The organism is Piscinibacter gummiphilus, assembly GCF_032681285.1.
Lineage (GTDB): Bacteria > Pseudomonadota > Gammaproteobacteria > Burkholderiales > Burkholderiaceae_C > Rhizobacter > Rhizobacter gummiphilus_A.
Window position 1 is genome coordinate 57672 of sequence record NZ_CP136336.1, and the last position, 57671, is coordinate 115342.

General features: G+C 67.5%; 50 protein-coding genes (2 of these 50 cut by a window edge). 36 read left to right on the forward strand and 14 right to left on the reverse strand.

All coding sequences use genetic code 11. From position 1 onward, the window contains the following. On the reverse strand, nt 1–614 hold the start of the coding sequence (gene gatA, locus RXV79_RS00265) for an Asp-tRNA(Asn)/Glu-tRNA(Gln) amidotransferase subunit GatA (RefSeq protein ID WP_316701271.1). It extends 874 nt beyond the left edge of the window; 614 of the gene's 1488 nt are visible here — the first part of the coding sequence; the start codon lies at nt 612–614; its stop codon lies beyond the left edge, outside the window. Next, entirely contained in the window at nt 611–910 is a 300-nt protein-coding gene (gene gatC / locus RXV79_RS00270; protein WP_201808220.1) for an Asp-tRNA(Asn)/Glu-tRNA(Gln) amidotransferase subunit GatC, read from the reverse strand. Before gatC ends, gatA begins: the two co-directional genes overlap by 4 nt. Before the next feature lie 280 nt (nt 911–1190). Between gatC and RXV79_RS00275 the strand changes: the two genes are divergently transcribed. The 6 genes from RXV79_RS00275 (at nt 1191) to RXV79_RS00300 (ending at nt 7989) form a co-directional block, all read left to right on the forward strand. Then, the gene (locus RXV79_RS00275) at nt 1191–2234 is read left to right on the forward strand and encodes a rod shape-determining protein (RefSeq protein WP_201808218.1); all 1044 of its coding nucleotides are present in this window, start codon (nt 1191–1193) and stop codon (nt 2232–2234) included. Nucleotides 2235–2326: 92 nt separating this feature from the next. After that, nucleotides 2327–3253, forward strand: a complete 927-nt coding sequence (gene mreC, locus RXV79_RS00280) for a rod shape-determining protein MreC (protein ID WP_316701273.1) — start codon at nt 2327–2329, stop codon at nt 3251–3253. Next, a complete protein-coding gene (gene mreD / locus RXV79_RS00285; RefSeq protein WP_316701274.1) occupies nt 3250–3768 on the forward strand; it encodes a rod shape-determining protein MreD in 519 nt (172 codons plus the stop codon). The genes mreC and mreD overlap by 4 nt, the downstream gene beginning before the upstream one ends. A gap of 12 nt (nt 3769–3780) precedes the next feature. Further along, entirely contained in the window at nt 3781–5832 is a 2052-nt protein-coding gene (gene mrdA, locus RXV79_RS00290; protein WP_316701275.1) for a penicillin-binding protein 2, read from the forward strand. After that, nucleotides 5829–6983 (forward strand): rod shape-determining protein RodA, encoded by a 1155-nt coding sequence (gene rodA, locus RXV79_RS00295; RefSeq protein ID WP_316701276.1) that lies wholly within the window; start codon nt 5829–5831, stop codon nt 6981–6983. The genes mrdA and rodA overlap by 4 nt, the downstream gene beginning before the upstream one ends. A 106-nt stretch (nt 6984–7089) precedes the next feature. Next, on the forward strand, nt 7090–7989 hold the full coding sequence (locus tag RXV79_RS00300; protein ID WP_316701277.1) for an NAD(P)-dependent oxidoreductase: 900 nt from the start codon (nt 7090–7092) through the stop codon (nt 7987–7989). A 2-nt stretch (nt 7990–7991) separates the two neighbouring features. Here the strand turns inward: RXV79_RS00300 and RXV79_RS00305 are convergent, their stop codons facing one another. The 5 genes from RXV79_RS00305 to RXV79_RS00325 all read right to left on the reverse strand — a co-directional run bounded on the left by RXV79_RS00305 (nt 7992) and on the right by RXV79_RS00325 (nt 13261). Further along, complete coding sequence (locus RXV79_RS00305; protein ID WP_316701278.1) at nt 7992–9365, reverse strand: MATE family efflux transporter; 1374 nt, start codon at nt 9363–9365, stop codon at nt 7992–7994. Nucleotides 9366–9412: 47 nt separating this feature from the next. Further along, nucleotides 9413–10474: a patatin-like phospholipase family protein gene (locus tag RXV79_RS00310; protein ID WP_316701279.1), complete on the reverse strand. Its 1062-nt coding sequence runs from the start codon at nt 10472–10474 to the stop codon at nt 9413–9415. 27 nt (nt 10475–10501) lie between these two features. After that, on the reverse strand, nt 10502–12028 hold the full coding sequence (locus tag RXV79_RS00315) for a sensor histidine kinase (RefSeq protein ID WP_316701280.1): 1527 nt from the start codon (nt 12026–12028) through the stop codon (nt 10502–10504). A gap of 5 nt (nt 12029–12033) precedes the next feature. Further along, entirely contained in the window at nt 12034–12705 is a 672-nt protein-coding gene (locus RXV79_RS00320; RefSeq protein WP_316701282.1) for a response regulator, read from the reverse strand. Between the two features lie 67 nt (nt 12706–12772). Then, nucleotides 12773–13261 carry a MarR family winged helix-turn-helix transcriptional regulator gene (locus RXV79_RS00325; protein ID WP_316701283.1) on the reverse strand — a complete coding sequence of 163 codons (489 nt, stop codon included), beginning with the start codon at nt 13259–13261 and terminating at the stop codon, nt 12773–12775. 131 nt (nt 13262–13392) lie between these two features. Here RXV79_RS00325 and recA point away from each other — a divergent pair, with 131 nt between their 5' ends. The 16 genes from recA to RXV79_RS00405 all read left to right on the forward strand — a co-directional run bounded on the left by recA (nt 13393) and on the right by RXV79_RS00405 (nt 28038). Continuing rightward, a complete protein-coding gene (recA, locus tag RXV79_RS00330; protein ID WP_316701284.1) occupies nt 13393–14496 on the forward strand; it encodes a recombinase RecA in 1104 nt (367 codons plus the stop codon). 9 nt (nt 14497–14505) lie between these two features. Then, on the forward strand, nt 14506–14997 hold the full coding sequence (recX, locus tag RXV79_RS00335) for a recombination regulator RecX (RefSeq protein ID WP_316701285.1): 492 nt from the start codon (nt 14506–14508) through the stop codon (nt 14995–14997). Nucleotides 14998–15133: 136 nt separating this feature from the next. Next, entirely contained in the window at nt 15134–15751 is a 618-nt protein-coding gene (locus tag RXV79_RS00340) for a DUF2889 domain-containing protein (protein ID WP_316701287.1), read from the forward strand. Then, nucleotides 15738–16898 carry an ADP-forming succinate--CoA ligase subunit beta gene (sucC, locus tag RXV79_RS00345; protein WP_316701288.1) on the forward strand — a complete coding sequence of 387 codons (1161 nt, stop codon included), beginning with the start codon at nt 15738–15740 and terminating at the stop codon, nt 16896–16898. Before RXV79_RS00340 ends, sucC begins: the two co-directional genes overlap by 14 nt. Before the next feature lie 18 nt (nt 16899–16916). Beyond that, the gene (sucD, locus tag RXV79_RS00350; RefSeq protein WP_296724681.1) at nt 16917–17810 is read left to right on the forward strand and encodes a succinate--CoA ligase subunit alpha; all 894 of its coding nucleotides are present in this window, start codon (nt 16917–16919) and stop codon (nt 17808–17810) included. Nucleotides 17811–17938: 128 nt separating this feature from the next. Next, nucleotides 17939–18628: a TerC family protein gene (locus RXV79_RS00355; RefSeq protein WP_316701290.1), complete on the forward strand. Its 690-nt coding sequence runs from the start codon at nt 17939–17941 to the stop codon at nt 18626–18628. A 289-nt stretch (nt 18629–18917) separates the two neighbouring features. Next, on the forward strand, nt 18918–19613 hold the full coding sequence (locus RXV79_RS00360) for a TerC family protein (protein ID WP_316701291.1): 696 nt from the start codon (nt 18918–18920) through the stop codon (nt 19611–19613). 24 nt (nt 19614–19637) lie between these two features. Beyond that, nucleotides 19638–20087 carry a hypothetical protein gene (locus RXV79_RS00365; RefSeq protein ID WP_316701292.1) on the forward strand — a complete coding sequence of 150 codons (450 nt, stop codon included), beginning with the start codon at nt 19638–19640 and terminating at the stop codon, nt 20085–20087. Nucleotides 20088–20175: 88 nt separating this feature from the next. Continuing rightward, nucleotides 20176–21465, forward strand: a complete 1290-nt coding sequence (locus tag RXV79_RS00370) for a serine/threonine-protein kinase (protein WP_316704216.1) — start codon at nt 20176–20178, stop codon at nt 21463–21465. A gap of 41 nt (nt 21466–21506) precedes the next feature. Next, on the forward strand, nt 21507–22289 hold the full coding sequence (locus RXV79_RS00375) for a Stp1/IreP family PP2C-type Ser/Thr phosphatase (protein WP_296724672.1): 783 nt from the start codon (nt 21507–21509) through the stop codon (nt 22287–22289). A gap of 62 nt (nt 22290–22351) precedes the next feature. Then, complete coding sequence (locus tag RXV79_RS00380) at nt 22352–23029, forward strand: FHA domain-containing protein (protein WP_316701293.1); 678 nt, start codon at nt 22352–22354, stop codon at nt 23027–23029. A 175-nt stretch (nt 23030–23204) separates the two neighbouring features. Continuing rightward, a complete protein-coding gene (locus RXV79_RS00385; protein WP_316701295.1) occupies nt 23205–23981 on the forward strand; it encodes a 3',5'-cyclic-nucleotide phosphodiesterase in 777 nt (258 codons plus the stop codon). A gap of 179 nt (nt 23982–24160) precedes the next feature. Beyond that, entirely contained in the window at nt 24161–24706 is a 546-nt protein-coding gene (locus RXV79_RS00390; protein ID WP_316701296.1) for a pilin, read from the forward strand. A 101-nt stretch (nt 24707–24807) separates the two neighbouring features. Beyond that, nucleotides 24808–25332, forward strand: coding sequence for a pilin (locus RXV79_RS00395; RefSeq protein ID WP_316701297.1), 525 nt, complete (start codon nt 24808–24810; stop codon nt 25330–25332). A gap of 3 nt (nt 25333–25335) precedes the next feature. Then, nucleotides 25336–26073, forward strand: a complete 738-nt coding sequence (gene tfpZ, locus RXV79_RS00400) for a TfpX/TfpZ family type IV pilin accessory protein (protein ID WP_316701298.1) — start codon at nt 25336–25338, stop codon at nt 26071–26073. Between the two features lie 201 nt (nt 26074–26274). Then, on the forward strand, nt 26275–28038 hold the full coding sequence (locus RXV79_RS00405) for a PglL family O-oligosaccharyltransferase (protein ID WP_316701299.1): 1764 nt from the start codon (nt 26275–26277) through the stop codon (nt 28036–28038). A 3-nt stretch (nt 28039–28041) separates the two neighbouring features. On the opposite strand, the gene moaC is transcribed toward RXV79_RS00405, so the two are convergent. Then, on the reverse strand, nt 28042–28551 hold the full coding sequence (gene moaC, locus RXV79_RS00410; protein WP_316701301.1) for a cyclic pyranopterin monophosphate synthase MoaC: 510 nt from the start codon (nt 28549–28551) through the stop codon (nt 28042–28044). Nucleotides 28552–28687: 136 nt separating this feature from the next. Between moaC and RXV79_RS00415 the strand changes: the two genes are divergently transcribed. The 4 genes from RXV79_RS00415 (at nt 28688) to alaC (ending at nt 39404) form a co-directional block, all read left to right on the forward strand. Next, on the forward strand, nt 28688–30220 hold the full coding sequence (locus RXV79_RS00415) for a M48 family metalloprotease (RefSeq protein WP_316701302.1): 1533 nt from the start codon (nt 28688–28690) through the stop codon (nt 30218–30220). A 56-nt stretch (nt 30221–30276) separates the two neighbouring features. Further along, entirely contained in the window at nt 30277–36015 is a 5739-nt protein-coding gene (locus tag RXV79_RS00420; RefSeq protein WP_316701303.1) for an alpha-2-macroglobulin family protein, read from the forward strand. Further along, entirely contained in the window at nt 36012–38111 is a 2100-nt protein-coding gene (gene pbpC / locus RXV79_RS00425) for a penicillin-binding protein 1C (protein WP_316701304.1), read from the forward strand. The genes RXV79_RS00420 and pbpC overlap by 4 nt, the downstream gene beginning before the upstream one ends. Before the next feature lie 84 nt (nt 38112–38195). Further along, nucleotides 38196–39404, forward strand: a complete 1209-nt coding sequence (gene alaC / locus RXV79_RS00430; protein WP_316701305.1) for an alanine transaminase — start codon at nt 38196–38198, stop codon at nt 39402–39404. 16 nt (nt 39405–39420) lie between these two features. Here alaC and RXV79_RS00435 read toward each other — a convergent pair whose 3' ends face one another. Beyond that, the gene (locus RXV79_RS00435) at nt 39421–39777 is read right to left on the reverse strand and encodes a phage holin family protein (RefSeq protein WP_316701306.1); all 357 of its coding nucleotides are present in this window, start codon (nt 39775–39777) and stop codon (nt 39421–39423) included. A gap of 113 nt (nt 39778–39890) precedes the next feature. On the opposite strand from RXV79_RS00435, the gene RXV79_RS00440 reads away from it, so the two are divergent. From RXV79_RS00440 to RXV79_RS00480, 9 genes are all read left to right on the forward strand, one after another. Beyond that, a complete protein-coding gene (locus tag RXV79_RS00440) occupies nt 39891–40616 on the forward strand; it encodes an energy transducer TonB (RefSeq protein ID WP_316701307.1) in 726 nt (241 codons plus the stop codon). A gap of 20 nt (nt 40617–40636) precedes the next feature. Next, nucleotides 40637–41374, forward strand: coding sequence for a MotA/TolQ/ExbB proton channel family protein (locus tag RXV79_RS00445; protein ID WP_316701309.1), 738 nt, complete (start codon nt 40637–40639; stop codon nt 41372–41374). Nucleotides 41375–41387: 13 nt separating this feature from the next. Further along, nucleotides 41388–41807 (forward strand): ExbD/TolR family protein, encoded by a 420-nt coding sequence (locus tag RXV79_RS00450; protein ID WP_316701311.1) that lies wholly within the window; start codon nt 41388–41390, stop codon nt 41805–41807. Continuing rightward, nucleotides 41804–41998, forward strand: a complete 195-nt coding sequence (gene hemP, locus RXV79_RS00455) for a hemin uptake protein HemP (protein WP_316701312.1) — start codon at nt 41804–41806, stop codon at nt 41996–41998. The genes RXV79_RS00450 and hemP overlap by 4 nt, the downstream gene beginning before the upstream one ends. A gap of 73 nt (nt 41999–42071) precedes the next feature. Beyond that, nucleotides 42072–44423: a TonB-dependent receptor gene (locus tag RXV79_RS00460; protein ID WP_316701314.1), complete on the forward strand. Its 2352-nt coding sequence runs from the start codon at nt 42072–42074 to the stop codon at nt 44421–44423. Nucleotides 44424–44479: 56 nt separating this feature from the next. Then, a complete protein-coding gene (locus RXV79_RS00465) occupies nt 44480–45172 on the forward strand; it encodes a Fe2+-dependent dioxygenase (protein WP_316701315.1) in 693 nt (230 codons plus the stop codon). A 32-nt stretch (nt 45173–45204) separates the two neighbouring features. Continuing rightward, on the forward strand, nt 45205–45486 hold the full coding sequence (locus tag RXV79_RS00470; protein ID WP_316701316.1) for a PepSY domain-containing protein: 282 nt from the start codon (nt 45205–45207) through the stop codon (nt 45484–45486). 29 nt (nt 45487–45515) lie between these two features. After that, a complete protein-coding gene (locus RXV79_RS00475) occupies nt 45516–46043 on the forward strand; it encodes a cytochrome b/b6 domain-containing protein (protein ID WP_316701317.1) in 528 nt (175 codons plus the stop codon). 251 nt (nt 46044–46294) lie between these two features. Then, a complete protein-coding gene (locus tag RXV79_RS00480) occupies nt 46295–46726 on the forward strand; it encodes an SWIB/MDM2 domain-containing protein (protein ID WP_257827388.1) in 432 nt (143 codons plus the stop codon). Between the two features lie 176 nt (nt 46727–46902). On the opposite strand, the gene RXV79_RS00485 is transcribed toward RXV79_RS00480, so the two are convergent. The 5 genes from RXV79_RS00485 to RXV79_RS00505 all read right to left on the reverse strand — a co-directional run bounded on the left by RXV79_RS00485 (nt 46903) and on the right by RXV79_RS00505 (nt 56565). Next, nucleotides 46903–49719 (reverse strand): hybrid sensor histidine kinase/response regulator, encoded by a 2817-nt coding sequence (locus RXV79_RS00485; protein WP_316701319.1) that lies wholly within the window; start codon nt 49717–49719, stop codon nt 46903–46905. Nucleotides 49720–49902: 183 nt separating this feature from the next. Next, on the reverse strand, nt 49903–52800 hold the full coding sequence (gene uvrA / locus RXV79_RS00490) for an excinuclease ABC subunit UvrA (RefSeq protein WP_413816656.1): 2898 nt from the start codon (nt 52798–52800) through the stop codon (nt 49903–49905). Between the two features lie 174 nt (nt 52801–52974). Next, entirely contained in the window at nt 52975–54579 is a 1605-nt protein-coding gene (locus RXV79_RS00495) for a YfaP family protein (protein WP_316701320.1), read from the reverse strand. A 310-nt stretch (nt 54580–54889) separates the two neighbouring features. After that, entirely contained in the window at nt 54890–55936 is a 1047-nt protein-coding gene (locus RXV79_RS00500) for a hypothetical protein (protein WP_316701321.1), read from the reverse strand. Beyond that, the gene (locus RXV79_RS00505) at nt 55933–56565 is read right to left on the reverse strand and encodes a sigma-70 family RNA polymerase sigma factor (RefSeq protein ID WP_316701322.1); all 633 of its coding nucleotides are present in this window, start codon (nt 56563–56565) and stop codon (nt 55933–55935) included. The genes RXV79_RS00500 and RXV79_RS00505 overlap by 4 nt, the downstream gene beginning before the upstream one ends. Nucleotides 56566–56706: 141 nt before the next feature. On the opposite strand from RXV79_RS00505, the gene RXV79_RS00510 reads away from it, so the two are divergent. Continuing rightward, nucleotides 56707–57671: the 5' portion of a vWA domain-containing protein gene (locus tag RXV79_RS00510; RefSeq protein ID WP_316701323.1), read on the forward strand. It continues 544 nt past the right edge of the window; only the first 965 of its 1509 coding nucleotides appear in the window; the start codon lies at nt 56707–56709; its stop codon lies beyond the right edge, outside the window.

A 57671-nucleotide genomic window follows, 5' to 3' on the forward strand; every position in this document is an offset into this window, starting at 1 on the left:
AAGGCGATCATCCCGTAGCGGGAGCAGCGGCCGTAGGTCGGCTTGATGCCGGTCACGCCGCAGAAGCCCGAGGGCTGGCGGATGGAGCCGCCGGTGTCGGTGCCGGTCGCGGCCGGCACGAGGCGGGCCGCCACCGCGGCGGCCGAGCCGCCTGAGGAGCCGCCCGGCACGCGGGTGGTGTCCCAGGGGTTGTGCACGGCGCCGTAAGCGGAGTTCTCGTTGGCCGAGCCCATCGCAAACTCGTCGCAGTTGAGCTTGCCGAGCGCCACCGCGCCGGCGTGCGCCAGCTTGGCGACGACCGTGGCGTCAAAGGGGCTCAGATAGCCCTTGAGCATCTTCGAGCCGGCGGTGGTGGGCAGGTCCTGGGTGACGAAGATGTCCTTGTGCGCCATCGGCACACCCAGCAACGCTCCGCGTTCACCCGCAGCACGGCGCTCGTCGGCCGCTTTGGCCTGCTGCAGCGCATGGTCTTCATCGACCACGAGAAAGGCGCCCAGTTGTTCATGCGCCGCAACGCGTGCGAGCAGATGTTTCGTGAGTTCGGTGCTCGAGACCTCGCGTGCGTCGAGCGCGCGGCCCATCTCGGCCACGCCCAGGCGGTGCAGGTCCTTCATTCGATGACCTTGGGGACGAGGAAGAGGCCGTCTTCGCTGGCCGGGGCGTTGCGCAGGTTGCGCTCGCGGTCGTTGGTCTCGGTGACCACGTCGTCACGCAGGCGCAGGCCCACGTCGCGCACCGCGGAGAGCGGCGTGTACAGCGGCTCCACGCCGCTCGTGTCGACGGCGCTCATGCGCTCGACGATGGAGAAGAACTCGTTGAGTTGAAGCCTCATCGCCTCTTGCTCGTCGGCCTGCAATTCGAGGCGGGCCAGGTGGGCGATGCGGCCGACATCCTGGGGGGTCAGGGCCATTGGAAATCCACTTTTGGATGGGTCTTCGCGGGATCGAAAACCAGGGGTGTTGAAGTATTATCCCCGGTTATCCACACGCCCCTCGACGCCTCGAAAACCCAGAGTTTGCAAGGGTTTGCGAGCTTGTTTCAAAAGGCCCCGGAACCCAATTGCGCTCACGCCGTCGTATTGGTCGAATGCGTGAGCACCCCACCCGCCACCAACACGGAACCACATCGCCCAGCATGACCCGCGCGCCATCGACCGCGGCCGCATGCTCGCCGATCTGACTCACAAGAACATGTTCGCTTCTCTGCGCCGCTATTTCTCCACCGACCTGGCCATCGACCTCGGCACCGCCAACACGCTGATCTACGTGCGTGGCAAGGGCATCGTGCTCGACGAACCCTCGGTCGTCGCCATCCGCCACGAAGGCGGCCCCAACGGCAAGAAGACCATCCAGGCCGTCGGCGCCGAGGCCAAGGCCATGCTGGGCAAGGTGCCGGGCAACATCGAAGCCATCCGCCCGATGAAAGACGGCGTGATCGCGGACTTCACGGTGACCGAGCAGATGCTCAAGCAGTTCATCAAGATGGTCCACGATTCGAAGATGCTCAAGCCGAGCCCGCGCATCATCATCTGCGTGCCCTGCGGCTCGACCCAGGTGGAACGCCGGGCCATCCGCGAATCGGCGCTGGGCGCCGGCGCGAGCGAGGTCTACCTGATCGAAGAACCGATGGCCGCGGCGATCGGCGCCGGCCTGCCGGTCTCGGAGGCATCGGGCTCGATGGTGGTCGACATCGGCGGCGGCACCACCGAGGTCGGCGTGATCTCGCTGGGCGGCATGGTCTACAAGGGCTCGGTCCGCGTGGGCGGCGACAAGTTCGACGAGGCCATCATCAACTACATCCGCCGCAACTACGGCATGCTGATCGGCGAGCCCACCGCCGAAGCCATCAAGAAGCAGATTGGCTCGGCCTTCCCCGGCTCCGAGGTGAAGGAGATGGAAGTCAAGGGCCGCAACCTCAGCGAGGGCGTGCCGCGCAGCTTCACCATCAGCAGCAACGAGATCCTGGAAGCGCTGACCGACCCGCTGAACCAGATCGTCTCCAGCGTGAAGAACGCGCTCGAACAGACCCCGCCCGAGCTGGGCGCCGACATCGCCGAGCGCGGCATGATGCTCACCGGCGGCGGCGCCCTGCTGCGCGACCTCGACCGCCTGCTGGCCGAAGAGACGGGCCTGCCGGTGCTGGTGGCCGAAGACCCGCTGACCTGCGTGGTGCGCGGTTGCGGCATGGCACTCGAGCGCATGGAGCGGCTGGGCAGCATCTTCACCTCCGAGTGAACGTGAACAGCACCACGAAGCCGGCACGTGCATCGCGTGGCCGGCTTTTTCAATTCAAACGTTTGAGCTTTTCCTGAGTCACAGCGGTCACCATGCCTCTCGGCACCCTCGATCGAACCCCGCCGCCCTTCTTTCGCCAAGGGCCGTCGGCGTTCACGCGCATGGTGTTCTTCTCGGCGCTGGCGCTCTTCCTGATGGTGGCCGACACCCGCTTCAAGGTGACGCAGCCCCTGCGCGCGATCGTGGCCACCGTGCTCAACCCGGTGGAGCGCGTGCTGCGCACGCCGGTCGACCTGTGGCAGGGCGCGGCCGACTACCTCGGCGGCCTGCAGCAGGCCCGCAGCGAGGAGACCCGCGCCAAGGTGCTGCTGGTGCAGCAGGCCGAGCGGGCCGCCAAGGTGGAGCAACTGCAACAGGAAAACGCCCGCCTGCGCGCCCTGCTGGAGCTGCGCGGTGCGCTCAAGGTGCGCTCGCAGACCGCCGAGGTGCTCTACGACGCGCCCGACCCCTACTCCCGCAAGGTCATCATCGACCGCGGCAACCGTGACGGCCTGGTGATCTCGTCGCCGGTCATCAACGAGGCGGGCGTGCTGGGCCAGGTCACGCGTGTCTTCCCGTACAGCGCCGAGGTCACGCTGCTCACCGACAAGGAAGCCGCGATCCCGGTGCTCAACAGCCGCACCCAGGCGCGCAGCGCCGCGTTCGGCAACTCGGCCGGCGCGGGCCTCGAGCTGCGCTTCATGGCCGGCAACGCCGACGTGCAGGTGGGCGATTTGCTGTCGACCTCCGGTGTCGACGGCGTCTACCCCTCGGGCCTGCCGGTGGCCAAGGTGGTGAGCGTGGACCGCAAGGTCGAGACGGGTTTTGCGCGCATTGCGCTGGCCCCCATCGCCGAGCCCGACAGCGTGCGCCACGTGCTGGTGCTGGAGCCGGTGGGCATCCAGATGCCGCCGCGGCCCGACACCCCGCTGGCCGACGAGCCGGCCAAGGCGAAGAGGGAAAAGGGGCCAAAACGATGATGCCCCGTGGCGCCGACCAGCTGCTGCTGCCGGTCAACCCGTTCTTCATGTGGACCACGATGTTGCTGGCCTTCGCCTTCAACCTCGTGCCCTTCGGCCGCGTGGCCTACCTGCCCGACATGCTGGCGCTGGTGCTCGTCTTCTGGAACGTGCACCAGCCGCGCCGGGTGGGCCTGGGCGCGGCCTTCGTGTTCGGCGTCTTGATGGATGTGCACGACAGCGCCGTGCTCGGCCAGCACGCCCTCGCCTACACGCTCTTGAGCTTCTTCGCCATCACCATCCACCGGCGGCTGCTGTGGTTCGGCGTGCTCTCGCAGGCGCTGCAGATCCTGCCGCTCTTCGTGGCGGCGCATGCGGTGTCGATGGTGGTGCGCATGATGGTGGGCGGCATGCTGCCCGGCTGGGAAGTGATGCTCGCGCCGGTGTTCGAGAGCCTCCTGTGGCCGGTGGTGTCGTTGGTGTTGCTCGCACCGCAGCGTCGCCCGCCGGACACTGACAAGAATCGCCCTCTGTAATCGGCAGCTGTCATGACCGAACTCAGAAACGTCGAGCAGGAAGTCGGGCGATTCCGCACGCGCCTGCTCGCGGCGGCGGCTTTCGTGCTGCTCGCCTTCGGCCTGCTCGCCGCGCGCCTGGTGGTGCTCCAGGTCACGCGCCACGACGAACTCTCGACCCAGGCCGAGAACAACCGCATCGCGGTCGTGCCCATCGTGCCCAACCGCGGCCTCATCGTCGACCGCAACGGCGTGGTGCTGGCCAACAACTACTCGGCCTACACGCTGGAGATCAGCCCCACGAAGGTGGCCGACCTCGAGGCCACGATCACCGGGCTCGAATCCATCATCGAGATCCAGCCGCGCGACCGCAAGCGTTTCAAGCGGCTGCTGGAAGAAAGCAAGAGCTTCGAGTCGCTGCCGATCCGCACCAAGCTCACCGATGAAGAAGTGGCCCGCTTCACCGCGCAGCGCTTCCGTTTCCCCGGCGTCGACATCAAGGCCCGGCTCTTCCGCAACTACCCGCTCGGCGACGTGGGCAGCCACGTGATCGGCTACATCGGCCGCATCAACCAGGCCGAGAAGGCCGCGATGGAGGACTGGGAAGAAGAGAAGCTCGACAACTACCGCGGCACCGAGTACATCGGCAAGCTCGGCGTGGAGCAGAGCTACGAATCCGATCTGCATGGCCTCACGGGTGTCGAAGAGGTCGAGACGAGCGCCGGTGGCCGCGCGGTGCGACGCCTGAAGAGCAGCCCGCCGACCCCCGGCAACAAGCTGATCCTGTCGATCGACATCCGCCTGCAGGCCCTCGTCGAGCAGCTCTACGGCGACCGCCGCGGCGCGCTCGTCGCGCTCGACCCGCGCAATGGCGAGGTGCTCGCCTTCGTCAGCAAGCCGACCTTCGACCCCAACCTCTTCGTCGACGGCATCGACTTCGATTCGTGGAAGGAACTCAACGAGTCGATCGACAAGCCCCTCTTGAACCGCGCCCTGCGAGGCACCTACCCGCCGGGCTCCACCTTCAAGCCCTTCATGGCGATGGCCGCGCTCAACACCGGCAAGCGCAGCGCCACGCAGATCATCCACGACGGCGGCAGCTTCGTCTTCGGCAACCACACCTTCCGCAGCCACGGCGACCACGGCCTCGGGCCGGTCGACATGGTGCGCGCCATCGCGCTCTCCAGCAACGTCTACTTCTATTCGCTCGCCAACGAGATGGGCGTGGACCTGATGCACGATGAACTCGAGCCCTTCGGCTTCGGCCGCAAGACCGGCATCGACATCGAAGGCGAAGTGACCGGCCTCCTGCCGTCGACCGAATGGAAGCGACGTGCCTACAAGAAGCCCGAGCAGCAGAAGTGGTATGCCGGCGAGACCATCTCGCTGGGCATCGGCCAGGGCTACAACAACTTCACCATGCTGCAGCTGGCGAGCGCGGTCTCGACGCTCGTGTCCAAGGGCGAGCGCTACAAGCCGCGCATCGTGCGCGAGGTGGAAGACGTGGTCACGCGCGAGCGGCGGCAGGTGGCCCATGCCGCGCTCGACTCCTTGCCGCTCAGGCCCGAGCAGGTGGCCGTCGTCGTGCAGGGCATGCAGCAGGTGGTGACCGCCGGCACCGGTGCGCGGGTGTTTGCCGGCGCGGGTTACCAGAGCGGCGGCAAGACCGGCACTGCGCAGGCCGTCGGGGTGCGCGCCAACGAGAAGTACAACGCCAGCAAGCTCGAAGAGCACAAGCGCGACCACGCGCTCTACATCGCCTTCGCGCCGCTGGAGAACCCCACCATCGCGCTGGCGGTGATCGTCGAGAACGCCGGCTTCGGCGCGGCAAGCGCCGCCCCCATCGCGCGCCGCGTGATGGACTACGTGCTGCTCGGCCAGTACCCGAGCGAGGAAGACATCGCACTCACGCGTGAAGGCAAGACCGCGGCGCCGGTCGGTACGCCACGTGCCGCCTCGGCCGTGCCCCTGTCGGGCGCAGCCGGCTTCGCGGCGGCGCCGATGGGCGGTGCCGGCGTGGTGGCGGCGGGGGTCGTCACGGTCGCCGCCACCGCGGCCTCGGCCCCCGAGAAGGCACGGCCATGAGCGTCGTCTTCGAGAAGCCCTCGCTCTGGAACCGCATCAAGCCGATCTTCACCGGCTTCGACGGGCCCTTGCTCTTCGCCATCCTCTGGCTGGCGGCGCTGGGCCTCGTGACCATGTATTCGGCGGGCTTCGACCACGGCACCCGCTTCGTCGACCACGGCCGCAACATGCTGCTGGCCTTCGGCATCCTCTTCGTGGTGGCGCAGGTGCCGCCGCAGAAGCTGATGCGCCTGGCGGTGCCGCTCTACGCGGTGGGGGTGCTGCTGCTGGTGGCGGTGGCCCTCTTCGGCATCACGAAGAAAGGCGCGACCCGCTGGCTCAACGTGGGCGTGGTGATCCAGCCGAGCGAGATGCTCAAGATCGCCGTGCCGCTGATGCTGGCCTGGTGGTTCCAGCGGCGCGAAGGCGCGCTGCGGGTGAGCGACTTCCTGGTGGCGCTGCTCATCCTCGCGGTGCCGGTGGGCCTGATCGTCAAGCAGCCCGACCTCGGCACGGCCATCCTCGTGCTCTCGGCCGGGCTCTACGTCATCTTCTTCGCCGGGCTGTCGTGGAAGCTCATCATTCCCGTCATGGTGATCGGTGCCATCGGCATCACCGCGCTCGTGCTGTCGGAAGACGCGATCTGCCAGCCGGGCGTGGAGTGGCACGTCTTGCGCGAGTACCAGAAGAACCGCGTCTGCACCCTGCTCGACCCGACCACCGACCCGCTCGGCAAAGGCTTCCACATCATCCAGGGCATGATCGCCATCGGCTCGGGCGGCCTGTCGGGCAAGGGCTTCATGAAGGGCACGCAGACCCACCTCGAGTTCATCCCCGAGCGCACCACCGACTTCATCTTCGCGGCCTTCTCCGAAGAGTTCGGCCTGATGGGCTTCGCGCTGCTGCTGCTCGGCTTCATCTTCCTCATCTTCCGCGGGCTGATGATCGCGGCCGACGCGCCGAGCGTCTTCTCGCGCCTGCTGGCCGGGGCGATCACGCTCAGCTTCTTCACCTACGCCTTCGTCAACATGGGTATGGTGAGCGGCATCCTGCCGGTGGTGGGCGTGCCGCTGCCCTTCATCAGCTACGGCGGCACCGCGATGGTGACGCTCGGCCTCGGGCTCGGCATCCTGATGTCGATCTCGAAGAGCCGGCGCTTCATGCGCCATTGAGTCGATTGATGACGAGCACGCCACGAGCCCGAGCGCCGGGCCGCCCCAAGCCGGGCTCGATCCCCCCGGGGGATCGGGCGCCGTACCCGGTGCCCGAGGGGCAGACATGATGCCCGTCGCCTGGCCCGTCCCCAGGGTGGGGGTCATCGGCGTGGGCAACATGGGTGGTGCGATGGCGGCGCGGCTGCTGTCGCAGGACTATCTCGTGGCGGTGCACGACATCGATGCCCAGCGCGAGGCCCAGGCGGTGGCGCTCGGCGCGATGGCCTGCCCCACGCCGAGCGGGCTCGCGGCGTCGAGCGACGTGGTGATCGTCGCGGTGGTCGACGCGGCGCAGACCGAGGCGGTGCTCTTCGGCCCGCACGGTGCGGCGCACGCCCTGCCGCCGGGCTCGGCCGTGATGCTGTGCCCGACCATCGCGCCGGCCGACACCGAGCGGCTGGTGCAGGCGCTGGTGGCGCGCGGCCTCGGCTGGTTCGACGCGCCGATGTCGGGCGGCCCCGAGCGGGCGCGTGACGGCAGCATGAGTCTGATGCTCGCCTGCGAGCCGGCGATGATGGAGCGGCACCGCACGCTCATCGAGGCGCTCTCGTCCAAGGTCTTCCACCTCGGTGCCCGCCCTGGCGACGGCGCACGCACCAAGCTCGTCAACAACCTGCTCGCCGGCATCAACCTCGCCGGTGCGGCCGAGGCCATGGCCCTCGCGTCCCACCTGGGCCTCAACCTGCCCCGCACGCTGGCGGTCATCGAACAGAGCAGCGGCCAGAGCTGGATCGGCAGCGACCGGCTGCGCCGCGCGCTGCAGGGCGACTACCTGCCACGCGCCCACGCGAGCCTCTTGAACAAGGACACCCACCTCGCGCTCGGCATGGCGCGCGAGGCGGGGGCTGCCACACCCATCGGCGAGCAGGCGGCAGCGGTCTTCGCGCAGGCCTGCGAACGCGGCCTCGCCGGCATGGACGACGCGATCGTCTTCGAACTCCTGCGCCGCCGCGAGCGCGGCTGAGTTCAGTGCCCGGCCGTGAGCGCCGAGCGCTGCCGCGTGAGCCGGCGGTGCGTGGCGCGCGCCGACGGCACCCAGCCGCGCCGCCACCAGCGGGCGCACATGGTGAGGCCGCGCACCCACTCGTCGGCCGCGTAGGCGATCCACACGCCCACGAGTCCGAGCCCCATCACATCGCCCAGCAGCCAGGCCCCGCCCGCCATCACGAACACCATCGAGGCGATGCCGGCGAACACCGGGAAGCGTGCATCGCCGGTCGCGCGCAGGGCATTGATCACGACGAGGTTGAAGGTGCGCCCCGGTTCCAGCAGCACCGTGATCCAGAGCAGCGTGCTGGCGAGTTCGATGATGCGTTCGTCGTGCGTGAAGCGCCGCATCAGCCACGGGCCGGCGAGCGCTGCCAGCAAGGCCACGCCGGTCGAGACGACGAGCCCGTAGCGCAGGCTCTTGCGCACCAGCGCGTGCGCCGCGTGCAGCTGGCGGGCGCCGACCAGGTAGCCGACGAGGATCTCGCTCGCAAAGCCGATCGCCAGCCCGAACACGAGGATGAAATACATCAGCTGCATGGTGTAGCTGTGCGTGGCCAGGGCATGGGTGCCCATGCCGGCCGCGAGCGCGATGGTGACCATGAGCGCGAGCCGGTAGGCGATGGTCTCGGCGGCTCCCGGCAGGCCGATGTGCAGCACGGGGGCGAGCAGCCTCGGCTGCAGCCGCCACCAGTCGGCCCCGTGCGGCACGAGTTGCAGGCGCCAGCGCCACAGGAAGAGATGGAAGCCGACGCCGAAGGCCCGGCTCACCGCGGCTGCCACCGCATACCCGGCGAGGCCCATCGACGGCATCAGCAGCATCGACAGCGTGAGGTGCACGCCATGCATCGCGAGCATGTTGTAAAGCGTGTCACGCGCATGCATGTGGGCGCGCATGACGGCGGCCATGCTGGCGTTGAAGGCGTCGAGCGCGAGCGAGATCGCGAGGATGCGCAGGTAGGGCGCGGCGAGCGGCAGCACGTCGGCCGGTGCGTTCACCAGGTGCAGAAGCGGTGTCGCGAAGAGCGCGAGTGCCGCGCCCGCGACGAGGCCCAGCCAGGTGCTCGCCGCCAGCGCGGAGCGTGCGGTGAGGTCGGCGGTCACGCGGTCGCCGGCCCCGAGGCTCTGGCTGATGGTCACGCTCACGCCCATGCTGATGATGCGAAACAGCAGGAAGAACGAGACCTGCACGTGGTTGGAAAGGGCAAACGCGCCCGACGCGGTGTCGGACACGCGCGAGGCGAGCCACAGGCCTGCCACGCCCACGGCCATGCCGAGCACCAGCTCGGCCAGCAAGGGCAGGGTCAGCGCGACAAGGCTGGGGCGGGGAGCGGCGGGAATGGAAGCGGGCATCCCGCCATCATCGGCGCTGCGCGGTTACGGCGCGGTTTCAGGTGCCTTCACGGCGTGGCGCGAGGCTTTCGCGGCGTGAGGAACTCACGCTCCACGTCGAGCGTGCCGCGCACGCCGATGTCGGCCTTGTGGTTCTGGAGCCAGGCCTGCGCGGCGTCGCGGCCCATGTCGCGCAGGCGCTCGAGGAAGGCGCGGTCGGTGTTGAACTTGGTGTTGGGGCCGAGCGGGCCGAGCTGGTCGTCGTCGGCCACCATGTGCAGGCGCAGGTCCTTGTACCTGCCGGCGTCGAGCTTGCCCTCGCGCATCAGGCGCGAGACGAAGGCGATGGCGCGCATCTCGCCCATCAGGCTTGCGTTGAAGGTGATCTCGCTCAGGCGGTCGAGGATCTCTTCGCTGCGCGTGGGCGTGCCGCTGCGCACCAGCGGGTTGATGCGCACGAGCAGGATGTCGAGCGCTTCGGTGTTGTAGATCAGCGGGTAGATGGCCGGGTTGCCGGTGTAGCCGCCGTCCCAGTAGGGCTCGCCGTCGATCTCGACCGCCTGGAAGAGAAACGGCAGGCAGGCCGAGGCCATCAGCGCCTCCAGGCTCAGCTCGGGCCGCGTGAAGACGCGCGCCTGGCCGGTGGTGACGCTGGTGGCCGTGACGAAGAGCTTGAAGCGGCAATGGTGCAGGGCTTCTTCGTCGACGTGCCGGCGCACCACGTCGCGCAAGGGGTTGAGGTTGAGCGGGTTGAACTCGTAGGGGCTGAACGAGCGGAAGAAGGCGCTGACCCACTGGTAGCCCGGCAGCCGGTCGAGTTGCAGGCTGTCGTGCAGGCCGTTGGTCTTGCCTGCGGAGAAGGGCGAGAAGATCGAGCCGGAGCGGCTCACGTCGTGCCAGAACTCGGCGAGCGCCTCGCGTGCACCGGGTCGCTTGCCCCTGTGGAAGCCGGTCGCCATCACCGCGGCATTGAGCGCACCGGCGCTGGTGCCCGAGATGCCGCTGAAGAGAATGTCTTCCTCTTCCAGCAACCGGTCGAGCACGCCCCAGGTGAAAGCGCCGTGCGAGCCGCCGCCTTGCAGGGCGAGGTCGAGATGGCGAGGGCTGTTGGAGGCGGAAGACGAGGCCATGCGGAGCGGAGAAGGTGTGGGGCCAGTCTAGCGAGGCTCTTCCGGCGGGGTGGATGTGGGGCTGTCGGGCGCTGCCGCCGCAAAGCGCACCGTGAAGCGCGCGCCCGGCCCGAAAGCGGCGCCCGCATGCTCGGTCAGCATGCCGCTGCGGTGGCGCAGGTTGGCGTCTTCGAGTGCGATCTCGGCGTGGTGCTGCTGGGCGATCTCCTTGACGATGGCGAGGCCCAGGCCCGAGCCGTCGACGTTGGTGCCGAGCGCCCGGTAGAAGGGCTGGAAGACCTTGTCGCGCTCGGCCGGCGCGATGCCGGGGCCCGAATCTTCGACCTGCAGCACGACGACCTGGCCGAAGGGGTCGTCGACCACCCGCACGGTGACGGTGCCGCCCTCGGGCGTGTATTGCAACGCGTTGTCGACGAGGTTGCGCAGCAGCTCGCGCAGCAGCACCGGCTGGCCGAGCACCATGGGCTTGGACGCATCGCCCGTGCTCGGGCCTTCGTAGCCGAGGTCGATGCGCTTCTCGAGTGCCCGCGGCACGAAGTCGTGCACCACCTCGGTCGCCACCCGCGCGAGGTTGACGGGCTGGTGCGTCTGCGCCTGCGAGGCGTCTTCGGCGCGGGCCATCGCCAGCAGCTGGTTGACCATGCGCGCGGCGCGCTGGCTGCTGCGGGCGATCAGTTGCAGCGACTTCTTCAACGACTGTGGGTCGGTCTGGCCGGCGTCGATCTCGCGTTGCGCGAGTTCGGCCTGGGTGCGCAGGCCGGCGAGCGGTGTCTTGAGCTGGTGGGCCGCGTCGGCGAGGAAGTGCTTCTGCGTGCTGATGCTGCGGTCGAGCCGCATCAGCAGGTCGTTGATGGCACGCACCAGCGGCGACACCTCCTCGGGCACCTCACGCTCGTCGATCGGGCTCAGGTCGTGGCTTTCGCGGTGGCGGATGCGCTGCTGCAATTCATTGAGCGGCGCGATGCCGCGCACGAGCGCGAGCCACACCAGCAGCACCGCCAGCGGCAGGATCACGAACTGCGGCAGCATCACGCCCTTGATGATCTCGGTGGCCAGGCGCGAGCGTTTGCCGAGCGTCTCGGCCGCCTGCACCAAGGCGGCCCCGCCACCGGCACCGGGCACGGCGACCCACTGGTAGGCAACGCGCACCGGCTCGCCGCCGATGGTGTCGTCGCGAAAGCGCAGCAAGCCCAAGCTGCCGCGGTCGTCGTCGGGCGGCACCGGCAGGGTGCGGTCGCCGCTCAGGAATTCGCCGCGCAGGCCCAGCACCTGGTAGTAGAGCGTGTCGGTCTCGTCGGTCTGCAGCAGGTCGGCCGTGCCGCGGGTGAGCGAGAAGCTGGCGTGTTGCGCGCCGTCGTCCTGCACCTGCAGCGTGATTTGCTGCGACAGCAGGCGTGTGAGCTCGCCGAGCTGGCGGTCGAAGGGCTTGTTGGCGATGCCCTGCGCCACCAGCCAGGTGAGCACGACGCTCATCGGCCACAGCAGCAGCAGCGGGGCGAGCATCCAGTCGAGGATCTCGCCGAAGAGGGAGCGCTGCTCTCTGCGCAGGGCCATTCAGTTCAGTTGGGGATTTTTTCGAGGCAATAGCCGAGGCCGCGCACCGTGGCGATGCGGATCGGGCCTTGTTCGATCTTCTTGCGCAGGCGGTGGATGTAGACCTCGATCGCGTTGTTGCTCACCTCTTCGCCCCATTCGCACAGGCGCTCGACGAGGTGGTCCTTGCTGACGAGGCGGCCGGCGCGCTGCAGCAGCGCTTCGAGCAGGCTCAGTTCGCGCGCCGAGAGTTCGATCATCTGGTCGTTGATGTAGGCCACGCGGCCCGTCGCGTCGAAGGTGAGCGGGCCGTGCTTGATGATGCTCGACGCGGTGCCCAGGCCACGCCGGGTCAGTGCACGCACGCGGGCTTCGAGCTCCTGCAGCGAGAAGGGCTTGGCCATGTAGTCGTCGGCGCCGAGGTCCAGGCCCTTCACGCGCTGCTCGACGCTGTCGGCGGCGGTGAGGATCAGCACCGGCACCGCCGAGCCGCGTGCGCGCAGCTTGCGCAGCACCTCCAGGCCGTGCAGCTTGGGCAGGCCGAGGTCGAGGATCAGCAGGTCGAACTCGTGCGAGCCGAGCGCCGCATCGGCCTCGGAGCCGCTGGCCACCGCGTCGACCGCGTAGCCCGAGTTGCGCAGCGTGCGCAAGAGGCCGTCGGCCAGGACCTGATCGTCTTCGGCAATCAGTATCCGCATCGCTGTTCTCCTGGTGTTGTCTCGTTGCCAGTGTGAATGAAATTGCTGACGCCAACCATGCGGGCTATCAACCCGGCGACCAGGCGCCGGCATACGCCTCCAGCCCCAACGAGACGACGGTGGCCACATCGGGCCCGACTTCGGCGCGGAACTCGCGGTCGGCCTGCGCCACGGCCTGCTCGAAAGCCTTGAGCCAGGCGAGGCCCGTCTCGGTGAAGCGCACGATGCGGGCGCGCTTGTCGCGGTCGTCGGCTTCGCGTTTCACGAGGCCCCAGGCTTCGCACTGGTCGACCAGGTCGCCCATTGCCTGCTTGCTCATGCCGGCGCGCGCGGCGAGCTCGGTGAGGCGCGAGCCGTCGAGTGCCAGGTGCCGCGTGATGTGGATGTGGGCCGCGCTCACCTGCGCTCGGGCAGCGAGGTTAGACAGGGCGAGCGGCACCTCGACGTTGCGCGCCATCAGCGCCAGCACCCGCTCGTCGAAGCGGCGCAACGCGTGGCCCAGCAGGTGGCCGAGGTGGGTCTGGCGCCAGGCATCTTGAGGGGCCGGAACAGTCATCGTCAGATCGTAAGGCAAACTGACCAAAAAGCGGGTTTACTTCGATCTACTCCGCTTGCAGAATGCTGTTCATTCATCCAGCCTGTTGTTGATTACAGCTGGTTAACTTGTTGAATCTCAAGGAGAAATTCATGGACGCACCCGTCAAGGCCCTGAACACCGAAAAGGCCAAGGCCTTGCAAGCCGCTCTCGCCCAGATCGAAAAGCAGTTCGGCAAGGGGTCGATCATGAAGCTCGGCGAGGGCGAGAAGATCGAGGACATCGAAGTCGTTTCGACCGGCTCGCTGGGGCTGGACATCGCGCTGGGCGTCGGCGGCCTGCCGCGTGGCCGGGTGGTCGAGATCTACGGCCCGGAATCGTCGGGCAAGACCACGCTCACGCTGCAAGTGATCGCCCAGATGCAGAAGCAGGGCGGCACCTGCGCCTTCATCGACGCCGAGCATGCGCTCGACACGTCCTACGCCCAGAAGCTCGGCGTGAACCTGCAGGAAATGCTCATCAGCCAGCCCGACACCGGCGAGCAGGCGCTGGAGATCGTCGACGCGCTGGTGCGCTCGGGCTCGGTCGACCTCGTGGTCGTCGACTCGGTGGCCGCGCTCACGCCCAAGGCCGAAATCGAAGGCGAGATGGGCGACTCGCTGCCCGGCCTGCAGGCGCGCCTGATGAGCCAGGCGCTGCGCAAGCTCACCGCCACCATCAAGAAGACCAACACCATGGTCATCTTCATCAACCAGATCCGCATGAAGATCGGCGTGATGTTCGGTTCGCCCGAGACCACGACCGGCGGCAATGCGCTCAAGTTCTACGCCTCGGTGCGGCTGGACATCCGCCGCATCGGCTCCATCAAGAAGGGCGAAGAGGTCATCGGCAACGAGACCAAGGTGAAGGTCGTGAAGAACAAGGTCTCGCCCCCGTTCAAGACCGCCGAATTCGACATCCTCTACGGCCAGGGCATCAGCCGCGAAGGCGAGGTGATCGACATGGGCGTCGAGGCCAAGATCCTCGAGAAGAGCGGCTCCTGGTTCGCCTACAACGGCGAGAAGATCGGCCAGGGCAAGGACAACGCGCGTGAGTTCCTGCGCGAGAACCCGGTGCTCGCGGTCGAGATCGAGAACAAGGTGCGCGAGGCGATGGGCATCCCGCTGCTGCCGGGTGCCGCAGGTGAAGCAGACGCTGCGGCACCGGCCCCCAAGCGCGGCCGCGCGGCCAAGGAAGCGGCGGCTGCCGAGGAATAAACGCCTCGCATGAAGCCTCGCTTGTCGCTCAAGGGGCGAGGGTTGCAGATCCTCGCCCAGCGGGAGCACAGCCGCAGTGAGCTCAGGCGCAAGCTGATGACCCATGCCCGCAAGCCGGCGGGTGAGGGCGAGGCGCCGGTCGACGAGGACACGGCGGCCGAGCAGGTGGAGGGGGTGCTCGAGTGGCTGCAGGCGAACCGCTACCTGAGCGAGGAGCGTTTCGTCGAAAGCCGCATCCATGTACGCGCGGCCCGCTACGGCAACCTGCGCATCAAGCAGGAGTTGGCGCAGCACGGCGTGGCGCTGAGCGCCGAGGCCGCGCAGCAGCTCAAGGGCAGCGAAGCTACCCGTGCGCGCGAGGTGTGGGCGCGCAAGTTCGGACAGCCACCGCAAGACGCCGCCGAGCGTGCGCGCCAGATGCGGTTTCTCGCGGCGCGGGGCTTTTCCGGCGAGGCGATCCGGCGCGCGTTGCAAGGCGGTGTCGACGACGAATCGGCCTGAGCGGATCGACCCGACCGGCCGCGCGGGTTCCGCACGGGCGCGCTAATTTGGTGCAGTGCGCAATGCTAAAGTGCCGAGCTTCGCGGCTCCCTCACCTTGCATGGAGCCAGCCCCTCCGCCAGACCCACCCGCCCTGATGGCCTTGCCTGCCGCCGCGCCCGAGCGCCAGCTCAAGCACACACGCTGCATCGATGTGCAGGTGTTTGCGCGTGGCAATGGGTTATGGGAAGTCGACGCGGTGATCACCGACGTCAAGACCCGCGACACCGAGTTCCGCCGTGCCGGCGAACCCATTCACGACATGCTGCTGCGGCTCGTCATCGACGAGCAGTTCAACGTGCTCGAAGCGGGTTCCGAGACCCGCGGCATGCCTTACCCCGGCGCGTGCGATGCGCACGGTGACGCCTACACCAAGCTTGCCGGCCTGAACCTGATGCGTGGCTTCCGCTATGCCGTCCACGAACGCCTCGGCGGCATCGCCGGTTGTACGCATCTCACCGAGCTGACGCAGGTGCTGCCGACCGCGGTCGTGCAGGCGTTTGCCGGCGACGTCATCAACACCCGCGGTGGCGATGGTGCCGACGCCAAACCCCCGTTTCAGCTCGACCGCTGCCATGCGCTGCGCACCGACGGCCCCACCGTCAAGCTGCACTACCCGCGCTGGTATCGGCCAGAGAAGCCCGAAGTTCTTCCCCCTGCTGTCAAACGTTCCCCTGCAAACCGAGTGAAGAGAGCCCGCGATGAAAATCCATGAGTACCAAGGCAAGGAAATCCTGCGCCAGGCCGGCGTGCCGGTCCCCCGCGGCTATCCCGCATTCAGCGTGCAGGAGGCCTTCGAAGCCGCCCAGAAGCTGGGTGGCCCCGTGTGGGTGGTGAAGGCCCAGATCCACGCGGGTGGCCGCGGCAAGGGCGGTGGCGTGAAGCTCGCCAAGTCGCTCGATGACGTGAAGACGATCTCGGGCCAGATCCTCGGCATGCAGCTCAAGACCCACCAGACCGGCCCCGAAGGCCAGAAGGTGCGGCGCCTGTACATCGAAGAAGGCGCGGACATCAAGAAGGAGTACTACGTGTCGCTGGTCACCGACCGCGCCACGCAGAAGGTCGCGCTGATCGCCTCCAGCGAAGGCGGCATGGACATCGAAGAGGTGGCCCATTCCTCGCCCGAGAAGATCATCACCGAGTACATCGACCCGCTGACCGGCCTCGGCGCCGAGCAGGCAACGAAGGTGGCGAAGGCGATCGGCCTGCCCGAAGGCTCGCACGCGCAGGCCGTCGACGTGTTCCAGAAGCTCTACAACTGCTACATGAGCACCGACGCGTCGCTCGTGGAGATCAACCCGCTGAACTGCGACAGCAAGGGCAACCTGATCGCGCTGGATGCGAAGTTCAACTTCGACAGCAACGCCCTCTTCCGTCACCCCGAGATCGTGGCCTACCGCGACCTCGACGAAGAAGACCCGGCCGAAATCGAAGCCTCGAAGTTCGACCTCGCCTACATCCAGCTCGACGGCAACATCGGCTGCCTCGTGAACGGCGCTGGCCTTGCGATGGCCACGATGGACACCATCAAGCTCTTCGGCGGCGAGCCCGCCAACTTCCTCGACGTCGGCGGCGGCGCCACCGCCGAGAAGGTGACCGAAGCCTTCAAGATCATGCTGAAGAGCCCCAAGGTGAAGGCGATCCTCGTCAACATCTTCGGCGGCATCATGCGCTGCGACACCATTGCCGAAGGCGTGATCGCCGCGTGCAAGGCGGTCAACCTCAAGGTGCCGCTGGTCGTGCGCATGAAGGGCACGAACGAAGAGCTGGGCAAGAAGATGCTCGCCGAGTCCGGCCTGCCCATCATCAGCGCCGACTCGATGGCCGAGGCCGCGCAAAAAGTGATGGCCGCCCTGAAGTAATCACGCTAGGACACGAACATGAGCATCCTCATCAACAAAGACACCAAGGTCATTACCCAGGGCATCACGGGCAAGACGGGCCAATTCCACACGCTCGGCTGCCAGGCCTATGCCAACGGCAAGAACGCGTTCGTCGCCGGCGTGAACCCGAAGAAGGCGGGCGAGAAGTTCTCCGACATCCCCATCTACGCCTCGGTCAAGGAAGCCAAGGCGCAGACCGGCGCCACTGTCTCGGTGATCTACGTGCCGCCCGCGGGCGCGGCCGCCGCGATCTGGGAAGCTGTCGAGGCCGACCTGGATCTGGCCATCTGCATCACCGAAGGCATCCCCATCAAGGACATGCTGGAAGTGCGCAACAAGATGAAGGTCAAGGAGGCCAAGGGCGGCAAGAAGACGCTGCTGCTGGGCCCGAACTGCCCCGGCCTCATCACCCCGGAAGAAATCAAGATCGGCATCATGCCGGGCCACATCCACAAGAAGGGCCGCATCGGCGTGGTCAGCCGCTCCGGCACGCTGACCTATGAAGCCGTGGCGCAGCTGTCCGACCTGGGCATCGGCCAGTCGAGCGCGGTGGGCATCGGCGGCGACCCGATCAACGGGCTCAAGCACATCGACGTGATGAAGCTCTTCAACGACGATCCCGACACCGACGCCGTGATCATGATCGGCGAGATCGGCGGCCCCGACGAGGCCGACGCAGCCCGCTGGTGCAAGGCCAACATGAAGAAGCCGATCGTCGGCTTCATCGCCGGTGTGACCGCCCCTCCGGGCAAGCGCATGGGCCATGCAGGCGCGCTGATCTCGGGTGGTGCCGACACGGCCGACGCCAAGCTCGCCATCATGGAAGAGTGCGGTTTCACCGTGACGCGCAATCCTTCGGAGATGGGTCGCCTGCTCAAGGGCCTGATCTGAGCTGAAGCCCCTCGCCGGTCCGTACTACTACGAACGTAGCATGACGGCCGGCTTTCTAGAATCCTGGCAGCTCGAAAAGGGGGCCCCCATGCGGGCCTCTGACTCCCACCTACAAACGGGCCCAGCCAATGGACTTCACCTCTGCCGCCTTCTGGGCAGCTCTCGGCTCGATCATCCTCGCGAACATCATCCTCTCGGGTGACAACGCCGTCGTGATCGCGCTGGCCGCGCGTTCCCTTCCACCGCACCAGCAGAAAAAAGCCATCTTCTGGGGCAGCGCTGCCGCCATCGTGATGCGCATCGTGCTCACGCTGATCGCGGTGGAGATGCTCAAGTGGCCCTACCTCAAGATCGTCGGCGCGCTGCTGCTGGTCTACATCGGCATCTCGTTGCTGAACGAGGAAGACGACGAGGATGGCGAGGGCCATCAGGCGGGCGGCATGATGTCGGCCATCCGCACCATCCTGGTCGCCGATCTGGTGATGAGCCTCGACAACGTGCTCGCCGTGGCCGCGGCGGCCAAGGGCGACACGCCTTTGCTGGTGATCGGCCTCGCGGTCAGCATCCCGCTGATCATCTTCGGCAGCACGCTGCTGCTCAAGGTGATGGAGCGCTTCCCGATCATCATCACCCTGGGGGCTGCGCTGCTCGGGTTCCTGGCGGGCGAAATGCTGCTGACCGACCCGGCCGTGAGCGAGCGCTTCCCCGACCTGACGCACACCCAGATCAACATCGCCGGGGCCATCGGCGCCGCATTGGTCGTGGTGGTCGGCCTCTGGCTGCAGCGCCGTGGACAGCAGGCGCGCCAGCGGGCCTGAGGGCGTACTTCCCACATCCCCAAGCACACCCCCGGTGGCTATACTGGCCACTTGAAGGGGAGTAGCTCGACCCGGTCCGTGGCACCAGTGCCGTCCGCCGGGTATCGGCAAGCCGTCAATACGAAGCGTTGTTGCTTCCGGTTTGCCAGGCCATAACGATTCACTCCAAGCCGAGCAAGACCTTCGATGCAAGCCGATGACGGCAGGCTCGAAGGCGACCACCCCTCGCCTCCACCACCCGTCCTCATGGGCTTGCACCGTCTGTCGTGCAACCGCTCCTGGAGACCTCATGGAACTCTTCTCTTCCGCATGGCTGTCAGCCTTGCTGGCCATCGTGCTCATCGACCTGGTCTTGGCCGGTGACAACGCCATCGTGATCGCGCTCGCCGCGCGCAACCTTCCCACCCACCTGCAGAAGCGCGCCATCCTGTGGGGCACTTTCGGCGCCATCGCAATGCGCACGGCCATGACCGTCGGGGTGGTGTGGCTGCTCAAGATCCCCGGCCTGATGGCGCTCGGTGGCCTTGGTCTGGTGTGGATCGCCTACAAGCTGCTGGCCCCTGGGTCGGGTGAAGAAGGCGAACATGGCGGTCCGGCCGTCACCACCTTCTGGGGCGCGATGCGGACCATCGTGATCGCCGACGCGCTGATGGGCGTGGACAACGTGCTCGGCGTGGCCGGCGCGGCGCACGGCAACTTCACGCTGGTGGTGATCGGCCTCTTGATCAGCGTGCCCATCGTCGTGTGGGGCAGCACCCTGGTGCTGAAGCTCGTGGAACGCTTCCCCATCATCACCTACGTCGGTGCCGGCGTGCTGGCCTACACCGCCGCGCACATGATCATCGGCGAGCCGCTGCTCGACGAGGTGTTTGATCCAAGTGCCCTCAACCGCATTGTCACGTATGCGGTGCTCATCGTGGGTGTGCTCGCGGCCGGCTGGTGGTCGGCCCGTCGTGCACCTGCCAACCGGCCTTCCGCCACCTGACAGAACCACGCAAGGAGAACGCCGATGGACAAGATCGCTGTGTTCCTGAACGACGCGCCGCATGCGGCGCAGATGCTGGCCCCGCTGGTGCAAAAAGGCGAGGCCAGCCACTGGGTCCTGGTGGCTTGCCCGCCCACCCTCACGCGCCACATCGGCCGCTGGGTGTCGGCGGCGGGCCGGCAGCAGTGGCGTGAGCGCTGGGCGGCCGATCTGCTGGCCAAGGTGGAGGTGCTGTTCGAAGCACACCCGGGCGTCAAGATCGAGAAGATGGTGGCCAAGCGGCCGCTGCTCGATGTGGCCGTCCGGCTGGACCAGCGGCTCGGCGGCATCAAGGTCTTCGACGCGCGCCGTCCGCGGCTGGGCAAACCCGACGAGCCGCTGGCGGCCGGGGCCGAGTCTCAGGAATTGAGCCGTTGGACCTACCCCGTGGCCATCAGCACCGGCCTGAGCGCGATGCTGGCGCTGGCCGATTGACGCCATCCGTTCGTGCATCGGCGAGGGCCTGTAACCCTGTGATACCGTGCCGGTTCCATGACGGAACTGTGAGGTACGGGTCTTGGGTGTGGCGCAGCATCTCTTCCAGACGTCTGCTGCAGGCTGGGGCTTGAGCGCGCTGGCGCTGGGGCTGGTGTGGGCACAGTTGGTGTGGGTGCTGCCGCGCTTGCGACGCGAGGCCGGAGTGGCCGCCTCCGTCATGCTCGTGTTCAGCATCGCCGCCGTGGCCGCCTTGTTGTGGTGGCAGCTTTCTGTGCCGGTGGGGTGGACGCTCCCGGTGGTGGTGGCACTGGCATTCGGCCACGTCGGATGGTCGCTGGGCCGCAAACAGCCGCGCCGTCCGGATGCGACCGTGACGAGGGCACCTTCCTCGACGCTCTCCGCGCCCCGGTCGACCTTGCCTGCCCAGGCCGACCGCGGCAGCCTGGGTCGCTACCGCATCGAGCGTGAGCTCGGCCGTGGCGCGATGGGCGCCGTCTACCTCGGCCGCGATCCCAAGATCGGCCGCCAGGTGGCGATCAAGACCATGGCCCTCAGCCGCGAGTTCGCGGGCGACGAGCTGGTCGAGGCGCGCGAACGATTCTTCCGCGAGGCCGAAACCGCCGGCCGCCTGCAGCACCCCGACATCGTCACCATCTTCGATGCGGGCGAAGAGCGCGAGCTCGCCTATATCGCGATGGAGTACCTGAAGGGCGACAACCTCCAGGCCTACACGACCCCGGCCAAGCTGCTGCCGGTGGCCAATGTGTTGCTCATCGTGGCACGGGTTGCCGACGCGCTGCACTACGCGCACAGCCAGGGGGTGGTGCATCGCGACATCAAACCCGCCAATGTGGTGGTCGACCCTGCGACCGATCAGGTCAAGGTCACCGATTTCGGCATTGCCCGCGTCGCCGACTCCGCCCGCACGCGCACCGGCCTCGTCTTGGGCACGCCCTCGTTCATGTCTCCCGAGCAACTCGCCGGGCGGCGTGTCGACGGCCGCAGCGATCTCTACTCGCTCGGCGTGATGCTCTTCCAGCTGCTCACCGGCCGCCTGCCGCACCGCTCGGAATCGATGGCCACGCTGATGCAGCAGATCGCCAACGAACCCGCACCCGACGTGCGCAGCATCCGCCCCGACCTGCCCGAAGCGCTGGCCCGTGTGGTGGCACTGACGCTTGAAAAGCGCCCCGAAGCGCGCTACAGCGGTGGTCAGCAGCTCGCCGCAGACCTGCGCGCCGTGGTGGCCAGCATGAAGTCGCATGGGCAACAGCCCGGCCCCGTCAATGCCGCCGCACTCCCCCCCGATTCCAGCGGATTCGCCGCTACCGTGAAAATGGAGCGGGTCGATACGGGGCACAATCCCAGCCTCTGATCCGCTTGGTCAACGAACCTGCACGCGCCCAACCACCCGCCATGACGCTCGAGTTCTTCAGTGCCACGGACACCGGACGCGCCCGCAACAACAACGAAGACTCCATCGCCGTCCAGGAAGCCGCCGGGCTTGTGGTTCTGGCAGACGGCATGGGCGGCTACAACGCCGGTGAAGTGGCCAGCGGCATGGCCACCTCCTTCATCAAGGCTGAACTCGGCCGCTGGCTGCAGGAAGCCTCGAGCAGCGCCACCGACACCGATGTGCGACGCGCGATGGACATCTGCGTCGACAACGCCAACCGGGCGATCTTCAACGCCGCCAATTCCAACCCGCAGTACGCCGGCATGGGCACGACGCTCGTCGTCGGTGCGTTCCGCGAAGGCCGCCTGCTGATGGGCCATGTGGGCGACTCGCGCGGCTACCGTTTCCGCGGCGGCCGGCTGGTTCAGATCACCCACGACCACTCGCTGCTGCAGGAGCAGATCGACTCCGGGCTCATCACGCCCGAGCAGGCCGCGTTCTCGACCAACAAGAACCTCGTCACCCGCGCCGTGGGCGTGGAAGACACCGTGCTGCTCGAAACCCACCTGCACGACATCATGCCGGGGGACATCTACCTGTTGTGCTCCGACGGCTTGTCGGACATGCTGGACGACGATGGCATCGCCCAGGTGTTGCAGTCGCACGATGCGCTTCCCGAGATGGGGGCCGGGCTCATCGATGCGGCGAACGACGCAGGGGGAAAGGATAATATTGCCGTGGTGTTGGTGCGCGTGAAGGGCCAGAGCAATGCGCCCCGGTCGTGGTGGCCCTTCAGGCGCTGAGATGGTCCACATCATCAACCTGGCCCGCTGGGCCTGAGACATACAAAACACAGAGGTCAAGCATGGGCAAGCTGGTCGTTTCGCTCGACGGGGTGGTGATCAAGGAAGTGCAGATCACCAAGGACAAGACGACCCTCGGCCGCCGTCCGTACAACGACATCGTGATCGACAACCTGGCGGTGAGCGGCGAGCATGCCGTGCTGCAGATGGTCGGCACCGACGTCTTCATCGAAGACCTCAACAGCACCAACGGCACCTACATCAACGGCAAGGCCGTCAAGAAGCAGCTCTTGACGCACAACGACACCGTCGAGATCGGCAAGTACAAGATTAAGTACCTTGTCGATGACGGCACCGACTACGAGAAGACGATGATCATGAAGCAGGGTGCCCCGGCCCCTGCGGCGTACAGCCATGGCTTCGCCCACACCTCGGCGCAAGGGGCAAACTCTGGCTTCGGTGGCCTGGGCCAGAGCGTGGTGCCCGGCACGATCAAGGTTCTGAACGGCGCTGCCGCGGGGCGTGAAGTCGCGCTGACCAAGGTGGTCACGACCGTCGGCAAGCCCGGCGTGCAGGTGGCTTCCATCACGAAGCGCCCGGGCGGTTATGTGTTCGCCCATGTGGAAGGCGCGACCCGCCCCACCATCAACGGCAACCCGCTGGTGGGCGACACCCTGCACCTGAAGAACGGCGACGTGATCGAACTCGCCGGCACCCAGATGCAGTTCATCCAGGCCTGACACCCGCCATACGCGGCGTGACGCTTTTCACACGGCCCGCGAGGGCGTGGTGTGAGTGCATGCCGTTGGTTGCGAATTGCCGCATTGCGACCTTGCGGCAGGGGTCTGCTACCGGCAGCATCCGGGTACCGCGCATGTTGCGCGCGGATCCGCGCTCTCGCCTGTTGCCTCACCCATGAAAATCCGCGTCCTCGGTTGCTCCGGCGCCATCGCCGAAGGCAGCCGAACCACCTCCTTCCTGGTCGACCACGACGTGCTGGTCGATGCCGGCACGGGGGTGGGCGATCTGCCGCTGGAGGCGCTGGCCCAGATCGATCACATCCTGGTCAGCCATTCCCATCTTGACCACGTCCTCTCGATCGGCCTGCTGGCGGACGCCGTGATGCGCCTGCGCGCGGCTCAAGGGCGCGGGCCCATCCAGGTGTACGGCCTGCCCGAGACGTTGCAGGCCTTGCGCACGCACATCTTCAATGGCGTCATCTGGCCCGATTTCACCCGGCTGCCAGTCGCCGACCGCCCCGTGCTGGCGATGGTCCCGTTCCAGATGGGTGACCAGCTGACTCTGGGTGGCAAGACCTTCGAGGTGCTGAGTGCCGCCCATACCGTGCCGGCGGTGGGATTTGCGCTGCAAGGCCGCGAGGCTTGGTGGGTGTTTACCGGGGACACCGGCCCGAACCCGGCGCTGTGGCGCCGTCTGTCTTCCATGAAGGTCGCTCACCTCGTCATCGAGACGGCGTTCAGCGACGACGAGCGTGACGTGGCATGCCTGAGCCAGCACCTGCACCCCCAGAAGCTCGGCCTCGAGTTGGCGCAACTGGAGGGCTGCGTGGACGTGCACATCACCCACATCAAGCCGGGCGAGGTCGATGCGGTGATGGCGGAAGTTGGTCGGCTGACCACTCCCCACCGTCTGGGGGCGCTGCGCGCCGGCCAAGTGCTGGATCTGGCCTGAGGCCCCAGTGACGATTTCCGTCAATGTGTGTCCGCCTGCAACGTGAACCACATCACCCACTGACCCTTTGTGTCAGAACTGAGGTCGGATTCCACGCTTTTTCCCCCGATTCAGGGTGGCATGCAGGGTGCAACAGAAGAACCGTGTCTCACCCCTCTCATTCCTTTCAGGAGCTTTCCATGAAGCGTTCTATTCAAAAGGGTTTCACCCTCATCGAACTGATGATCGTTGTGGCGATCATCGGCATCTTGGCCGCTGTGGCGCTGCCGGCGTACCAAGACTACGTGATTCGTTCGAAGGTTTCGGAAGGCCTTTCGCTGGCGACCGCGGCTAAGACTGCAGTCACCGACGGGTTTGCCAATACGAACTCTGGGGCTCTCAACGCCTACGCTGGTGTTGGTCCTCAAGGCGCCCCGGCTGCAGGCACGTCTAACTACGGCTATGAATACACGGCCGGTACGAATGTCGCGACGATTGCTATCGGCGGCATTGCCAACGTGACTGCCCCGGCAGCACAAGAGGGTCGCGTGGTCATCACCTACGCCGGTCAGATCGCTACGGCTCTTACCGCGCCCATCACGCTGACGCCAGGCAGCGGCACCGTGACGAACACGGCAAACCCGTCTGGCCCGCTCCTCCCGGGTGCTCCGGTTGTCTGGGGATGCGGGATCGCCGCCACGGCCGCGTTCAAGTATGTTCCGGCGAACTGCCGCTTCGTGCCGTAATATTTCGGTAGCTTTCAAAATGGCGGCCACGAAGTGGCCGCTTTTTTTTGCCAGATCAACTCTTGCCCAATCTGTTGGGGCCTTGCGAGATGAGGTTGGATATGACTCCCATCAGTCGAGGATTTACTCTGATAGAGCTGATGATTGTTGTTGCAATCATTGGGATATTGGCCGCCGTCGCGCTGCCCGCATACCAAGACTACACGGTGCGCGCGCGAGTGAGCGAGGGCCTCGTTCTAGCCGACTCTGCCAAGGTTGCAGTCGCGGACCAATATGCAAACCAGTCGAGCGGTGCGGTGTTGGCGTATCCAGGTACTGGTGCTCCACCCTTGGGCTCGTACTACTTCCAGCATGTGCCGTCCTCCACCGTGGCCTTAATAGCAATCGAAGGCATCGGTGACGTGGCGGCACCTGCAGCAGGTGACGGAAGGATCTCGATCACCTTCGCTGGTCAAATTGGCACATTGCTCACGCAACCCATCGTCATGACTCCTGGCTCGGGGGGCGTGGTCGGAGCCACGCCGACAGGCGCGTTGGTGCTTGGAGCGCCGGTAGTGTGGGGTTGTGGCATCAATGCTGTTTCGGCTTTCAGATTCGTACCCTCAAACTGTCGCTTTGTCCCCTGATCGATGCGAGACCGTTTTCGAGCTCTTCTTCTACACCTGCTGCTTTCGGCGAGTTTGATCACTGCTGTTTTGACGGCGATCTACTGTGTCTGGTACCCATCACCCATAGCGAGCGCTGCTGGGCTTTCGGACTTGGTCGTTGTAGTTGTTGTCGTCGACATTGTTCTTGGCCCGCTCCTTACGTTCGTGGTTTTCAATCGAGCCAAGAAGTCACTGCGACTCGACCTCGCCTGCATAGCGACGCTTCAACTTGCGGTCTTGGCCTATGGTGTTTACACGATTGGCGTGGCGCGACCCGCGTGGATCGTGTTCAACGCAGACCGCTTCGATCTTGTGCTCGCCCATGAACTCGAGGCGAGATTCACCGGGAAGGCGGCGGCGGAGTACAGGGCCGCGTCTTGGACAGGCCCTCGCTGGGTCGCATCGGTGAATCCGATTGATGCCGAAGAACGAAACTCGTTGATCTTCGAATCGGCCACTGGTGGCGCAGATCTACCGCAACGACCCGATCTGTATGTGCCGATCGAAAGCCAGCGAGAGAGCCTCAAGCGCCACGCAAAGCAACTTGACGAACTTAAACAGTTCAATCCCGCGGGCGCTGTAGCCCGACTTCGGCAGGATTGGCCAAGCGCGGATGGTTGGCTCCCCCTAATGGCCCGGGCTCGGCCCATGATCGTGTTGATCCGCCGGAGTGACGCAAAGGTGCTTGGGATAGTTGCGTTAATGCCTTGGAGTCCATGAGAGCGCAAAGCGTCCCGTCGTGCCATGGATTGCCATCGGCGCGTGAACAGGCGATTTGCCGCCTAGATTCGCTCGTTGTCGTGCAAGACCGAGGTGAAGGAGACTGGTTGTCGATTCCAGCGGATAAGCCGCTCGACTGCCCCCGGATGGGCCTGCCAGCAAGCCGCGCCGCTTCACGCCATGTGACTACACTCCCGCCCCATGCTCCACGCTCTTCCCTTGGCGCTGGCGGGTATAGCCATCTGTGGCCCCGCGTGGCTCGCGCATAACGTTTCACCGTCGGCAACCTTTTTCAACCAGGCCACGGCCTTGACCGGTTGGGCTGCGCTGACCATCTGGGCGTTTGGGCACTGTATGCCAGCGGTAAGCACGCACATAAGCGGCCGCAGCATCGTCATGGCTTTGCTGGTGCCGGCGCTGCTGGCCCTCGGCGCCATCGGATCCGTTCTACTGGAGGGATTGCCCGCGTCGCTGATGCTGTCGGCTTGCGGGCTGCTGGCGGTGGCCGCGCTGGTGTTGCTTGCCGCGATGTTGGGAAGCCAAAGCGAAGTGCGCGAGGAATTGTTTGCGGCGGTGAGTATCGGCACGGTGGTCGCGGGCGGTGTAAGCGTGCTGATCGCTTTAATCCAAGTTCTTGCACCTAGCGTGGCCGATGGCGAGTGGATATCGCGGGCCTCCACCGCCGGCCGAGCAGGGGGCAATCTGCGTCAGCCCAACCACCTGAGCAGTCTCTTGCTCGGAGCGATGGCGGCTTCGGTGTGGCTGCATGAAGCGCGGGTCAAGAGGACGTCTGGCGAGGCCACAATCGCTCAATGCGCCATCGCCGCCGGGCTGATGGCCGCCCTCACGCTTGGTGTGGTACTCACCGTCTCGCGCACCGGCACGGTCTGCATTGCGCTGCTGGCACTTTGGGGAGTGGTCGATAAGCGCTTAGCGCCCTTTTCGCGCGCGCTCCTGTCGCTCACTCCGCTCGTGTATGCATTGTGCTGGCTGGGCATGTCGGAGTGGGCCAAGGCGAGCGAGTTTGCCGGTGCGGTGCAGCTCCACAAGTCCGACCCGTCTAGCTCACGCTTCGGCATCTGGGCCAACACGCTGTCGCTGATTGCGCAGAATCCATGGTTTGGCGTCGGCTGGGGTGAGTTCAATTTCGCCTGGTCGCTAACACCCTTCCCGAATCGCCCCGTCGCGTTTTTCGACCACACGCATAACCTGCCGCTCAACCTGCTGGTGGAACTGGGCGTTCCGTTGGGCACGTTGGTGCTGGTGTTGCTCGCGTGGTTGCTTTGGAAAGCCTTCATCGCCTGCCGCACCGCCCCTCCCCCTGAGAGCGCGATGGTCCGAACCGCTTTCGTGATGGTGCTCATGATGGCCGTGCACAGCATGTTGGAGTACCCGCTGTGGTATGCCTACTTCCTGCTGCCTACGGCTTTCGCGCTTGGCATCTGCCTTGGCCATTCGACGCCGCCGCCGGAGTCGAAGCCGGTGGACTCCCCCTGGCCGCGCCGCTTGCTCATGAGTGCCTCGCTGGTGCTGGTACTCGGCACCGTCTTTTCGGTCTTCGACTACCTCCGCGTCACGAAGATCTTCAGCGTTGACGAAGACGACACCACTCCGCTGTCCTACCGCATCGCCGAAGGCCAAAAGAGCATCTTCTTCGCCCACCACGCCGACTACGCCGCCGCGACCGTTGCCACGCATCCCTCGACGGCCTGGAAGGCCTTCCGCCGCGCCCCGCACCTACTACTCGACACCCGACTGATGATGGCCTGGGCCAAAGCCTATGCCGAGAAGGGCGACGTGGAGCGCGCCCGCTACATCGCGGATCGCCTGCGCGAATTCCGGAATCCGGACTCGGCCGAGTTCTTCGCCGAATGCGACAAGCCACGGCCCCCCGGCATCCCCGAGCCCTTCCAGTGCAAATCGGCCACGCGCCACTTCACCTACGAAGACTTCAAGCTGCGCTGAAGCTCAGGCGGTCGGCGCGCTCCAGTCGCCCGACTTGCCGCCATGCTTCTCCAGCACGCGGATCTCGCCCATCACCATCCCACGATCGGCCGCCTTGCACATGTCGTAGATGGTGAGCAGCCCGACCTGCACCGCGGTCAGCGCCTCCATCTCGACCCCCGTGCGCCCAAGCGTCTCGACCTGCGCCGTACAACGCACGAGAGACTCGGTCGCATCCACCTCGAACTCCACCCCCACCCGCGTGATCGGCAGCGGGTGGCACAACGGAATCAGCTCGGCCGTGCGCTTGCTCGCCTGGATCGCCGCGATGCGCGCCACGCCCAGCACGTCGCCCTTCTTCGCGCTGCCCGATTGGATGAGTGCCAGCGTCGCCGGCAGCATACGGATCACGCCGCTCGCCCGCGCGATGCGGTGCGTCTCCGCCTTGCCCGACACGTCGACCATGTGCGCCTGGCCCTGCGCGTCGAAATGCGTGAGCGGCGAGTTCGGGTCGGATGGCACGGGTGTGGACATGGTCGGGAAACAGAGGAGCAACGTGGCGCTGGCATGATAGTCGGGAGCCCGCCGAACCTTCCCGTGTCGACCGGCTCCAACCCGCTCTCCGCCAGCCCTGCCCGACTTGCTGAACACTGCCTTTTCTCGACGTCCCGTGGCGCGCCTGCTGGCGGCCCTGTGTGCCGCGAGCCTGCTCGTGCCCGCCGCGCCCGCCGTGGTGGCGCAAAGCCGCCTGCCGGCCCTCGGTGAAACGGCGTCCGACGACCTGAGCGTCGGCAGTGAGCGCCGCCTGGGCGACCAGATCATGCGCGACATCCGTCGCGACCCCGACTACCTCGACGACCCGGTGCTGCTCGAATACCTGCAGTCGCTGTGGGACCCGCTCGTGGCCGCGGCTCGCCAGCGTGGCGACATCGGCCCTGACCTGGAGCAGCGCTTCGCGTGGGAAGCCTTCCTCGTGCGTGACCGCACCGTCAACGCCTTCGCGTTGCCGGGTGGCTACGTCGGCGTACACCTGGGTCTGATCGCGATGACGTCCACCCGCGACGAACTCGCCTCGGTGCTGGCGCATGAACTCACCCACGTCACGCAGCGCCACATCGCGCGGTCGATGGCGAACAGCCAACGCCAGTCGATGATCGGGCTGGCCACCATCATCCTCGGCATGATCGCCGCCAGCCGCAGCACACGTATGGATGGCGCCAACGCGCTCATCACCGGCGGCCAGGCGGTGGCGGTGCAAGGGCAACTGAACTTCTCGCGCGATGCCGAGCGCGAGGCCGACCGCATCGGCTTCAGCGTGATGACGCAGGCGGGTTACGCGCCGGGCGGCATGGCCGCGATGTTCGAGAAGCTCGAACATTCCTCGCGCCTCAACGACAGCGGTGGCTTCCCCTACCTGCGCACCCACCCGTTGAACGCCGAGCGCATCGGCGAGGCACGTGCGCGCCTGGGGGCCGCGCCTCCTGCTGCCCCAGCCGGCGTGCTGGCCCACACCGCCGCGCAGGCGCGCGCGCGGGTGCTGATGGATGCCCGCGTCGATGCCCTGCGCCGCTGGCAGGCGCTCGACGCACCCGCCAGTGCACCACCCGCCGAGCGCCTGATGGCCGGTTACGCCAGTGCCCTCGCGTCGACCTTGCTGCGCGACTGGCCGCGTGCCGACAGCGCCCTGCAACTGGCCCTCGGCGCCGCACGCGGCGACACCCGCGCACTGCGCGACGTGGCGCTGCTGCAGGCCCAGTCGCTGCTGGCCCGAGGCGACGCCGAACGTGCCGGCGAGGCGCTGAAGCCGTTTGCCAAGGCCGAGGGCCAGGCCTCCTCGCGCGCGGTGATGCTGCTCACGGCGCAGGTCGCGATGTCGCGCGACAAGACCGCCGTGCAACGCGCCGCCGAAGAGCTGCAGACCTGGACCTCGCTGCACCCGCAAGACGCCACCGTCTGGTCGCATCTCGGCCGCCTGTGGGAGAGGCTCGACCAGCCGCTGCGCGCACTGCGCGCCGAGGCCGAATCGCGCATCGCACTTGGTGACCTGATCGGCGGCGTCGACCGCCTGCGCGCCGGCCAGCGTCTCGCGCGCACCAGCCGCACGGTCGACTTCATCGAAGCCTCGGTGATCGACGCGCGCCTGAAGGAGATCGAGGCGCAGGCCCGTCGGCGCGACGCCGAAGATCGTCAGCGCGAAGGCTGAGCGCGGTCGCCCGCCGTTATCCTTGCCGCCTTCCCAAGGAGGCTGGAGAAAACGGCATGCATCGCTTGAAGACTGCCACCCATCGCGCCTGTGTCGCGCTCTATATCGCCGCGCTCGGCGCCACGGCCCACGCGGCCACCGTCACGAGCGTCAGCCCGCAAGGCGAGGTGGCGCAGGTGCGCCAGGTCGTCGTCAAGTTCTCCGAGCCCGTCGTGCCCTTCGGCGACCTGCGGCAGCCCGACCCCTTCAACCTGTCGTGCGAAGGCCCGGTGCCCAAGGGCGCGGGCCGCTGGTCCGATGACCGGGTGTGGCTCTACGATTTCCAGGAGCAAGTGCCGCCCGGCACCCGCTGCACGCTGAAAGCGCGCAGCGAGTGGAAGCCGCTCAAGGGCAGCTTCGCCTCGGCGAACCACAGCTTCAGCACCGGCGGCCCGGCGGTGAGCGCCACGCAGCCGTATGCCGGCGCGCAGATCGAGGAAGACCAGCACTTCCTGCTGCGCCTCACCGGCCCGGCCGTCGAGTCGACCGTGCTCGCCAACGCCCGCTGCGAGATCGAAGGCATCGGCGAACGGGTGCCGGTGCGCATCATCACCGGCGCTGTGCGCGACGAGGTGCTGAAGGCGCGCCGCCTCACCAAGGACGCCGCCCGTTGGTTGCTCGTCGCCTGCCAGCGCCCGTTGCCCGCCGACACGCCGGTGCGCCTCGTCTGGGGCGCCGGCATCGCGGCGCAGGCCAACCCGCAGGTGCTGACGCGCACCGAGCAGCGCTACAGCTTCCGTGTGCGCAAGCCCTTCACCGCCGAGTTCAGCTGCGAGCGTGAGCGCGCCGAGGCGCCGTGCCTGCCGATCCGGCCGATGTCGCTGCGCTTCTCGGCGCCGGTGCCGCGCGCCACCGCCGAAGCGGTGCGCCTGAAGCCCGCGTCGGGCTCGGCGATCAAGCCGCAGTTCGACAAGGACGACACCGCGGCCGAGGTGAGCGAGGTGCGTTTCCCCACGCCGCTGCCCGAGTCGATGGCGATGACGGTGGAACTGCCGCGCGAAGTGAAAGACGCCGCCGGCCGGACGCTGGCCAATGCCGGGTCGTTCCCGCTCAAGGTGGCCACCGGCGATGCGCCACCCATCGCCAAGTTCGCCGCCGCACCGTTCGGCGTCATCGAATGGGGCGAGCGAGAGGCCGACGCGATGCTGCCGGTCACCCTGCGCCATGTGCAGGGCGACCTGCGCTCGGGCGCTGCGTCAGGCGCGGTGCGCATCAAGACGCTGCGCAGCGATGCCGACATCCTCGCCTGGTACGGCAAGCTGGCGCGCGCGCATGAGCGCGATCACGAAAGCCGCGAAGTCTCGCTGCTGGCCCAGGCCCCCAACACGCAGCGGCTCGACCTGCCCAAGCTGCAAGGCGGCGACCCGCGGCCCTTCGAGGTGGTGGGCATTCCGCTGCCCGAGCCGGGCTATCACGTGGTCGAGATCGAGTCGCGTCGCCTCGGCGAATCGCTGCTCGACAAGAAAGCGCCCATGTACGTGCGCACTGGCGTGCTGGTGACCAACCTCGGCGTGCACTTCAAGCTCGGCCGCGAGAACAGCCTCGTCTTCGTGACCACGCTCGACCGCGGCAAGCCGGTGGGCGACGCCGACGTCGCGGTCTACGACTGCGCGGGCCGGCGGCAGTGGGCCGGTCGCACCGATGCCCGTGGCCTGGCCCGGGTCGACAAGGCGCTGCTCCAGCGTGAGGTCGACTGCGAGGGCGAAGGTGGTTATTTCGTGACGGCCCGCAAGGCGATGGACAAGGGGGCGACCGACCTCGCCTTCGTCTTCAGCCATTGGCAGAAGGGCGTGGAGCCGTGGCGCTTCAGCCACCCGACGAGCCTGGATCCGGAGCCCGACCTGCGCGCGCACACCGTGTTCGACCGCACGCTGCTGCGCGCCGGGGAGACGGTGTCGATGAAGCACTTCATCCGCCGCGAGATCTCGGCAGGCCTGGCGATGCTGCCGGCCGCCGAGCTGCCCACACGCATGAAGATCATCCACCAGGGCAGCGGCCAGGAATACGTGCAGCCCCTCAGCTGGAACGGTGCGCGCAGTGCCAGTTCCACCTGGAACATCCCCGGCGCTGCCAAGCTGGGGGTCTACGACGTGGTGCTCGAGCGCCCGAGCGCCAAAGACGATGGTCTGCAGCGCCGCTGGGCGAGCGGCAGCTTCCGCGTCGAGGAATTCCGCCTGCCGCTGGTCGACGCGCGCGTGAGCGGCCCCAAGACGGTGGCCGTGGCGCCGAAGGAGTTGCCGGTCAACGTGCAGCTCAACTACTTCTCCGGTGGCGGCATGGGCCAGGCGCCCGCGCGGCTCACCGCTTTGCTGCGCGAGCGCAGCGCCGGCATGCCGGGCTACGACGAGTTCAACTTCGGGCCGCCGCGCGAGACGAACCGAGACGACGACGAGCCCCGCAGCGAACAAGGCAAGCTCGTCGCCGACAAGCTGCCGCTCACGACCGACCGCAATGGCGCGGCCACCGTCACGCTGAAAGAGCTGCCACCCATCACCCGGCCGAGCGAGCTCATCACCGAACTCACCTTCAACGACCCCAACGGCGAGGTGCAGACGGCGTCGACCCGCATCGAACTCTGGCCGAGCGCGGTGGTGCTGGGCCTGAAGACCGGCTCGTGGGCCAGCAACCGCGGGCGGGTGTTGTTCCAGGCGCTGGCGCTCGACACGGCCGGCAAGCCGATCAAGGGCCAGAAGGTGGAAGTGCGTGGCCGGCTGGCGCAGGTCATCAGCACGCGCAAGCGCATGGTGGGTGGCTTCTATGCCTACGACAACCGCACCGAGACGAAGGACCTCGGCGTGCTGTGCAGCGGCAGCAGCGACGACCGCGGCCTCGTGCTCTGCGACGCCGCGCTCGACACCGCCGGCCAGGTCGAACTGATCGCGCAGGCGAAAGACGGCAACGGCAACCTCGTGCAAGCGGCGAGCAGCGTGTGGATCACCAAACAGGGTGAACTCTGGTTTGCACAAGACAACGACGACCGCATCGACGTGCTGCCCGAGAAGAAGAGCTACCAGCCCGGCGAGACCGCGAAGCTCCAGGTGCGCATGCCTTTCCGCGAAGCGACGGCGCTCGTGAGCGTGGAGCGTGAAGGCATCCTCTCGACGCAGGTCGTCACGCTGCGCGGCGACGACCCGACGGTGGAGCTCAAGATCGACAAGGCCTGGGGCCCCAACGTCTACGTGAGCGTGCTCGCACTGCGCGGTCGCATCCGCGAGGTGCCGTGGTATTCGTTCTTCACGTGGGGCTGGAAGGAGCCGATGAACTGGGTGCGCTCGTTCTGGTACGAGGGGCGCGAGTACCAGGCGCCGACCGCGATGGTCGATCTGTCGAAGCCGGCATTCAAGCTCGGCGTGGCGGCGCTCGAAGTGGGCATCGCCGAGCACAAGCTGCAGGTCACGGTCACGCCCGACAAGCCGCAGTACGCCATCCGCCAGAAGGCAAGCGTGCGCGTGAAGGTGGTGAAGGACGGCAAGCCGCTGGCCGGCACCGAGGTCGCGTTCGCCGCGGTCGACGAAGGTTTGCTGGCGTTGAAGCCGAATGACTCGTGGGACCTGCTGCATGCGCTGATCCAGCAGCGGGCCTGGGGCGTGCAGACGGCCACCGGCCAGAGCGAGATCATCGGCCGCCGCCACTACGGCCGCAAAGCCGTGGCCGCGGGCGGGGGTGGCGGCAAGAACCCGACGCGCGAGCTTTTCGACACCTTGCTCCTGTGGAAGGACCGGGTGGTGCTCGACGGCAACGGCGAGGCGGTGATCGAAGTACCCATCAACGATTCGCTCACCAGCTTCTCGCTGGTGGCGATTGCCGACGCGGGGGTGCAGCAGTTCGGCACCGGCAGCGCGAGCATCCGTGTCACGCAGGACCTGCAGGTGCTGCCTGGCCTGCCGCCGCTGGTGCGTGAGGGTGACCAGTTCAGCGCGATGCTGACGCTGCGCAACACCACGACCCGCGAGATGAAGGTGCGCGTCGCGCTGCAAGGCATGGCGCGTGTCGGCGACGACATCGCCCGCACGCCGATTGCGCTCACGCCGCAGGAAGTGGCCATTCCCGCGGGCAGCGCGAAGGAGCTGACCTGGGGTGTGGCGGTGCCACCCGAGGCGCTGAGCATCGCGTGGGAGGCGACGGCCGATGAAGTCGGAGGTGAGAAAGCGAAAGACCGCGTGAAGGTCACGCAGCTCGTGAGCCCAGCCGTGCCCGTGCGGGTGCTGCAGGCCACGCTGCAGCAGCTCGACGGGCCCGTCGCGATGCCGGTCGCGGCGCCGGCCGATGCGCTGCCTGAAAGCGGTGTCAAGCGCGGTGGCTTGACTGTCGCCGTGCAACCGCGCCTCACCGGCGCCTTGCCCGGCATCCGCCGCTACTTCGAGACCTACCCCTTCATCTGTCTGGAACAGAAGACCTCGAAGGCGGTGGGCCTGAAAGACGCGAAGCTGTGGGCGGCCGTCGCCAACGCGCTGCCGACCTACCTCGACAGCGATGGCCTGGCGAGCTACTTCCCGCCGCGTGCCGACGACGGTGCACGCGGCAGCGACCGCCTCACCGCCTACGTGATCGCGGCCACGCACGAGGCGGGCTTCGAGCTGCCCTCGTCGGCGCAGGCGCTGATGCTGGACGGGCTCACCGCGTTCGTGGAAGGCCGCATCGAGCGCAAATTCTGGTCGCCGCGCGCCGACCTCGACGTGCGCAAGCTCGCCGCCATCGAAGCGCTGTCGCGCCACGGCCGCGCGCAGCCCAAGATGCTGGGCTCGATCAACCTCACGCCCAACCAGTGGCCCACCGCGGCGGTGATCGACTGGCTGCAGATCCTCAAGCGCGTGAAAGGCATCCCCGATCAGGCCAAGCGTCTGGAAGAGGCGCAGCAGATCCTGCGTGGCCGCCTCACCTACGCCGGCACCACGCTGCGCTTCAGCAACGAAGAGGGTGACTTCTGGTGGTGGCTGATGGACAGCGCCGATGCCAACGCGGCGCGCCTCATCCTCGCGGTGCTCGACGAGCCGGGCTGGAAGGACGACCTGCCGCGCATGGTGGTCGGCAGCCTCGGCCGCCAGCGCCACGGCGCGTGGCTCACCACCACCGCCAACCTCTGGGGCTCGCTCGCGCTCGACAAGTTCGCCGCCAAGTTCGAGTCGGTGAAGATCGCCGGCAGCACGGTGGCAAGTGTGGAGGGAAGCAAGCCTGCGAGCATCGACTGGGCGCGCCAGCCCGAAGGCGGCGCCGCGCTGCTGGCCTGGCCCGAGAAGGGCGGCACGCTCAACGTCGCGCAACAAGGCAGTGGCAAGCCGTGGTTGACGGTGCAAAGCCTGGCGGCCATCCCGCTCAAGGCCCCGCTGCGCGCCGGCTACAGCATCACGCGCAGCGTGAGCGCGGTGGAGCAGAAGGACAAGGCCAGGTGGTCGCGCGGCGACGTGATGCGCGTGCGCCTGGAAGTCGAGGCGCAGAGCGACATGACCTGGGTGGTCGTGAGCGACCCGGTGCCCGGGGGCGCCACGCTGCTGGGCTCGGGCCTGGGGCGTGACTCGTCCATCGCCACGTCCGGCGAGAAGCAAAGCGGCGCCGCCTGGCCGGCGTTCGAGGAGCGCAGCTTCGAGGCCTTCCGCAGCTACTTTGACTACCTGCCCAAGGGCAAGCACGTGATCGAGTACACCGTGCGGCTCAACAACGGCGGCAGGTTTTCGCTGCCTCCTTCGCGGGTGGAGGCGATGTATGCGCCCGAGAGCTTCGGCGAGCTGCCGAATGCGGCGCTGGAGGTGGCACCGTGAAAGCCGCGGCACTGCTGCTCGCGATCGGCCTGAGCGCCGGGGCAGCGCATGCGGTGCCGAGCTTTGCGGAGGTGAAGGCCGGGCACAAGCCGTCTGACGTGACGCTGCTCGACCGCACCGGCATGCCCATCCAGACCGTGCGCGTCGACAAGACCGTGCGCCGCCTGCCCTGGGTGCCGCTCACCGACATCTCGCCCGCGCTGCTGCACGCCATCGTGCTCAGCGAAGACCAGCGCTTCTACCAGCACAGCGGTGTGGACTGGAGCGCGGTGGCGCAAAGTGCCTGGGCCAACGTGTGGAACACGCGCACCCGTGGCGCTTCGACGCTCACCATGCAGCTGGCCGGACTGCTCGACGAGGACCTCGCCCGCCCGACCGGCGGCCGCAGCGTCACGCAGAAGCTCGGCCAGGCCGTCACCGCCTCGCGGCTCGAATCGCGCTGGAAGAAGAGCGAGATCCTCGAGGCCTATCTCAACCGTGTGGCGTTCCGCGGCGAGCTGGTCGGGGTGGCCGCCCTGTCGCAAACGCTCTTCGGCAAACACCCGAGCGGCCTCGATGCGCAGGAGGCGGCCCTCGCCGCCGCCCTGCTGCGCAGCCCCAACGCCGACGCCGACACCGCCGCGCGCCGCGCCTGCGGCGTGCTGCAACAGCAGAAGCTCGACTGCGCCGGCGTGGTGGCGCTCGCGCACGGCGCCTTCCGCAAGCGCGGCGGCATGGTGCTCGGCGAGCAGCTCGCGCCGCACTTCGCGCGCCAGCTCACGCTCGGCCAGCCCGTCGTGCGCACCACGCTCGACGCGCGCCTGCAGCGCTTCGCGATTGCCACGCTGCGCCGCCACCTGGCCGAGCTCAACGGCCGCAACGTCGAAGACGGCGCCGTGCTGGTGCTCGACAACAAGACCGGCGACGTGTTGGCCTGGGTGGGCAGCAGTGGCGCGCTGTCGGACGCGGCCCAGGTGGACGGGGTGGTGTCGCGCCGCCAGGCGGGCTCCACGCTCAAGCCCTTCCTCTACGGCCTCGCGTTCGAGCGCCGCCTCATCACGCCGGCCAGCCTGCTCGACGATTCGCCGGCACAGATCGCCACGACGAGTGGCCTCTACCTACCGCAGAACTACGACAAGACCTTCAAGGGCTGGGTCAGCGCACGCACCGCGCTCGGCGCCAGCCTCAACGTGCCAGCGGTGCGCGTGGGGGCAATGCTCGGGCCCGAGGCGGTGCTGTCGCGGCTGAACGCGCTCGGTTTCGCGCTGCCGGAATCGGCCGGCTTCTACGGGCACGCGCTGGCGCTGGGTGGGGCCGATGTGAGCCTGCTCGCGTTGACGAATGCGTACCGCAGCCTCGCCAACGGGGGCGTGTACGCGCCGGTCGCCATCGCGTCGCCTGCGACACCGCGGCCGATCGCGGATCCGGCTGCCACCTACCTCGTCACCGACATCCTCTCCGACAACGCTGCGCGCGCGCAGACCTTCGGCCTCGACAGCGCCCTCGTCACCCCCGGCTTCGCGGCGGTGAAGACCGGCACCAGCAAGGACATGCGCGACAACTGGTGCATCGGCTACACCGATCGCTACACCGTGGGCGTGTGGGTGGGCAATGCGAGTGGCGAGGCCATGCACCAGGTGAGCGGCGTGAGCGGTGCGGCGCCGATCTGGCAGGCGGTGGTGCGGCATCTGCATGACGGGCGGGTGTCGAAGCGGCCGGCGGTGCCCAAGGGCGTCGTCGGCGAGCGGGTGCAACTGGCCGGCGGTGCCGAGCCGCCGCGCGACGAGGTCTTCCTCGTCGGCACCACACAGACGCGCTGGCAGCCGAGCGGCCAGATGCAGGCGCGCCAGCGCTACGGCATCACGAGCCCGCGCGACGGCAGCCTCTTCGCCATCGACCCGGACATGCCGCCGCGCGCGCAGCGCATCCACTTCGAGGGCGAACACGGCACCTGGGTGCTCGATGGCAAACGTGTCGGCGAAGGCCCGCGCCTCAGCTGGTCGCCGTGGCCGGGCCGCCACGAGCTGGCGCTCGTCGGCCGCGACAGCCGTGAAATCCAGCGCGTGCGCTTCGAAGTGCGTGGCGCGGGTGTGAAGACGGCGCACCTTTCGCGCTGAGCTCACGCTAATATCCGCGAGCCCTGCGGCTTGCAGGGCACGTCGCTCGGACGGTTCCGGGCGCCTACGTGAAAGTTCAATCCAATGTCTGCTTCAGGCAAGCGCCGCTTTGCGCGCATCGATCGCCTTCCCCCCTACGTCTTCAACATCACGGCCGAGCTGAAGCTCGCCGCGCGCCGCCGAGGCGAAGACATCATCGACATGAGCATGGGCAACCCCGACGGGGCCACGCCGCAGCACATCGTCAGCAAGCTCGCCGAGGTCGCGCAGCGGCCCGACACCCACGGCTACTCGGCCAGCAAGGGCATCCCGCGCCTGCGCCGTGCGATCTCGCACTGGTACCGCGACCGCTATGGCGTGGAGATCGATGCCGACCACGAGGCCATCGTCACCATCGGCTCGAAGGAAGGCCTCGCGCACCTGATGCTCGCCACGCTCGACCGCGGCGACACCGTGCTCGTGCCCGACCCGAGCTACCCCATCCACATCTACGGCGCGGTGATCGCCGGGGCCGACATCCGCTCGGTGCCGCTGGTGCCGGGCGTCGACTTCTTTGCCGAGCTGGAGCGTGCCATCCGCGGCAGCTACCCCAAGCCCAAGATGATGGTGCTGGGTTTTCCGTCGAACCCGACGGCGCAGTGCGTGGAGCTGGACTTCTTCGAGCGCGTGATCGCGCTCGCGAAGAAGCACGACATCTTCGTCGTGCACGACCTCGCGTATGCCGACATCGTGTTCGACGGCTGGAAGGCACCCTCGATCATGCAGGTGCCGGGCGCGAAAGACATCGCGGTCGAGTTCTTCACGCTCAGCAAGAGCTACAACATGGCCGGCTGGCGCGTGGGCTTCATGGTGGGCAACCGCGAGCTGGTGGCGGCGCTCGCGCGCATCAAGAGTTATCACGACTACGGCACCTTCACGCCGCTGCAGGTTGCGGCCATTGCGGCACTGGAAGGTGACCAGCAGTGCGTGAAGGACATCGCCCTGCAGTACCAGAAGCGCCGCGACGTGCTGGTCAAGGGCCTGCGCGAGGCCGGTTGGGACGTCGAATGCCCCAAGGCCTCGATGTACATCTGGGCTCAGATTCCCGAGCGCTACCGCGCGATGGGCTCGCTCGAATTCGCCAAGCTGCTGCTGGAAAAGGCCAAGGTCAGCGTGTCACCCGGCATCGGCTTCGGCGACCACGGCGACGATCATGTGCGCTTCGCGCTGATCGAAAACGAGTCGCGCATCCGGCAGGCCGTCCGAGGCATCAAGAGCATGCTGAAAGAGCCGGCCACGACACAGCCAGCGTAGCGACTGAGGGCCGTGATCAGCGGCTCTGGAACAACCGTTCCAGAGCCGTGTCGATGACGACACCGCACAGGCTGTAGATCAGCGAGCCGATCAGCGCCGCGCCGAAGCCCGTGACCGCCATGCCGGAGAGCAGCTCGGCGGCGAAATAGAACATGAGCGCGTTGATCACGAAGAGGAAGAGCCCGAGCGTGATCACGGTGACCGGCAGCGTCAGCAGCACCAGCAGCGGGCGCAGCAGCGCATTCAGCAGTCCCAGCACCAGCGCCGCGATCATGGCGGACTGGAAGCTCTTGACGGTGACGCCGGGGTAGACATGGGCCACCAGCAGCAGGGCGGCGGCGAGCAACAGCCAGCGGACGAGCATCTTGATCATGGGCGCAAAGCATAGCCGCGAGTCCCATCCGAATCTCAAATACGAATCGTTCTCATTAGTGATACACTAGCGCAACCCGCTGCCCCGCCAGCCGCTTCTCGTCGTTGCGCTCCATGCCCCCCATCGCTGCTCAAGACGCATTGCCCGACCCGCTCGCCGCGATGGCAGCGCTGCGCATGCCGCTGCAGCGCCGAGAGGGTCTGAGCAAGGCGCAGCACCGCGCGGTGGTGGCCGCCATCGCGGCGGTGCACGTGGCCGGCATCTGGGGCGTCCTGCAAGTGCCCGTGGTGCGCGCCACGGTCCTCGAGGCGGCGCCGATCTTCGTGAACCTGCTGGCGCCACCGGCACCACCGTCGCCGCCGCCTCCCCCACCGCCTGAAGTGAAGCCTGTGGTGAAAGCGCCTGAGCCGCGGGTCATCGCCGCGGCACCCTCGCCGGCGCCCGCCCCATTCGAAGCGCCGCCCGCCCCCGAGGTGCCGCCGCCGCCCGCGCCGGTGGTCACGCAGGCACCGCCCGCACCGCCTGCGCCTCCGGCACCGCCTGCGCCGCCACCTCCGCCGCCGCAGATTCCCGCCTCTGAGCTTCGCTATCTGGTCCCGCCGAAGCTCGTGTACCCGTCCCTATCACGGCGCAACAAGGAATACGGCGAGGTGCTGCTGCGCATCGAGACGGATGCGCAAGGTCGACTCGTCCAGGTGACGGTGGCGAAGTCCTCCGGCTTTCCGCTGCTCGACGAAGCGGCCGTCGTCGCGATGCGCGCAGCCAAGTTCAAGCCCCATGCCATCAACGGCGTGCCCGTGGGCATACGGGCCGAAACCACGCTTGCCTTTGACCTCTGAATCCTTCTGATCCACCCACCATGAATGCAGACACCTCCTTGGGCTTCGCCCACTTCATTGCCCAGAGCGACGCGGTCGGCAAGACCTTGCTCGCGATCCTGGTGCTGATGTCCGTGGTCTCCTGGGCCATCATCGCGATCAAGGGCCTGACGCTGCTCGCCCGCAAGAAGCGCAGCGAGGCGTTCCTGTCGTTCTTCTGGAACGCGAGCTCGCTCGACGCGGTGGCCTCCGAGATCGTGACGCACGGCGCCAACGATCCGTTCTCGCACCTCACCAGCCACGCGATGAGCGCCCGCGCGCACCATGCGAAGTACGGCGCCGCGAAGCTGGAAGAAGCCGGCACCGCCGGTGACTTCGTCACCCGCACCATCAAGAAGGTGCTCGACGAAGAAACCACGCGCCTCGAAAACGGCCTCGCGATGCTCGCGACCGTCGGCGCCACGGCTCCCTTCGTCGGCCTCTTCGGCACCGTGTGGGGCGTGTACCACGCGCTGGTCGCCATCGGCATGAGCGGCGCCGGCACGCTCGACAAGGTGGCCGGCCCCGTGGGCGAAGCGCTCATCATGACGGGCCTCGGCCTCGCGGTCGCGATCCCCGCGGTGATGGGCTACAACTGGCTCACCCGCGCCAACCGCGTGATCCTCTCCAAGCTCGACGCCTTCGCCTACGAGCTGCACACGTTCGTGTCGATGGGCCAGCCCTTGTCGGGCGAGGTCGTGCCGCTGCGCAACGGCACGCCGGCCCGCGCCGCCGCCTGACGAGGAGCGCGACATGGCTTTCGCAAGCTTCGACAACCGCAGCGCCGGCGCGCCCATGGCCGAGATCAACATGGTGCCGCTGATCGACGTGATGCTGGTGCTGCTGGTGATCTTCATCGTGACCGCGCCGCTGCTCACGCAGGCCGTGAAGCTCGAGCTGCCCAAGGCCAGCTCGCAGCCCAACGTCACGCAGGCCGACAAGATCGAGTTCGGCATCGACGCCAACGGCGGGCTCTTCTGGAACGGCGAGCCGGTGGAGCGTGCCGAGGCCGCGCGCCGTTTCGCCGTCGAGAGCCAGCGGCAGCCGCAGCCCGAAGTGCATCTCAAAGCCGACCAGGCCGTGGCCTACCGCGTGGTCGCGCAGACCCTGGCCGATGCATCCAAGGCCGGCCTCACCAAGGTCGGTTTCATCAGCGAGCCCGAACAACCGTGAACGACGCCCCGCCGCCGATCGACCGGCCTGTGCTGCACGAGGCACAGCCTGCCGAGCGTGCGCAACAGGCCGAGCCGCGCATCTCCAGTCGTCAGCTGCTGGGCGATTCGAAGGAGGTGCTGATCGAGCACCGTGGCGCCATCTACCGCTTGCGCGAGACCTCGCTCGGCAAGCTCATCCTCACCAAGTAACGACATACCAACACGCCAGCACAGCCAGCCCGTCGCCGCCAGCCAGTGCCTCACCGACAACCTGGAGATCCCTGTGCCCGCCAAGACGCTTCCGCTCAGCCCCGCTGCTGCGGCCCCCTCTCGCCCCGCCCTGCTGCCGCTCGGCGCCCTCGCCGCCGGTTTCGGCCTGGCCCTGTCGCCCGCGATGGCGCAGCAGACGGCGCCTGCCGCTGCGAGTGCCGCTTCGGCCGCGTCCGCCAGCGAACCTGTCGTGACGCTGCCCACCATCCGCGTCAAGGCCGAGGCCGCCGAGCCCTCGGGCAAGCAGGACTACCAGGCCACCACCACCCGCATCGGCAAGGGCAAGCAGGAGCTGCGGGATGTGCCGCAGTCGGTGACCGTCGTGACCGAGAAGCTGCTCGACGACCGAAACATCGACACGATGAAGGAGGCACTGCATCAGACGGCCGGCATCTCCTTCCAGGCGGCCGAAGGCGGTGAAGAAGACATCCGGCTGCGCGGCTTCTCGCTGCAGTCGACCGGCGACATCTTCATCGACGGCATGCGCGACCCGGCCTTCTACGAGCGCGACTCCTTCAACTGGGACCGCCTGGAGCTGCTGCGCGGCTCCGCCTCGATGCTGTTCGGTCGCGGCTCCACCGGCGGTGCGGTCAACCAGGTGACCAAGCAGCCGCAGCTGTCGAACGACTACGAGGTCAGCACCACCCTCGGCACCGGCAACTACATGCGTTCCACGCTGGACTTCAACCAGCGTACCGGCGAGACGACCGCCGTGCGCATCAACACGATGCTCACGCAGGCCGACAACTACGGCAATCGGATCGACAACAAGGGCATTGCACCGACCATCAAGTACGGCATTGGCACCGACGACGAGCTTTCGGTTGGCCTGTACCACCTGGAGAACGACACCGGCATCCAGTACGGTTTGCCCTGGCTGACGCCGGGCGCTGGTGGCGGCAACTACCTCTGGCCGACCGACGCACGCAACTACTACGGCTTGGCGAGCGACTACCTGCGGGGGGGTACGACGCAGGGCAATGTGGTGCACACCCACAAGTTCAGCGACAACAGCGAGTTGCGCACCGCGTTCCGTCAGGCCCGCTACACGCGGGACCAGCGCGCCAGCGCAATTCGTTTCCGCTGTGTGCGCAATGGCGCCGGTGTGCTTCCGGCAGGATGCGTGGACGCGGTGAACTCGGACAACTTCGGCGATTCCACCGAACTCACCCGCTCCGGCGGCACTGGCGTCCAGGCCAAGATCATGAATATGGACACGCAGTACCTGCAAAGCGACTACAGCGGCAAGTTCAAGTGGGGAGGGCTCGACCACAGCGTCCAGGCGGGCGGCGACTATTCGCACGAGCAGTTCGAGAACTTCGGCGTCTCCGGTACGCTGGTGAAGCCGCCCACGACCGTAGGCTCTCCCAACGACGGCGCGAGCATCGATGAAGGGGCGCGGACGGTGTCGCTCACCCGCACCTTCGACATGAAGGCGCTTGGCGTCTATGTGCAGGACCTGGTGCAGGTGGCGCCGAAATGGAAAGTGCTGGCCGGCCTTCGGCTGGACAAGCTCGACGGCCGCTACCACGCAATCGCGGCACAAGGCCAGCCGACGACCGGCACGCCGCCGGTGGCCAACCCCTGCTACGTCCCGGCCAACACGCGCAGCCAGCGCGACGACTCGCTGTGGAGCAAGCGCTTCGGGGTGCTGTACCAGCCCACTGCGACGCAGTCGTACCACTTCTCGTACGGCACATCGTTCAACACCTCGGGCGACACCTACCAGTACGACCCGGGCACAGTCAACACACCCCCGGAGTCGAGCCGCAACATCGAACTGGGAGCCAAACTCGACAACGCGCGAGGCGACCTGAGCACGCGTTTCGCCATCTTCCACACCACCAAGTACAACGAGCGCAACCGTGACTCGGAAACCGTCAACGCCTGCAACTACGTGCTGTCAGGCGAGCGTCATGCTGCGGGTATCGAGATGGACATCATCGGGCGCATCACGCCGGAATGGGAGGTCTTCGGTTCCTATGCGTTCATTCCAAACGCCGAGGTCGACAGTTCGTCCGGGGCTGCCGGCACTGAGGCGCAGGGCTCGCGGCCCGGTCTGACGCCGCGCCACAGCGGCACTATCTGGACCACCTACAAGGTGCTGCCCAAGTGGCGCATTGGCGGTGGGCTGAATGCGCGCAGTGCCGACAGGCCGGTCGGCTTGGCGGCAGGTTCGGCCATCGTCGCACCGCGCTACATCACCGGCGACCTGATGACGGAGTTCCAGGCCAGCGACGTGGCGACTTTCAAGCTCAACGTCACCAACGTGACCGACGAGCACTACGCCGACATGCTCTACCGCGGCCACTACATCCCGGGCAAGGGCCGCACGGTCCAGCTCAACATGACCCTGAAGTTCTGAGCCACGGGCCGGTCCTTCGGGGCCGGCTTTCATCTTTCTCCAGCACAGCCATCGCCATGCTCCAGCACATCCAACAGCTCCTGACCCCCGACGAAGTCCGCGCCGCCCGCGAGATCCTCGCGCGCGCACCCTGGGGCGACGGCAGAGTGACGGCCGGTGTGCAATCGGCCCTGGCCAAGAACAACGAGCAGTTGCCGCAGGACTGCGCCGAAGCGCGCGAGCTGCAGCAGATCGTGCTGCGCGGCCTCAACCGCCACGCCGTCTTCTTCTCGGCGGCGCTGCCGAAGAAGGTCTTCCCGCCGCTCTTCAACCGCTACGGCGGTGCGGCCAACGCCTTCGGCAACCACGTCGACAACGCCATCCGCTACGTGCCCGGCTCGCCTTCGGGCGAACGGGTGCGCACCGACATCAGCTGCACCCTCTTCTTCGCCGACCCCGATGAGTACGACGGCGGCGAGCTGGTGATCGAAGACACCTACGGCCGCCAGAGCGTCAAGCTGCCGGCCGGCGACATGGTGCTCTACCCCGGCACCAGCGTACACCGCGTCGAGCCCGTCACGCGCGGCCACCGCATCGCGAGCTTCTTCTGGATCGAGAGCATGGTGCGCAGCGACGAGCAGCGCCGACTGCTGTTCGACATGGACCAGCACCTGATGAGCCTGCGCACCCGCCACGGCGAGACCGACCCGGCGGTGATTGGCCTGACCGGCACGTACCACAACCTCCTGCGCACCTGGGCCGACACCTGAGCGCGCATCTTCCACTTCGAAAGGGACTCACCATGAAACACCTCTTCCTCGTCGCCACCCTGACCCTGCTCGCCACTGGCACCGCCCAGGCCCACGGCGACATCAAGTGCACCACCCCCAAGGCCGACTGGCGCGGCCAGATGGAGCTGCAGAGCAAGCTCACGGCCGAAGGCTGGAAGGTGCGCAAGGTGAAGGTCGAGAACGGCTGCTACGAGGTCTACGGCTTCGACCCGAAGGGCCAGAAGGCCGAGGCCTTCTTCGACCCCAAGAGCTTCGAGCCGGTGCTGCCCGCGGGCCAGGCCGCGCCCAAGTGACCGCCTGACGTCGATCGGCACACCGCTCGATGAAGGTCTGGGACCTACCCGTCCGCGCCCTCCACCTCGCGCTCATCGGCGCCGTGGCGGGGGCGTGGCTCACCACCGAGAAGTGGACGCACTGGCACGACGCCATCGGCTACACGGCGCTCGCCGTCGTGCTGATGCGCCTGGTGTGGGGCGTGGCGGGAAGCGCCCATGCGCGCTTCGGGCAGTTCGTTCGCGGCCCGCGCGAGACCTTCGGCTACCTCGGTGCGCTGCTGCGCGGGCAGGCCTCGCGCCACCTCGGCCACAACCCCCTCGGCGGCTGGATGGTGCTGCTGCTGCTCGGCTGCGTACTCGCGGTCGGCGGCACCGGCTGGCTCTGCACCACCGACCGCTACTGGGGCGACGAGACGATGTTTGCGCTGCACGCGGGGCTTGCATGGACGCTGGTCGCGCTCGTCGCACTGCACCTCGGCGGCGTGTTCGCGATGAGCCTTCGGCACCGCGAGAACCTCGTCGCCGCGATGCTCCACGGGCGAAAACGCGAGCCGCACGAGGGCGATGTGAGCTGAGCGCGAGAGCGCTCATCGTGTCTCTCTGCAGCACGAGAGAGGCGCACGAGAGGCACACAAGTGACGCGCAGCGACGACAAAAGCACGCTGCGAAGCGCATTCGCGCGCGTTTTACCTATGAAAACTGCTTCTCAATGCAGCACTCTCGCAGTAGTATTCGCTCCGCACGTGATCCATGGAGAACCGAGTAGCTCATGCGGCACTCACCCAACACGGGCACATCAACAACTTATTTGATGGAGAAATTCGAAATGGCAACTGCGAAGAAGGCTGCGAAACCCGCGGCAAAGAAGGCCGCTCCGGCCAAGAAGGCGGCAGCGAAGAAGGCCGCCCCGGCGAAGAAGGCGGCTCCGGCGAAGAAGGCCGCTCCGGCCAAGAAGGCCGCTGCCAAGAAGGCGGCTCCGGCCAAGAAGGCGAAGGCCCCGGCGAAGAAGCGCACCCCCAACGCCGCCTTCATGAAGGCGATGACCCCGAGCGCTGCACTGGCCGCCATCATTGGCGACAAGCCGGTTCCGCGCACCGAGGTCACGAAGAAGGTGTGGGACTACATCAAGGCGAACAAGCTGCAAGACGCAGCCAAGCGCACGATGATCAACGCCGACGCCAAGCTGAAGGAAATCTTCAAGAAGGGCCAAGTGTCGATGTTCGAGATGACCAAGCTGATCAACGGTCACCTCAAGTAAATCGAAGGCCTCGGCCGACGACAGAAGCCGGTGCAGTGCACCGGCTTTTTTATTGGTTGTTGGGCCCCCAGTCGCACCCGCTCCTGCCCCTCAGGGGCGCCACCCAGAGGCCCGGCAAAGCCGGTTCCTCGGGTGTTGCTTGATCCGTCGCTCGCTGCGCTTGCTCTGGCGAAGTCTCACTTCTCCAGCGCTTGTCCTAGGCCTTCCAGCATCGACGCCACGTTGATCGGCTTGGTCCAGTAGCCGTCGAAGCCGGCGGCGAGCGCGGCATCGATCTGGGCCTGCATCGCGTCGGCCGAGAGCGCGATGCACTGCAGGCCCGAGGTGCGCGGGTCGGCGCGCAAGGCGCGGATCAGTTCCAGCCCGTTCATGTCGGGCAGGTTCATGTCGATCAGCAGCAGGTCGTGGTGCTGCGCGCGGGCCGCGGCGAGGCCGCCCTGGCCGTCGGTCGCGATGTGCAGCGCCCATTGCGGGCGTGACTTGAAGACTTCCTGCATCAAGAGCACGTTGAGCGGCTCGTCTTCCACGTAGAGCACCTGGCGTTGCGCCGTGGTGGGCTCGGGCGGCAGCGGGTCGCGTGGGTCGGCGCGGTGGCGCGCCCCAGTGGGCGCGGTGCCCGCCGGCAGGCTGAGCGTGAACGTCGAGCCCTTGCCGGGGCGGCTCGTCACCTTCAGCTCGCCGCCCATCGAGGCCGCCAGCTGGCGCGCGATCACGAGGCCGAGTCCGGTGCCTTCCACGCGCTTCTGCTCGGCACCGAGGCGGTTGAAGGGCTGGAAGAGTCGCGCCTGTTGCGTCTCCGACAGGCCTTCGCCTTCGTCGGTGACGGCCACGAACATGTGCTCGTCACCACGCGAGAGGGTGACCTTCACCGTGCCGGCGGGGCGGTTGTACTTGATGGCGTTCGACAGCAGGTTGAGCAGCACCTGCTCCACCGCGCGCGCATCGGCCAGCGCCCAGTGCGCGCGGCGCGGCGGTGCGGCGAGGCGCACGCCGGCGCTGTCGGCCATCGGCTGGATCAGCGTGAAGCAGGTCTGCAGCGTCGCCGCCAGGTTGACGGGGGTGCTGGCGAGCGAGAAGTCTTCCTGCTCGATGCGCGCAAGGTTGAGCATGTCGTTGATGAGCTCGAGCAGGTGGCGGCCGGCGCGCAGCACGCTGTCGAGGCGGCGCGCCTGGTCGGGCTCCAGCGGGTGCACGCGGTCGATGGCCATCAGCTGGGCGAAACCGAGGATGCCGTTGAGCGGCGTGCGCAGCTCGTGGCTCACGCGCGAGAGGAACTCGCTCTTGGCGCGGCTGGCGCGCTCGGCGGCTTCCTTGTCGTGGCGCAGCTGCTCGTGCGCGGCCTGCTGCGTCACGTCGCGGCAGGTGCCCACCATGCCGACCGGGCGCTGTGCCTCGCCGAGCGTGCAGCGGGCGAAGATCTCGAGCGTGGCCTCGCTGCCGTCGGGCCGCTGCTGGCGGTAGCGCGCCTCCAGCATGCCGCCGGTCGCCAGCGCATGCTCCAGCCGCGCCTGCACGGCGTAGCGGTCGTTCGGGTGGATGGCGGCGAGCCAGTCGTTGAGCCGGTAATCGCCCTGCGGAAACTTGAGGCCGTGGTTGGCGCAGGCGCGGGCGTCGAAATTCATGCGGCCGCTGTCGAGGTCGAGTTCGGCGATGCCGATGCCGGCCGCCTCGGCGGCCAGGCTCCAGCGCTCTTCGCTGCTGCGCAGGGCGAGCTCGGTTTCCTTGCGGGCGGTCACGTCGGAACAGAAGCCGTGCCACAGCGTGCCGCCTTCGGCGTGGCGCTCGGGCACCGCACGCACTTCGATCCAGCGCACCGCGCCGCCGCGGATGATGCGGAACTCACGTTGCCAGGGCCGCAGCGCCCGCGACGCCGCCAGCAAGCTCGGCACGAAGTCGACCGCGTCGTCGGGGTGCAGCATGCGGCACACCACGTCGGCGTCACCACCATCGCCGTTGCGTGGCGGCTCGACACCGAAGAGGTCGCGGGTCGCGTCGCTGGCGTAGGTGTAGAACGGCGTGCCGTCGCGCTGCATCCACAGCTGGAAGATGACGCCGGGCACCTGCGACGACAACTTGCGCAGCAGCTCGCCCTGCGCGTGCGTGCGCCGCTCGGCGGCGATGTGCGCCGACACGTCGCGGGCGGTGCCGCGGTAGCCGGTGAACTCGCCGTCGGCATCGAACACCGGCACCGCGCTTCGCGACACCTGCAGCACGCCACGCGCGGTGGTCTTGTCGGTGATCACGCGGGTGATCGGCTGGCGGCGCTGCAGCAGCGCGTGCAGGCTGCGCCCACCGCCGAGCGGCTGGCCCAGGCCGTCGAGCAAGGGCGCGTCTTCGAGCAGCTGGCCGCGCACCGCGCCGGGCGAGAGGCCGGTCACCGCTTCGAAGGTCGACGAGACCCACGTGTAGCGCAGCGAGGCGTCGGTCTCCCACATCCAGTCGCCGGACGCGCGGGCGAAGTCGAGCAGGCGATGGCGTTCGTCGTCGGCGGGCGGCGTGACGTTGCGGTTGGCGATCAGCGTGCTCGCCACACGCGCGAGTTGCACCAGGCTCTGGCGCTGCGCTTCGTTCAGCGTGCGGGGGCGCGAGTCGACCACGCACAGCGCGCCCAGCACTTCGCCTCCGACCACCAGCGGCGCGCCCGCATAACCGCGGATGTGCGGCACGCCGGTCACGAAGGGGCTGTGTGCAAACCGGACATCGTGCGCCGCGTCGTGCACCTCGAAGAGCCCCTGGCTCACGAGCGTGTGGTTGCAGAAGGAGATGGCGCGCGGGATCTCTCGTACCGGCAGGTCGTCCCAACCGTGCACTGCCTTGAACCATTCGCGCTGTGCGTCGAGCAGGGTGATCGCGGCGATCGGCGTGCCGCAGAGTTCGGCAGCGCACTGCGCGAGCGCGTTGAAACTCTCTTCGGGGGCGGTGTCGAGGATGCCCGTCGCGTGAAGCCTGGCCAGCCGTTGGGATTCGTCAGCGGGCAGAGGCGCAGGCGGCATGGGGGTGTCGTCGTGGCGCGGTGCGCGACAGGGGGTGGGGCGGGGCTGCGGCAATGTAGTGCAAGCCTCGTGCGCTTGCCAAGGGTGGAACCCCCCGCATGCAAGCACGATGCCGCATTGCTGCGGTGCATCGTCTCGCTTCGCAAGCGCGTGAGAAAAGTCGCGTTCGCGCAGCGCGCTTGTCTAGCGCAACAGCGGCTTCAGGTACTGCCCCGTGTGGCTCGCCGGGTTGGCCGCGACCTCTTCCGGCGTGCCGGCGGCGACCACCGTTCCGCCGCCCGCACCGCCTTCAGGCCCCATGTCGATCAACCAGTCGGCTGTCTTGATCACGTCCAGGTTGTGCTCGATCACCACGATGGTGTTGCCCGCGTCGCGCAACTGGTGCAGCACCTTCAGCAGCAGGTCGATGTCGGCGAAGTGCAGGCCGGTGGTGGGCTCGTCGAGGATGTAGAGCGTGCGGCCGGTGTCGCGCTTGCTCAGCTCGAGCGCGAGTTTCACGCGCTGCGCCTCGCCGCCCGAAAGCGTGGTCGCGCTCTGGCCGAGGCGGATGTAGCCCAGGCCCACGTCGAGCAGCGTCTGCAGCTTGCGCGCGATGTTGGGCACCGCGTTGAAGTACGCGTGCGCGTCTTCCACCGTGAGGTTGAGCACCTCGGTGATGTTCTTGCCCTTGTAGAGCACCTCGAGCGTTTCGCGGTTGTAGCGCTTGCCGTGGCACACGTCGCAGGGCACGTACACGTCGGGCAGGAAGTGCATCTCCACCTTCAGCACGCCGTCGCCCTGGCAGGCCTCGCAGCGGCCGCCGGCCACGTTGAAGCTGAAGCGGCCCGGGCCGTAGCCACGCTCGCGGGCGGTGGGCACTTCGGCGAAGAGCTCGCGGATCGGCGTGAAGAGGCCGGTGTAGGTGGCGGGGTTGCTGCGCGGTGTTCGCCCGATCGGGCTCTGGTCGACGCTGATCACCTTGTCGAAGAGGTCCAGCCCTTCGATGGCGTCGTGCGGCTCCGGTTCGGCGTGGCTGCTGTAGAGGTTGCGGGCGACGGCTGCGTACAAGGTGTCGTTGACGAGCGTCGACTTGCCCGAGCCTGACACGCCGGTCACGCAGGTGAAGAGGCCGACCGGGATCTCGGCTGTCACGCCCTTCAGGTTGTTGCCGCGCGCGTTGACGATGCGAAGCGTCTGCGGCTCCTCCAGGTCTTGAAGGCGGCGGCGCTTCTTCGGCACCGGGATCTTGAGGACGCCAGCGAGGTAGCGGCCGGTGAGCGATTCCTTGCTCGCTGCCACGTCGGCCGGCGTGCCTTGCGCGATGACCTCGCCGCCGTGCACGCCGGCACCGGGGCCCATGTCGATCACATGGTCGGCGGCGCGGATCGCGTCTTCGTCGTGCTCGACCACCAGCACCGAGTTGCCGATGTCGCGCAGGTGGCGCAGCGTGCCGATCAGGCGGTCGTTGTCGCGCTGGTGCAGGCCGATGCTCGGCTCGTCGAGCACGTACATCACGCCGGTCAGCCCCGAGCCGATCTGCGAGGCGAGGCGGATGCGCTGCGCCTCGCCGCCCGAGAGCGTGTCCGCGCTGCGGTCGAGGCTCAGGTAGTTGAGGCCCACGTCGTTAAGGAACTTGAGGCGCGAGCGGATCTCGCGGATCACCTTGTCGGCGATCTCGGCCTTGGCGCCTTTGAGCTTCAGCTGCTCGAAGTAGGCGAGGCACTCGCGCAGCGTCTGGTGCTCGATGCGGTAGATGGGCTCACCTTGGGTCTCGCCGTCGCCTTGCAGGAAGACATGGCGCGCTTCCGTGCGCAGGCGGGTGCCGCCGCAGGTGGGGCAGGGCTTGGCGGCCTGGTAGCGGGCGAGGTCTTCGCGCACCGCGGCCGAGTCGGTCTCCTTGTAGCGGCGCTCCAGGTTGGGAATGATCCCTTCGAAGGGGTGCTTGCGCTTGACGCTGCGGGTCTTGCCCTTGGGGCCGTCGGCCTCGTAGGTGAAGCTGATCTCTTCCTCGCCCGAGCCGTAGAGCAGCACCTGGCGCGCCTGTTTCGAGAGGTCTTCAAAGGGCGTGTCGATGTCGAACTTGTAGTGCTTGGCCACGCTCTCGAGCAGCGAGAAGGTGTAGCCGTTGCGGCGGTCCCAGCCCTTCACCGCGCCGCTCGCAAGGCTGAGCGAGGGGAAGGCCACCACCCGCTCGGGGTCGAAGGCCGTCACCTGGCCCAGACCATCGCAGCTCGGGCAGGCGCCCACCGGCGAGTTGAACGAGAAGAGCCGCGGCTCCAGTTCGCTCAGCGAGTAGCTGCAGATGGGGCAGGCGAAGCGGTTGGAGAAGAGGTGCTCGCGGCCGGTGTCCATCTCCAGCGCGATGGCGCGGCCTTCGGCGTTGCGCAGCGCGGCTTCGAAACTTTCGGCCAGGCGCTGCTGCAGGCCTTCTTGCACCTTCACGCGGTCGATCACGATGTCGATGTCGTGCTTCTCGGCCTTCTTGAGCTTGGGCACGTCGGCGGCGTCGTAGGTCGTGCCGTCGATGCGGAAGCGCACGTAGCCCTGTGCCTGCATGTCGGTGAAGAGCTCGGCGAACTCGCCCTTGCGGTCGCGCACGACGGGGGCCAGCACCATGAGCTTGGTGCCTTCGGGCAGCGCGAGAGCCGCATCGACCATCTGGCTCACGCTCTGCGCCTGCAGCGGCAGATGGTGGTCGGGGCAGAACGGCGTGCCGGCGCGCGCGTAGAGCAGGCGCAGGTAGTCGTGGATCTCGGTAACGGTGCCCACCGTCGAACGCGGGTTGTGGCTGGTCGCCTTCTGCTCGATGCTGATCGCGGGCGACAGGCCCTCGATCACGTCGACATCGGGCTTGTCCATCAGTTGCAGGAACTGCCGCGCGTAGGCGGAGAGGCTCTCGACGTAGCGCCGCTGGCCTTCGGCATACAGCGTGTCGAACGCCAGGCTCGACTTGCCCGAGCCCGACAGGCCGGTGATCACCACCAGCTGGTTGCGCGGGATGTCGAGGTCGACGTTCTTGAGGTTGTGGGTGCGCGCGCCGCGGATACGCAGCATCGGGGCTTCGATGGAGGATTCGGCGGATACGGGTTTGCGGGTCGACATGGTGCGAGTACTAAGTCGACCATGATAGCCAGGGCACGTGGCGCAGCTGCTGACATCCGACATGCCGCGAGATCGCCGTGCCACCCCGCAGCCAGCTCACTCGGAATGCAAAAGGGGCGAGCCCTCGCGGATCTCGCCCCCGGCCCGCCGTCGCCGGCGGCAAATGGATCTTGCTCAGTTGCAGTACGTGACCGCCCCGCCGTTCTGATTCGGGTTTGCCGGCGCGGTGGCAGACCAGGTGTCCGCAGCAGTAACCGTGATGTCGCATTGAGCGCTTACCACGATATCCAAGGCATGCCAGTACGTGGACGTTCCTTCGCCTGGCCCGGGCGTAAACACGCGTGTGTTTCCGCCGTAGGTCACCTCGACACGGACTGGTGAGGCCGTCATGCCCGGGTTGAAGGTGCCGGAATAGTTGTGGAGGAAATAGCGGTAGGTGCCGCTTGCCACGCGACGGATCGTCACGATCTCGGGGCCGAAGGAGGTCACGTCGTCAATGTCGAGGTTCGCGTAAGGCGAGGTGGTCAACGACCCCTTCTGGGTGTAGTCGATGTGGGTGCCGTGCGGCGTCAGCAGGTGTGAATCGACATCTTCGGGCAACGCGCCCCACGTCAGCTTGATGCTGATCGCTGCGTCGGAAAAGATCAGGCACGGTGAGCCAATGTTCAGGTTGGCAGTCGTCGTGGTGGCCGCTCGGGCGTTCGACAGGCTAGTGCCCGAACGCGCACTGACGATGGCGGTGGCGTTGGTGCGCACCGGCACCGAAAAGTTGCCGTAGCCGTCGGTGAGTACGTTGCTCATGCCCGAGTACGTCACGCCCTCGGCTTCGACCCGGGCGCGTACTACGGCGGCGCCGGTTTCGTCACGCACGCAGCCAGCGACCTGCACCGTGCTGATCACCTGTGCGGCAGTCCAGTCGCCGGCACGCGCGACACTGCCCTCGTAGTACTGATTTGGTGCGGTGCCGCCGAGCGTGGCCGTGCCTTCCTGAACCCACAGTCCGGCGGCTTCATCGAACCAGTAAAGAGGCACGGAGTTTGGGAGGGTGCTCGCGCGGGTGGACACCGGAATTCTGACGGTTGCGGCCTGTCCGGTGGCGATGTTGTATGAGCCGCTTGCAGCATCGGTCAGTACGACCGACGCTGCACCAAAGCTTTCGAGCCACGCCTCGGCCCCGTTGTTCGTGGTGCGGTAATCCCCGGTTAGCGCACTCGGGTTCTGGGTGAGGTTGATCGGGGTAACGCGGACCAGCACCGCCTGCGTCGGCGCCGCGCCGGTCGACGTCACGATCGAACCGGCCGGGAAGACCAACTGCGCGGTCGATCCCGGGACGGTCGCGGTGCCGCCCGCGGCCGCATCAATGCTCGTGGTGTTGGCGATCATGAGCATCTGGGCAGTCACCGCAGTTGTGGTGCCGCCCGTGACCGAAGTAATCCGCACAGTCGACGCATGCCCGCCCGCGCTGATCGTGACCGGGACACGATCAGCCTCCGTGAGGCCGGTGATGGCGAACGTGCCGTCTGCGCCGGTGGTGACGGTGGTGCCGCCTGCCGTCACCGTCGCGCCGGCCACCGGAAGCCCAGTGTCAGCCGACAGCACGCGGCCCGTGATGCTGCCCGGCTGCGTGGCCTGTGGCGGCGCAGGGGTGTAGGGGCGGCTGTTGGTGCCGTCGCTGCTGCCGCCGCAGGCGACCAAGGTGGCGGCCAGGGTGAGCGCGGCAAGGATTGGGAGATGGAAGTGAGAGCGCGTGGCCCTGGCTGTAGAGCGAACCTTGTTCAAGAAGCCTCCGACGGCAATGCGTTTACACACCACGGCCCGCAGCCCGACGAGGTACCGCGAGACATGGGGACATGTGTCTTGCGCACGCGCATGCTGCACGGCCACTTCGAGATCGACACGTGCTTACCGGTGCGTGGGCTAATGTTCGCCGTAGCCCCGATTCACGTTGCCTCACTCCCTCCCAGTTCCAGCCGGAGGCTAGGGACCCGTATTCGCTCGGGTGTGCATTGACAGGCTGGAATGTAGCCAAAACCTTCACAAAAGACGTTCAGAGCTCGCTGAAGAACCGACGGACCGTGCGTTATTACCGTTAGGGCAAGTTGCCTTCCAAGGCAGTTAGATCCGTCGAGGCGAGTGTCGAGAACTGCCATATGCCCTGCCGACGCTGCCACAAAACGCCGCTGTGCGTGATTCTGAAACTGTGCTGCACGTCGCCGTCGAGCAGCAGCCGGATCTCGCGACCAGGGCGCTGGGCAGTCGCGTCGACGGGCTGCCAACGGGCCATGGTGGCGGCATCGAGTTGCGCCAGCCAAGCGTACAGCGCTTCGTTGAGCGGCCGAGCGTCGCTATTGTCACGTTGCCAGGTCCATCGTGTAGGTTCGGCCGCCATGGCCGCACGCACGCTGGCCACCCGGCTGTAGGCCTCGCCTTCGGCCTGCAGCCGTGATTCGTTGAGCTGCGCCTTGGCGGCGGCGCGGCGCCTCTGCGCTTCGGCCGGCGCCATGCTGCTGCGCTCGCGCTTCGGCTCCTCTTCCCGCGTGCGGGCCTTGGCCAGCTGCGCGTTGGAGCTGGTGTCGGCTGACAGGGCGGGCGGTGCGGCGGCCGGTGTGGGGACGGCCGCCGCCATCGGGTCAGGTGCAGGCAGGGAGGCCGGGCGGGCGGTGCCGGCTGCGGCCTCGCTGGCGTTGGGCTCGGCGCGCTTCTCGCGAGGCGCGTCGGCCTTCTTGCGTACGGGCTCAGGCTTGGGTACCGGGGCCGTAGCTTTTTCGGCCGGTTGGGTGCGCTCGATGAAAGGCGCTTCCGCAGCCGCAGGCTTCTCGTGCTTCGGCGCAGCGGCCGGCAGTGGCGAGCGTGGCGCCGCCTGATCCATGGGTTCGTCCCACCACATCAGACCAACCAGCGTGGCGGCCATCACGCCCGCAAATCCGGTGGCGACGGCAGGGCGGGCGAGCCAGGCCCACACGCTGCGGGCCCAGCCCGGGGCCGGGATGTCGGCGTGCTTCGGGTCGCGTGCCTTGGCGCGCGCTTCCTTGAGGATCAGCTCGCTGAGCTGCGGCGGCGCCTGCAGCTGCGCATCGGGCGCATGGCGCAGCGCTTCGCGCAGGTGCGGGTCGCGTGCTTCGTCTTGCCCGCTCATCGGACCTCCCCTTGCTGCAGTGGCGCGAGGTAGGCGCCCATGCAGACGCGCAGCTTGCTCATCGCATAGCGCAGGCGGGTCTTCGCGGTTTCGAAGCCGACTTCGAGGGCGCGCGCCACATCGGCCAGCGGCAGCTCGTCGTCGTGATGGAGAAGAAAGGCGCTGCGTTGCGCCAGCGGCAGCTCATCGAGGCAACGCAAGAGCCGCTCGCCGGCACGGCGCCAGAAGGCGAGCTCCTCGCTGTGCGGCGCCGGGCTCGTGGCCGCGGGCCACTGCGCCCAGGCGGCGTCGCCTTCGGGCTCCCACGGGGTGTCGTCGTCGGTCGTCGCCGAGACCTCGCGGCCACTGCGTCGCCAGATGTCGATCACGCGGTGGTGCGCCAGCGTGAAGAGCCAGGTGCGAAACGTGGCGCCCTGCGGCGCCCATTGCGTGCGGGCGTTGACGACCTTGAGCCAGGTGTCCTGGAACACCTCGTCGGCCTGGGCCGCGAGCGACGGGCCGAGCAGGCGGCGCACGAAGCGGTAGAGCCCCGCCTGATGGCGGGTGTACAGGCGCTCGAAGGCCGCGGCGTCGCCGCGGGCGTACGCGCTCATCAGCTCGTCGTCGGTGGGCTCTGGCGCGGTGCTCATCGGCGTGGGAGTCTGCCTCATCCTGTGTTGATACGGGTGTGGGGTGCGGATGGGGTGATGCGCGGACGAAAAAAATTTTTCACCCCATCGTGCGGGCTGGTGCGTGTCAGTCCAGGTGACCTTCACCTTCAGGAGACTTCCATGCCCTCGATCCCCGTTCCCCGCCGCGCGCTGTGGCCGGCCGCGCTGATGAGCCTCATGCTGATGGCCTGTGGGGCCACCTCGGCCGAACGTGAACCCTGGCCCCCGGTCTGGCAGGACACCCCGGCCTGGCAACCCGAGGATGCGCCGCCGGCCTTCAGCCCGCCCTCGGCCGCGCATTGCCGGCGCCTGCCCTCGATGCGCGAAGTGCCCGGTGGCGGCGTCGTGCAGCAGGGCCGCGGTGCGTGGCGGCATGAGCGTGAGCGCGACATGGCCTCTTCGCGCGTCGAGGGGGCCCCGGCCAAGCGCCGTGAAGCTGCCGGCGCCTCGATGTCCGAAGACAAAGCCGCCGCGCCCGCTGCCGAATCGCGCAGCGCAGATGCCGGGACATCGATGCCGATGTCTTCGCCGCCCTTCGCGCCGCCACCGTGGCCACAGCCCCAGCCCTCGGTGCAACGCCCTTCGAACCCGGTGGTGACGGCCGGCATGGTCGACGACAACGCCGACTTCGGCGAGTACCTCGCCTACCGCCAGCGCAATGCCGGCCTCCCGGTGCGCGATCGCGACGTCAGCGAGCGTTATCTGCTCGAAGTGACCGATGTGAATGGCCAGCCGGTGCACGATGCCGAAGTGGCGGTGCAACGCCCCGGTGTGGCGCAGCCGCTGATGTGGGCTCGCACCGACACCGCCGGCCGCGTGTGGGTTCACCCCCGCGCGTTCATGCCCTACAGCGGCGGTGACGAGCGCACGCTCGGCATCGCGGTGCGCAAGGGCACCCTGCAAAACCGCGCGCTGCTGATGCGCGGCCAGTCGAATGCGGTGCAGGTGCGTCTGGGTGCGGTCGCGTCACAGCCGGTGCGCCTCGACCTCGTCTTCCTCATCGATGCCACCGGCTCGATGGGCGACGAGATCGCCAAGCTCAAGGCCTCGATGCGCGCGATGGCGCAGCAGATCGCGCAGCTGCC

Coding starts and splice junctions, on each gene's coding strand:
- gatC (WP_201808220.1), bottom strand. CDS start 910: ATGGCCCTGACCCCCCAGGATGTCGGCCGCATCGCCCACCTGGCCCGC.
- RXV79_RS00275 (WP_201808218.1), top strand. CDS start 1,191: ATGTTCGCTTCTCTGCGCCGCTATTTCTCCACCGACCTGGCCATCGAC.
- mreC (WP_316701273.1), top strand. CDS start 2,327: ATGCCTCTCGGCACCCTCGATCGAACCCCGCCGCCCTTCTTTCGCCAA.
- mreD (WP_316701274.1), top strand. CDS start 3,250: ATGATGCCCCGTGGCGCCGACCAGCTGCTGCTGCCGGTCAACCCGTTC.
- mrdA (WP_316701275.1), top strand. CDS start 3,781: ATGACCGAACTCAGAAACGTCGAGCAGGAAGTCGGGCGATTCCGCACG.
- rodA (WP_316701276.1), top strand. CDS start 5,829: ATGAGCGTCGTCTTCGAGAAGCCCTCGCTCTGGAACCGCATCAAGCCG.
- RXV79_RS00300 (WP_316701277.1), top strand. CDS start 7,090: ATGATGCCCGTCGCCTGGCCCGTCCCCAGGGTGGGGGTCATCGGCGTG.
- RXV79_RS00305 (WP_316701278.1), bottom strand. CDS start 9,365: ATGCCCGCTTCCATTCCCGCCGCTCCCCGCCCCAGCCTTGTCGCGCTG.
- RXV79_RS00310 (WP_316701279.1), bottom strand. CDS start 10,474: ATGGCCTCGTCTTCCGCCTCCAACAGCCCTCGCCATCTCGACCTCGCC.
- RXV79_RS00315 (WP_316701280.1), bottom strand. CDS start 12,028: ATGGCCCTGCGCAGAGAGCAGCGCTCCCTCTTCGGCGAGATCCTCGAC.
- RXV79_RS00320 (WP_316701282.1), bottom strand. CDS start 12,705: ATGCGGATACTGATTGCCGAAGACGATCAGGTCCTGGCCGACGGCCTC.
- RXV79_RS00325 (WP_316701283.1), bottom strand. CDS start 13,261: ATGACTGTTCCGGCCCCTCAAGATGCCTGGCGCCAGACCCACCTCGGC.
- recA (WP_316701284.1), top strand. CDS start 13,393: ATGGACGCACCCGTCAAGGCCCTGAACACCGAAAAGGCCAAGGCCTTG.
- recX (WP_316701285.1), top strand. CDS start 14,506: ATGAAGCCTCGCTTGTCGCTCAAGGGGCGAGGGTTGCAGATCCTCGCC.
- RXV79_RS00340 (WP_316701287.1), top strand. CDS start 15,134: ATGGCCTTGCCTGCCGCCGCGCCCGAGCGCCAGCTCAAGCACACACGC.
- sucC (WP_316701288.1), top strand. CDS start 15,738: ATGAAAATCCATGAGTACCAAGGCAAGGAAATCCTGCGCCAGGCCGGC.
- sucD (WP_296724681.1), top strand. CDS start 16,917: ATGAGCATCCTCATCAACAAAGACACCAAGGTCATTACCCAGGGCATC.
- RXV79_RS00355 (WP_316701290.1), top strand. CDS start 17,939: ATGGACTTCACCTCTGCCGCCTTCTGGGCAGCTCTCGGCTCGATCATC.
- RXV79_RS00360 (WP_316701291.1), top strand. CDS start 18,918: ATGGAACTCTTCTCTTCCGCATGGCTGTCAGCCTTGCTGGCCATCGTG.
- RXV79_RS00365 (WP_316701292.1), top strand. CDS start 19,638: ATGGACAAGATCGCTGTGTTCCTGAACGACGCGCCGCATGCGGCGCAG.
- RXV79_RS00375 (WP_296724672.1), top strand. CDS start 21,507: ATGACGCTCGAGTTCTTCAGTGCCACGGACACCGGACGCGCCCGCAAC.
- RXV79_RS00380 (WP_316701293.1), top strand. CDS start 22,352: ATGGGCAAGCTGGTCGTTTCGCTCGACGGGGTGGTGATCAAGGAAGTG.
- RXV79_RS00385 (WP_316701295.1), top strand. CDS start 23,205: ATGAAAATCCGCGTCCTCGGTTGCTCCGGCGCCATCGCCGAAGGCAGC.
- RXV79_RS00390 (WP_316701296.1), top strand. CDS start 24,161: ATGAAGCGTTCTATTCAAAAGGGTTTCACCCTCATCGAACTGATGATC.
- RXV79_RS00395 (WP_316701297.1), top strand. CDS start 24,808: ATGACTCCCATCAGTCGAGGATTTACTCTGATAGAGCTGATGATTGTT.
- tfpZ (WP_316701298.1), top strand. CDS start 25,336: ATGCGAGACCGTTTTCGAGCTCTTCTTCTACACCTGCTGCTTTCGGCG.
- RXV79_RS00405 (WP_316701299.1), top strand. CDS start 26,275: ATGCTCCACGCTCTTCCCTTGGCGCTGGCGGGTATAGCCATCTGTGGC.
- moaC (WP_316701301.1), bottom strand. CDS start 28,551: ATGTCCACACCCGTGCCATCCGACCCGAACTCGCCGCTCACGCATTTC.
- RXV79_RS00420 (WP_316701303.1), top strand. CDS start 30,277: ATGCATCGCTTGAAGACTGCCACCCATCGCGCCTGTGTCGCGCTCTAT.
- alaC (WP_316701305.1), top strand. CDS start 38,196: ATGTCTGCTTCAGGCAAGCGCCGCTTTGCGCGCATCGATCGCCTTCCC.
- RXV79_RS00435 (WP_316701306.1), bottom strand. CDS start 39,777: ATGATCAAGATGCTCGTCCGCTGGCTGTTGCTCGCCGCCGCCCTGCTG.
- RXV79_RS00440 (WP_316701307.1), top strand. CDS start 39,891: ATGCCCCCCATCGCTGCTCAAGACGCATTGCCCGACCCGCTCGCCGCG.
- RXV79_RS00445 (WP_316701309.1), top strand. CDS start 40,637: ATGAATGCAGACACCTCCTTGGGCTTCGCCCACTTCATTGCCCAGAGC.
- RXV79_RS00450 (WP_316701311.1), top strand. CDS start 41,388: ATGGCTTTCGCAAGCTTCGACAACCGCAGCGCCGGCGCGCCCATGGCC.
- RXV79_RS00465 (WP_316701315.1), top strand. CDS start 44,480: ATGCTCCAGCACATCCAACAGCTCCTGACCCCCGACGAAGTCCGCGCC.
- RXV79_RS00470 (WP_316701316.1), top strand. CDS start 45,205: ATGAAACACCTCTTCCTCGTCGCCACCCTGACCCTGCTCGCCACTGGC.
- RXV79_RS00475 (WP_316701317.1), top strand. CDS start 45,516: ATGAAGGTCTGGGACCTACCCGTCCGCGCCCTCCACCTCGCGCTCATC.
- RXV79_RS00480 (WP_257827388.1), top strand. CDS start 46,295: ATGGCAACTGCGAAGAAGGCTGCGAAACCCGCGGCAAAGAAGGCCGCT.
- RXV79_RS00485 (WP_316701319.1), bottom strand. CDS start 49,719: ATGCCGCCTGCGCCTCTGCCCGCTGACGAATCCCAACGGCTGGCCAGG.
- uvrA (WP_413816656.1), bottom strand. CDS start 52,800: ATGTCGACCCGCAAACCCGTATCCGCCGAATCCTCCATCGAAGCCCCG.
- RXV79_RS00500 (WP_316701321.1), bottom strand. CDS start 55,936: ATGAGCGGGCAAGACGAAGCACGCGACCCGCACCTGCGCGAAGCGCTG.
- RXV79_RS00505 (WP_316701322.1), bottom strand. CDS start 56,565: ATGAGCACCGCGCCAGAGCCCACCGACGACGAGCTGATGAGCGCGTAC.